This window comes from Paraburkholderia nodosa DSM 21604, from assembly GCF_000519185.1.
Classification (GTDB): domain Bacteria; phylum Pseudomonadota; class Gammaproteobacteria; order Burkholderiales; family Burkholderiaceae; genus Paraburkholderia; species Paraburkholderia nodosa.
The window spans coordinates 1-41330 of the sequence record NZ_JAFA01000055.1; the positions used below are offsets into that span (position 1 = coordinate 1).

Consider the following 41330-nt stretch of genomic DNA (forward strand, 5'->3'; position numbering starts at 1 on the left):
AATCGGATAAAGCGCGTCGAGCGCACGGGCCTGCCAGACCTTCACCTCATCACTGACGGCATCGGTGACCGCCGAAATCAGCGTTGGCGAGACTTCCGTGCCGTACATTTCTTCCAGGTGCCCCTGGATCTCGCGTACGCTCAGGCCCCGCGCATACAACGAAATGATCTTGNCGTCGAAGCCCGACCAGCGCNTCTGGTGACGCTCCACCAGCTTCGGTTCGAATGCACCCTGACGGTCACGCGGGATATTGAGCGGCAACTCGCCAAACTCCCCTTGCAGCGTCTTGGCGCTATGGCCGTTGCGGGTGTTGCCCGTGGCATTGGTCACCGCTTCGCTCTTGCCATGGCCCAGATGCTCGGACATCTCCGTCTCGAGCGCCCGCTCCACCAGCATCTTGGTCAGTTGCTTGAGCAGGCCATTCTCGCCGATCAGGTCCTCTGGCTTCTGGTAGTTCGTTAGTAGGCTGTCTGCCAGCTTGACGAGTTCAGGATCGGGCTTCTCTCTTTTATTGCGTTTCGCTCCGGTCATCTATGCTCCTGTTGCTGGCAGTCTCCTGCCAAATGACCGTTTACACAAAACTATTTAAACCCTCCATTTTACTGAAACTTTCTGAGGGCTTTTGATGGTGCAGAACGGTCCTCTTCGAGGCGCCATTGCGCGCGACCGTACGCTCAAATCTTCCGTGAGGAACGGACCGTGTCACGTCGGGAACAGATATCTGACAACCTGTTGTCTAGTCTCTTCCACTCCTATTACGTCAGTAATCAGTCCATCAGCCTTTAAAAGATTAGGATTCTGGATCTCGTCCGATAGCTTTCGCATCGTGTATTTAATAGCGCCTTCAGCACCAGACATCACTTTGCTCATCGTGTCCGGGCTAAAAACGCCGATGTGTGCCTGCGGATACGCCAGCACGGCTATTGGATCGAATCCGGGGCCGCTCATCGCATACACACCGCCGGTGTAGGCTTTTCGGACGACAAGGAGTAGCTTGGGTACGTGGCATCTGACATGTGCTCTGAACAACTCCGCTGCTGCCAAAAATATGCCGCTATTTTCAGCTTCCCTGCCTATCATGAACCCGGGAACGTCGGCAAGGAAGATGATTGGCATGCGGGTCTTTGCAGCAATGTTTATCATTTTTACCATCTTGGCCGCGGATTTCCGGTGGATGGCGCCGCTGTTGAATCGCGGGTTGTTTGCCACGATTGCCGCGAAATGTCCCTTAATGCGCGCATAGCCCGTCAGTGCTTCTCGTGCGTATTCGGCGTTTGTTTCAGTGAAGCTGCCTTTGTCGACAAAAGAGAGCAGCAAATGATGCATGTCGTAGGGGGTGCGGTGATTGGACGGAATCAGATTTTCAAAATCGACTGCTTCGGGTTCCTCATATTCAAGCGCTGTGTCTTTGACGAGGCAGCGTAGAAAATCTCTTACGCATTCAAATAAAAGGCGTTCATCTTTGAACGCGAGCTGAACTGACCCCGAGCCCCTGCAGTGAACGTCTGTTCCGCCAAGCGAATACAGATCTGACTGCTCAGCCAGCATCGCCTTCACCATATCCGGTCGGCCCATACATAGAGCCCCTTTCTCAGTCATCAACACCAGATCGGCGAGCATGATCGGAAGAGCCAACGGGCCTGACGTCGGTCCTAGTATTGCTGAGATGAACAGATTGGCTTCTGATAACTCTGCAAGCGACGCGCTGACCCTGCCCATGCCTACTGGAGACAAAAGCAATCTCGACATATCCGAGGAGATTACTTTCGTTGTATCGAAACTGCCCACCTCTCCCGGATGATCCTGAATGTAGATCAACGGAGCCCGCTGGTCCCGGGCCCGATTCACTGTGCTTATGATTTGCTCGGCGGTACGCCATTGTCCGGTTCCCTTGAACATACAGTCTTGTCCACGATTCATGACCAGAAACGACTTGACCGAATTGATTAGTCCCTCGCCGCAGAGGAAGTGGGCGTCCGCTCTTGGATCATGGTCCACAAAGCTACCCGCGTCAAAAAGCATGCTTATTCTTTGCGACGAAATCGGCATGGATTGTTTACCTCCGAGCAGTGTGTGAGCGTTTGGAAGTCCCGCGCCAGCGCGGCTGAAAGTCGCGTACGCTACGAAGCAATAATCTCTTCCACAGCGGCTGCCATCAGGAGGAGCCGGCGGTCTTGGCCCCGTGCGGCATCAAGGCTTAATCCCACCGGTAATGCATCGTTCGGCGCCACAGGCAAGGTAATGGAGGGCATTGCGACATTGCTGGCGAGGTCGGTGTTGCGTATTACGTCTGCGAACAGTCCTAGACGCTGTGCATCGCTAACGTGAGGAATGCTGCGCGGGACAGTGGGATAAGCGAGAAAATCGATCCCTTGGGCGTTGAGCAGCGCATTCATTTGTAGCCGCAAAGCGTTAATGTTTTGTACTGCGGCGGAATAGTCTTTCGCGGAGATCAGATTTCCGTCAAGGTGTTGGTGAATGACGCTCCTCACGCACTTGTCATGGATGTTGTCGAACACAGCATTAACCCTACTTCCCCATCCAAACGAGAGCAGTGCGCGCGGAAAGTCCGTAAAAAATTCGTAGACTGGAATAGTAAAAGTGCCGAACTTATTTAATTCGGAAACAACTGCGTCATCGAGGTCGACGCACTGAAAGCCTGCGCGAGTGAGACGCCTGATCGCCTGCCAGCAATGCATCCGAACATCATCATCCAAGTCATCCCACATGGAGCTTGGAAGACCGATTCGACAGCGAGTATTTGTTTGTTTTGACGGGATTTGGCTATCGGAGCTCAGCAAGTCGTATACAAACAAAGCGTCTTTTGCCGTTCGCGTCAGGAGGCCCGGTGAATCCTTCGTGCGTGAAACCGGAATGATCCCGGCTGAAGACCAACGGCCACTTGTTGGTCTGAAACCCGCTATGCCGCAAAAGGCCGCAGGTATCCTCACCGAGCCGCCAGTGTCGGTTCCAATCGCCATCGGGACAATACCCGCTGCCACAGCTGCGGCGCAGCCGCCGCTGCTTCCGCCGGCCAAATGGCCCGGAGCCGCCGGATTGCCCACGGTTCCCCAATGGGGATTGACGGACGTGATTCCAAAGCTCAGTTCATGCATGTTGTTCTTGCCGGCGACGACGGCGCCGAGGGATTTGAGCTTTCTGACCACAAGTGCGTCACGTGTGGCTATACAATCTTCCATGCCCGGTGTCCCGGCGGTTACAGGGAGTCCCTTGACGCAGATATTGTCCTTTGTAGAAAAAGGAATGCCGTAGAGTGGCGCGCCTCTCAGATTGTCTCTCGCTCTCGCGAAGTGCGCCTCCGGGCTGCGAGCACGTATGAAACAGTTTAGATGTGTCTGGTTAGCGTCGGCGTTCAGTGCGCGATCCCGGATCTCTTCCGCTGTAACTACTCCAGACCTTATGACGTCGCAAAGCGATTCAAGAGTGTTTTGAAAATGCATGAAATTTTGCACGTGGGAGGTCGGGGAGTGCGATATTAGTAGCAGTAGGCACTGCGTATATTGTCAAGAGGGTTGCCAGGTAAAAGATCACCCCCGACGCTACGTATAACGGCGCATGCGCTGTTGATCGCTGTCTGCACGGCTCCCTCAATCCACCCACCGGTGAAAGAACAGCCGCATCCTGCCAAGTAGAGCCCTGTATCGCTTGCTGGATCGTTTGCCGTCTGGGATTGAAAAAACAGACGCTGCGAATAGACATCCTCACCTGGGTAGTTGAGCTTGAAGGCGCCGGACGAATGCGGATCGGTCAGCCAGTCATGATGGAGGACGCAGCGTTCATAGTCCTCATCTGCAGGGACGAGGTGACGCGCAAGTTCTGGATGGAAGGTAGACAGGTCGTCGACGAAGCACTCGCACCGCTCTTTTTTGTCTGAAACACTCAGCAACTTGTGAGCGTCGTCCTCCCAAGTGTAGCTGAGCAAAACCACACCCCGACCATCTGGGTTGTGAGGTTCGTAATCAAGGCAGTATACGCCTCGTGCGAAGCTGTCAGACTGGATGGTGACGGGCAGTTTCTTGTTTATCCAGAACTTGTCTCGGGTGAGCATGAAGAGCTTTGACGATCCGGTCAGGTGAGTTTCTCTGACTGCTCTGGATACGTCGCGGCTGAGAAACGTTTCGTCATCTGTCAAGCAATGAACCATCTGCATCGCCCTGTTGTTGCTGGTAACGATCACCCGGTCAAAGGTCGCAATTTCGTTATCGTCGGTCACGAGCTTGATCTCTGCACCTTCTTTGTAGATGCGACCGACGCCGCTGAAGCGAACCCGTTCGGCGACGGTGCTTCCATAAATATTCTCGTCTGCAATACGTTCAGCCAACGTTGAAATTCCGCACGAGATGAGGCGTTGATCGTCCATGTAACCGTTAATGACGAGACGCAATATTTCGGTGAATCCGGCCTGATAGACGGAGAGAAAACCACCCGAGCCAATCCCAAGAGATCCAAACAACTCGAAGTCGTACGGCCTTTCCCAAGCAGTACCTCCAGGCGGGCAAGGACCCGTGAAAATGGTGACGATGGCGGCATAGAACGAACTGTCGCGAAATAAATCCAGCCATGTTTGCCACGCGGCGCATGCCTCATTAAAGCGCTGCGATTTCAACATGGCCGTAATTTCGGCCGGCGCGACGAGAGATGTGCCGTTGATCACGCATCCATCCTGCAAGAGGGCTCTCCAGCCTTCGTGTACACGCCTGAATAGAGGCGGTGGCGGATTTCCGGCCGGCCAGATATGGCGAACGCCGCGATAATGTAGTTCCGTATCAACGACTCCAGGATCGGGGAACGATGCTGTGGTGGGAATATCGTACCGGTCAAGGTAATGAAAAAGACCGGTCGCACTTGGAGGAAACCGCATTGCGCCCATTTCGGCGATGAGATCTGGGTGCTCTGAATCAAACGGCTGTGACCACAACCTGCCGCCAATGCGATCGCGAGCTTCAAACACAGTGACGTCGCCTACACCTGCTCGCATCAGTTCGTTCGCGGCCACAAGGCCGCTGACGCCTGCCCCCACGATAGCAATGCGTGGACTTGCGATATTCGAGGAAAGCGTTCCGATTGCCCCTACATATGTGCCCCGCTCCAAAAACGGAGCATAGTCATACAGTAGATCGACGGTCGGCGATGGAACTTTTGAAGATGTGACGTAGTTTTTCATGGATTCCCCTCCTGTAATGGCAATGCATCGAGGCGAAAGACGATGATGGCGGGAATGACGCACGCATCTCGATAGAACAAGTCGAGATCCTATAATTCGTTGCCGATAACGGGTTGCCGATAACGGGTTGCCGATAACGGGTTGCCGATAACGGGTTGCCGATAACGGGTTGCTCGTCAGTAGAAAATGCCGCGCCGGAATGTCTATGCAATCGACGATAGCAATCTCCTGTAGCGAAATCAAGCAAGTAAAATTGATGTCTGTAGCAATCTGACGCGGGCTATGGATAGTTGTGTCGATAGTTGAAAATGGAGATGCTATACCCGAGATCCGACAATGTGCTCTGGGTCAACCTTAAGGGCGCTGACAACGATGCACTTTTCATCGGGTCAGAAACCTCCTCGCGCCCGCGCGTTTGCGTCGGGTCACGACGCCAGCACCGTGATCCATGTGCCATTGCAAGCGTGTGACGCTTCATTGTTCTCTTGTCAGAGGTGGCGCCGGAATTTCGGACAAGGTCGGTAAGTGGAACGGTCGGGGCCTGAGCTGGTCATAGGGACCAGCAAGAGGAACCGAAGGATGACAAAAAGAAGCCGCCGGTCGCATAGCCCGGCATTCAAGGCAAAGGTAGCGCTGGCAGCCCTGAAGGGCGACAAGACGCTGGCAGAGCTGGCGCAGCAGTACGACGTTTATCCGAACCAGATTACGGACTGGAAGAAGCAGCTGCAGGAGCGCGTGTCGGAAGTGTTCGAGACGGGCAAGGCGACGACGGGTGAGCCACCGGTGGACGTCACGGTGCTCCACGCGAAGATTGGCCAGTTGACGCTGGAGAACGATTTTTTAAGCGGAGCGCTCGGCAAGGCGGGGTTGCTGTGTCCGCGCCGACGGAATTTTGAGCCGATCCCTACAAGTGGCTCAATTTCCGGTCGGCGTAAACAGGGTTGCTGAGCGGAAAGCGATGATCGACCGTGCACACGCGCTGCCGATTGCGCAACAGGCGCGACTGGTGGGGATCGCCCGATCAAGCGTCTACTACCAGCGTCAACCGGTCAGCAAGACGGAACTGAAACTGATGCGCCGCGTTGACGAGCTGCATCTTGAGTTCCCGTTTGCGGGAGCGCGCATGCTGGCGCGTCTGCTGCGCCGCGAAGGCTTCAAGGTGGGCCGACGGCACGTGGGCACGCTGATGAAGCGCATGGGCATTGATGCGCTGTACTGCAAGGCGAACACGAGCCGTCGCGACAAGCAGCACAAGGTCTGGCCATACCTGCTGCGAGGAATGACGATCAACCGCGCCAATCAGGTCTGGGCACTCGACACGAGCTATATCCCGATGGCGCGAGGCTTCGTGTATCCGACGGCCGTGGTGGATTGGGCCAGCCGCAAGGTATTGGCACATCGGGTGGCGATCACGCTGGAAGCGATCCATGCGGTCGAAGCACTAGAAGAGGCCTTCGCGAAATATGGCCAGCCGGAGATCGTCAACACCGATAGGGCAGCCAGTTCACCGCCACCGCTTTTACCGACGCGGTTCTGGATCGCGGCATCAAACTGTCCATGGATGGCAAGGGAGCCTGGCGCGACAACGTGTTTGTCGAACGGGTTTAGCGAAGCGTCAAGTACGAGGAGGTGTACCTGAAGGCATATGAGTCGGTCAGCCACGCCCGGCGCTCAATCGGCGATTACATCAATCTGTATAACCAGGGACGACCTCATTCGAGTCTGGAGGACCGCACGCCGGATGAGGCATACTTCGCGACGCTGCCGGCGATTAAATCGGCAGCATGAACGCCCCGGCGGTTCCACCTAAAAATCTCGGGGCCCTGTCCGAATGAGCGGCGCCACCTCTGTCCATCTCATTGCCTGTGAGCTCAATAGTTGCCCCTGAACAATTCGCTTCTCGTGCCGTCGGCGTCACGCGGGCAAGTCGGCGGCAATGAAACAGTTGAACAAGGCAGCGAGAATTAAGGCGCAAAGAAGCCGCAGCTTCCTGAGGATCATGCGCAGGTTGTGACCTGCGCCGCACAGCACGGCGTGCATCGCATCGCCGAGCGCCCCCTTTAGCCAGTTCCGGTCGAGCTTCCCATCGGTCTTCATGTGACCGATAGCTGGCTCGATCGCGCTGCGCCGTCTGATCATTGCGCGTAGTCCGCGTGTGATACCCCGGCGCAATCCCGGGTGGTAGATCTTCACACCTTCGATGTCTACGCCCTTGTATCCACGATCCACGACGGCGATCTCTGGCGTGACGTCGCTCAGGATCGCCGCCTGCTCCAGCGCCTCCGCGAGCGTGTGACCATCGTACGGATTGCCCGGCATCGAGCGCATGCCAACCGCCAGCCCTTCCTTGTGAGTCGTCGTGACCGACACTTTCACCCCGAATTCGTACGGCTTGCGGGCCTTGCCCTTGGCCAGGCACTCGACTTCCGGTGCATGCAGCGCATAAAGCTTGTTCTTGTCCTTTGGCTTCTGCGCCAGGATGCGCTTCGTTCGGTCTATCAACTCCTGTAACGCAGTGCGGCCATGATCGGCTACCGAATCGAGTTGTCGCTCGACGTCACGCATCACCCGCCCAACGCGCGAACGCAGCGTGCGCAACGCTTTCCTCATGCGCTTGTACTGCTTCGCATGTGCATAGCGGCCCATCTGCAGCCCCAGACGCGGCGCCTCGCGGTTGTAGTTCTGCCTCAGTTTCACGCCGTGCCGCGCTGCCGCCTTCACCAGATGTTCGCGGCACCGTTCAAGAAGCCGCGAATCGGTCGGGTGGGCAATCGCTTTCTCCATGACGGTTGTGTCGACAATCACGCGCTTCACGCTTGCGGCCTTGATCACGCCAGCACGTTTTGCCGCTTCGATCGTTTCGGCCAGCAGCTCTTCAACGCCGGCCTCGCCCAACCGCTTGCGCCAGCGCGTCAGGCTCGACGGGTCGATCGGAGCCTCGGTCTGCAAATAGGTCTCGCCGGTGAACACCTGCCAGTACGGGTTCTCCACCCATTGTCAGACGACCTCTTCGTCGGACAGGTCGAACGCGTGCTGCAAATACAGCAGCCCGGCGATCAGCCTGGGCGACGTCGCCGGTCGCCCCTTGCGCGATACAAAGCGTTCGCTCATCGACGCGGCCAGCCGCTCCCAGTTGATCAAGTCAGTCAGGCGCACCAGCGGATGCTTCAGGCTGATCTGTTCACGCAGCGGTTGCCGGAGGAAATCTCCCTCCGTCACAGGCGTCTTCGGACCCATCTGCACCTCGTCGAAAAATGCAGGATTCTTGCGTTAATGTGCCAGGTCCCTGCAATTCCCACAACACCATTTCGGCCTCAAAGCTCTGCCGCACCGGGCTTCGACGATTGTTCAGATCCGACTCAATAGCGCTCGACGAGCACGACCAGTGGACCTTCCAGCATTGGCTTCCCTAACTGCAGAAGGGTGGGTTAGGCGTGCTCGACGAAATCCAAAGCCAAGCAACGCATCGCTCGTCCTCACGCGGCAAGTACGCTGACGCACGGGTGCCGGGGAGTGCGTATTTGGAATAGGCGAAGGCATCGCTACTGCACAGATGGACAACCGGTTCATGACTGGTCTTTTGGCGTCCCTTGATGATTCGCACCCAGCAACATATACATTGCCGGTACGACGAATAGTGTGAACGCAGTGCCGATCGACAGTCCGGTGAAGATCACCAGGCCCATTGCGTTCCGGCCTGATGCGCCCGCGCCTGAGGCGACGACTAAGGGCAGTACGCCAAGCACCATGGCGACCGTCGTCATGAGGATCGGGCGCAGGCGTGCACCTGCGGCTTCCTCCAAGGCTTCTCGCTTACCGCGGCCCATGCGCTGAAGCTGGTTCGCGAACTGCACGATAAGAATCCCATGTTTGCTGACGAGCCCCATGAGGGTGACAAGTCCGACCTGCGTATAGATGTTGAGTGTCGAAAAGCCGGTATTGATGAAGACGAGAGCACCGAAGAGCGCCATTGGGACGGATACCAAAATGACTAGCGCATCGCGGAAGCTTTCGAATTGCGCTGAAAGCGCAAGGAACACGATAATCGTTGCGAACGTGAGCGTGACCAGGAAGTTACCAGACTCTTGCATGAACTGGCGCGATAGCCCTGCGTAGTCGGTGTTGTAACCTGCCGGAGCTGCGTCGGTCGTGGATTTACGAAGGAAGTCGAGAGCTTCGCCCTGGGAGACGCTAGGTGAGATCACAGCGGAGATCGTTGCCGCATTGAGTTGCTGGAACCGATTGATCGATTCGGGGACGACCGTTTGCTTCAGGTACGCAACCGTCGACGCCGGAATCATGCTGTCGTCCGGCGTGCGCAAGGAATAGTCGAGTACCTGTGACGGATTCAGTCGATCTATTTGCTGGACTTGCGGAATCACCTTGTATGAGCGGCCAGCGATCGAGAAGTAGTTTGCGTAGTTACCGCCGAGTGCAGCGCCTAGCGCCTGTCCCACATCGCTTTGCGTGAGGCCGAGCGACGCGATCTTGTCGCGGTCAACCGTGACGACGGCTTCAGGCTCGTCGATCCTTAGATCGCTATCGACAAAGAGAAACATGCCACTTTCACGCGCTTTCTGAAGCACGGCTTTCGTCACCTCGTCGAGATTCTCGAAGGGCTCTGTCGTGCTGATCACGAATTGCACGGGGAAACCCTGTGCGCCCGGCAACGGCGGGAACTGGAACGCGGCGACACGAGCACCAGCAATGCTATTCCACCTCTGCTGAAGGTCCTGTTGTAGCTCGGTTGCGCCTCGTTTCCGCTTGTCCCACGTCTTGAAGAGCACGCCGCCGAAGCCCTGATTCAATGTTGGCAGGCCAGTCAACTGAAACATCTGGGCATACTCGGGCAAGCGCTTCGACATTTCTAATACCTGATCGGCGTAAGTCTGCATTTGCTGGACTGTGGCATTAGGCGGCCCCTGGATCAGCGATAGCACGATGCCTTGGTCCTCCTGCGGCGCAAGCTCTGCTTGCGACGTCGAAAAGAGATACACGGTTCCGCAAAGCAGGATAACTCCCATGACGACGAACACGGAAGATGTGTCGAGGGCCGCATGCAAGAGCCGCGCATAGCCGGCATGCACACGATCTAGCTGTCGATTGACGAAAACGGCGAAACGCCCGGACTCGTGCACGTTCCGGAAAATGCGCGAGCACATCATCGGCGACAGGGTTAGCGCAATCACGCCTGACACCGCGACGGCGCTCGCAAGGGTGAACGCAAATTCGGTGAACAGGGCGCCTGTCAGGCCGCCCTGAAAGCCGATAGGCAGATATGCGGCGATCAGCACGGCGGTCATTGCCAGAATCGGGCCGCCAAGCTCGCGCGCGGCGACTAGCGCGGCTTCCATGGGAGGCTTGCCTTCATTCATGTGGCGGTCGACATTCTCAACGACGATGATCGCATCGTCGACCACGAGCCCAATCGCGAGCACCATCGCGAGTAACGTCACCAGATTGATCGAGTAACCGAGCAACTGCATCATGAAGAACGTGCCAATCAGCGAAAGCGGCATCGCGACCACGGGTACGATGACGGCGCGCAGACGGCCGAAGAAGAGGAAGATAACGGCCGTGACAATCAGTAACGCCTCGACGAGCGTCTTCACTACTTCATCAATCGCGCTGTTGATGAAGTCTGTCGCGTCGTAGACGATATCACCAGCCATCCCCGTCGGGAACTGTTTTTGCAGATCGGGAAACACGGCTTTAACGCGTCTGGCCACATCGAGCACGTTTGCGTCAGGCGCTACCTTGATTCCGATAAACACTGAACGCTTGCCGCCGAATGCGACGCTGGAATCGTAATTGTCCGCGCCTAGCACGACATTGGCAACGTCCTCGAGACGCACTATCACTCCGTTCTTCTGTTTGACAGCCAGTTTCTGAAAGTCCTCCACCGAATGGACGTCGGTACGCGCGTTTAGACTAACGCTGGTCATCTGGCCTTTTGTTGTGCCGAGTGTCGCGAGGTAGTTATTGTTGCCGAGTGCTGTGTAGACATCAGAAGCAGTGACATTATGCGCTGCGAGCTTGGTTGAATCGAGCCATGCGCGCAATGCGAACTGGCGACCGCCCAGTATCTCCGCGGTCTGCACGCCCTGAATGGAGTCGAGCTTCGGCTTCACGACGCGCAGCAGATAGTCGGTGACATTGTTGGGCGGTAGCACGTCGCTGTAGAAGCCCATATACATCGCGTCGGTGGTCTGACCCACCTGCATCGTCAGCACCGGCTGCTGGGCCTCGCGTGGCAACTGGTTACGCACTGACGCTAACTGTGTATTGATCTCGGTGAGTGCGCGGTTCGGATCATAACTCATGCGTAGCGTCGCGTTGATCGTCGACACGCCCGTGCTGCTTTTCGACGACATGTAGTCAATGCCCTGCACCTGAGCGATGGCGGCTTCCAGCGGCTGCGTGATAAACCCAGCCATTGTGTCGGCGCTCGCCCCGTAATAGGAAGTGGTAAGCGTGACTACGCCCGTCTGGGTTTGAGGATATTCACTGACCTTCAGCGTGGAGAGCGAACGCAAGCCTAGTACGAGGATCAGCAGGCTCAGCACTGAAGCGAGGACCGGCCGGTTGAGAAAAATGTCGGTGAATTTCATCGGGCGGCCTCTCACTGCTCCTGAGGCGTCGGAGCAGGGCTGTCCGCAGGTAGCACACGATTATTGATGACGAGCGGTGTGCCGTTCTGTAGCTTGAGCTGACCGCTCGTGACGACCTGCGCGCCTTCGTCGAGACCCTTCAGGATCGCCACCTGATCGCCGCGCGTGGGCCCCGGCGTCACGAATACCTGTTGCGCCACCGGCATCGTTTCACCGTGCGCGTTTTTGTGCTCGCTCGGTCTAGTGACGAATACCGTTGCACCGTACGCATTGTGCGCGATCGCGGTTTGCGGCAAGGTCAGATAGCGCTGCTCGCTACCTACATCGATCTTCACGTTCGCGTACATGCCGGGCAACAGCTTGCGCTCGCGGTTGTCCAGGACCGCTTCGATCTGCACGTTGCGCGTCGTGCTGTCCACGCGCGGATTTATCGCGCGGACTTGGCCGCCGAAGCTGAGGCTCGCAAATGTGCTCGTATTTACGGCGACGTGCTGTCCGGCCTCGAGATGCCCCAGTTGCTCCTGGGGTAGATGAAAGTCGACGTAAATGGGATCGACGGCTTGCAGGGTAACAATTGCGTCCCCCGGGCTGATGTACTGGCCGGGACTAACGGTGGTGATCCCCACGCGTCCTGCGAAAGGTGCGCGAATGGTTTTCTTGGCGACGAGGGCAGCTTGCTGTTCGACTTGCGCCCGTTTGCTCTTCAGTTCGGCAGTGTCGGCATCCAACTGCGCTTTTGAGATGGCCTGAATCTCATACTGTGCCTTGTCGCGCGTGTAAACCGTTTGCGAAAGGTCCGCGGCAGCTTGTAGCGATGCGAGCTGTGCGCGATCAGAGTCGTCGTTGAGGCGCAGGAGGACCTGTCCAGCTTTCACCTCCTCTCCGGAACTGAATTCGATCTCGCGCACGAGGCCTGCCACTTCTGTCGTCACGTCGACGCCGCGCACCGCGCGCAGGCTGCCCGTGGCGGAAAGCTGTGGCTGCCAAGTCTGATAGCTGACCACAGCTGACGTGACCGTGGCGGCGGCCATGCCATCGCGCATCATGAATTTTTTAATCGTATGCGCTTTGTAAAGATTGAAGCCGATCAGCGTGCCGAGCAGACTGCCCACGCAGATCAGCATGATGATCATCCGTTTTCCTGTTGGTCTATTCGTCGTCATCGTAGTGTCCTTGCACGGCAAACTCTCGAGGCACAAGCGTCTTTGGCGCGCTGCCCGGGAAACGTATGCAGCGCGCAGCAATCGTCATGAGCATTCACTGGGAGCGGAGACCGGCGTTGGCATGCCCCTTCTCGTCATACGCCGTGTCATTCCACCAACCACCACCCAGTGCCTGGAATAACGCGGCTGTATCTGCATAGCGAGCTGCTTGCGCCTGCGCGAGATTCACGACGGCCTGCTGATATTGGCGCTGTGCATCGAGCAGCGACAGATAGCTGACTCCGCCGACTCGAAACTGTCCGCGCGCCACATCCAGTGAACTGCTAGCCGCGCGCGAGGCTTCGGTTTGCGCGGCAAGAGCAGCCGCGTCGTTATCGAGTGCGCGCAACGTATCCGCCACATCTTCGAATGCGAGCAGCACGACTTGCCGATATCGCGCGTTGGCCTCGTCAAATGCAGCTTCCGCCGCCCTTTTTTTTGCGGTCAACTGCCCACCATGGAATATTGGTTGGGTGAGTCCCGCGCCGATGTTCCAGATCATGTCGGCATACTTCAGCATGCCAGCCGGCGTTAAAGACTGCGGGCCGTAATTCGCGGAGAGCATGAGTTGTGGATAGAGGTTTGCCGTGGCGACTCCGACCTCGGCGCTCGCCTGGTGCAGCATGGCATCGGCGGCCAAAATATCCGGCCGCTGCCGGACCAGCGAGGAAGGCAGACTGACCGGCAAGGTTTGCGGTAGCGTGAACATCGACATCGTGAATTCGGGCACACCTGTTTCGCTCGGTAATCTGCCCGAAAGCACGGCGAGCTGGTGTCGAGTCCGATCAAGCGACTGCCGCAGCAGCGGTAGCGTCGCCCGTGTTTGCGCGACTAACGTCTCTTGCGAGAGCACGGCAATCCGGTCCACACCGCCGAACTCGAATTGCTTGCGCAGAATGCCAAGCTGCGTCTCCTCGTTGGCTACGATGTTCTCGGTCGCGCTGATCTGCTCACGCAGCGACGCTTCCTTGACGGCAGTCGTGACGATGTTTGCCGACAGTGCGAGGTAGGCGCCTTGCAGCTGAAAGCGCTCAAAATCGACCTGCGCGCCCAGCGATTCGAGCTCGCGCCGAACACCACCAAAGAGATCCAGATCATACGAAACACTTACTGATGCGTTGTATAGAGTCAGTATTTTGTTGACGTTAGGCTGCCCCAACGTCGCGCCGTTCAGCTTTTCACGTAGAGCGTTGAGCTTGGCATCGACCGATGGGTAGAGTGCGCTCCCTGCTTGTGCGCGCAGATCCTCGGCGGCCCGGCGTAGCGCGGCACTGGCTGCTGCGATCGTTGGGCTGTGTTTAAGTGCTTCGCTTATCAGCGTGTTGAGCGGCTCGCAGCGATAGAGCGTCCACCATTGAGCAGGCAGGTCGCCGCCGGCCGCAAACCGCTGCTCAAGTCCCGCTTCGCCCTGCGACGATGCCGTGCGATCAGGTAAAGGCGTTGGTGTGTAACGCTGAATCGTGGGTGGCGCTGGAGGGTGGTATTCGGGGCCGACCGTGCAGCCGGCCAGCGAGCCGAGCAGTGGAAACACTCCAGCGATTACTGCGGCACGCGTGACAACCCGGCCTGTTGTGCAGTGAAAAGCTACCGCGCAAGATTGCGGACGCAAACGTGCACGACCGGAGCTGCAATGGACCTCGTCATTCATCTATCTACCTGGCTTGCGAGCGATGAGTGTTGTCAATATTTGGATGCAGAACTCCCCCTGTTTCAACGGTGTTGCTGCGAAGCGTGTATGCAATCACGAATGATGGCAACGGTCAGAACTGTGGAGCCAATTCAGGACCATATCGGCACCTTCGTCGACGGACTTACAACATGTGTCAATGAAGACGTCTGGATCCGTCGGCTCCTCATACGGGGAGTCGATGCCAGTGAAGCGCTGGATTGCGCCGCGCCTTGCCAGCCGATACAACCCTTTAGGGTCACGGGCCTCCGCCGCGGCTAAACTCGCGTGAACATGGATTTCGGCGAAATTATGGCTGCCCGCCGTAGACCGGGCGAGTTCCCTATCGCGGCGGAACGGCGAGATGAGGCATACCAACACTACGATGCCGGCGTCGGCCATTAATTTTGCGACCTCCGCGACGCGCCGTACGTTCTCGTGACGGTCTGCATCGGTAAAGCCAAGGTCTTTGCATAGACCGAGCCTGACGGAGTCGCCGTCAAGAATGTAGGTGAGTCGGCCAGCTGTATGGAGACGCCCCTCCACGGTGTCAGCAATAGCCGACTTTCCCGCGGCTGATAGGCCGGTAAACCAGAGAATGGCCGGTGTTTGCCGAAGCAAGCGTGCTCTTGCCTCCGGGGGAACCCGGAAGCCGTGCGCATACAACTCTGAAGTCGAAGGCTCATTCGCCATACTTGCCTACTTAGATCGGTGCGGTCGGGGTATGAGCTTGCGCTCACTTGTTGCGGCATTGCGGTGAAGATCCCAATTCATGCAACCCGAAAAGATTCCGGCTCATCGACTGACGCCGAAATCTCGTTTCTGCATGTCTTGGTAAATAGAAGACCATTGCACCAAACGTGTTCGACACCTCCCCATTCACACGCCGACGCAGCATCGGGAAAAAAGCCTCGTCCCAGGTGGTTGGCGCTGGTGTTGCACAGCAAGGGAAGGCCTGTGAGCTTCTCGTATTCGATTAGCAGCAGCGCTACAGGGTGTTCGGATGACCTTGCAATGGTCTGCAATCGCGCAGAACCATCGAGATGCACGACGGCAGGTATCCTGTCCCGCCATTCGTCGCGTGTTTGATGATCGAACAGCATGTAGGGATCTGGAGTGCCGGGGAGAAATACAGCAGGCGCCCGGTCTTCAAGACATATGGGCGCCACAGGACGGAAATATTCCCGATGCTTGACATCGTTGAGAAGAGCCTTCATGCTCGGCGAAGTCGCAGCGGCGAGAATACTTCTCGCCCCAAGTGCTCGGGGGCCCAGCTCGGCGCGTCCGGCAAGGAAAACGACGGGCCTATTTTCGGCGAGAATATGTGCAAGTTCAGCTAGGGAACAAGGTGACGCAGACCAGCCGGGCGCTCGGTTGCCCGTTTTCATTGCGGGGCCGCTATATACCGACCACTCTAACGGCATGAAGCCCTCGTTCGCGGCTATTGCGCAGCATGCGGTGCCGATCGCCGAACCGCTGTCGTTCGGAAAGGGCGGAATCCAGGTAGCATCGAACAAGCCACTTGCGCGTAATGCACTGTTCCATTTGATATTGAGTCCGCATCCGCCGGATATGCACAGGTTGCGCGGCCCAGGAATACAATGGCGCCGCAGAGCCTTCTCCATTTCGCGGACGAGTAGGCGCTCGAGGAAAGTATGGAAAGAGGCGAGTACGTCTTCGGGAGGTTTAGCCTGCAGCTCCGGCACGCATGCGTGGAAGAAATTGCGTATCGCTGCGAGCGATGTACTCGGAAGGTGGAGATTCTGGCGATAGTTTCGCGCAAGTTCTGTGTCGCCTGCAAAGCGTTCAAGGTAAAGATGGCGAAATATAGCAACGATTTCTTCGTCGACTGACCCCAAGGCGATGTATGCCATTAGCTTTCCGGCCACTCCCAGGTCCCACTCCGCACCCGCCGCCTTTGCGTACGGCCCGAAATGATGTCCGGCCGCCGCATACATTTGACCGATGATGGGGAACAGCTGGTCAATGAGCCGCACGTCGTCGCGTCCTACATGGTACAACCGTGGCACCATGCCGCCATCCCACACTAGGCATAACGCAGGTTGCCCAAGTTGTGCGAACGGACTCGTGCAGTATGCGGCGGCGACATGGCCGGACACGTGAGGGTAGCTCCTGTACCGATATGACTTGCCACCGATCAGCAGCCCAGTGCCGTCGACCGAAGCCAGAAGATCGCCGTTTTTTCGTTCCGTATAGGGGGCACCCTCGAGGACGATTGCGGTGGGGCCGCTCAGCACCTGAAACTGCGACGTCACTTCGCCGTCCCAGCCGTCGATCACAAATTCGTCGATGTCGTCAGTCCGTAGACCGTGCTCGGCTAATGCGGTTTCAATTGCATCTAGGTTCCGTATATCGTGATATCTCGGATTGTTGTCCCGCTTCTCCTGTTCGATGCAAAAAAGGAGCTTTCCATCTTCGACAACGGCGATTGCTGCGTCGTGTGTCAGCTTGAGGCCACAGATGCGCATGGTATCTTTCACCCTAGCGAGGGAAATCTGATTGATGGGAAAAATGCACTGCGTTCTGGAAGCGTGCGAGCAGGCAATCCTCATTGGACGACTGGCCGACGCACTCGACTCGCTCAATCTCGGTGAACCGTTCGTTTAGCATCTTCAGCACCGTTTCAGCACCAGCAATATGTCCCCAGCGTCGACAATTGGCGTCACGTGCTGAACCGAATATCAACTGGCCGTCAGGCGCGAGTACGCATGCCAGTTTGCGGATAGCATCCCGCACTTCGGCGATTTCGGCGAGATAGTAGAAAACCTCCGCGACTACGATCAGTTCGAACCGCTCTGCGCTGGAAAAGTGCTGGACGTCTGCAACGATCCAGTTCACGTTTGGCGGGTAATTTAGCCGCTTGCGTGTCCTCGCAAGCGCTTGCGGCATCACATCCATCACGGTGAGCCGCTGACAGTATGGCGCCAATTTCTCTGTGAACGCGCCGCCGGCACATCCGACCTCAAGAGCATGAGCAATGGGACCTTTAGAGAGCGATAATCGAAGCATGTGCATATGACGCTCATGCTCGAACGGATTACTGTCCAGTTGCCACGGATCGTCCGAGTCCAACTCCCGACGCAACAAGTCAAAATGCGTTTGCGTTACGTTTTCCAATTTAGCTTACCTGAGAGTGTGCGTTCAAATCTCGTTGCAGGACAGATCGAGCCGCTGACCGCATGTCCGGTCAGATGCAGGCGAGTCATAGCTCAGGGCCATTGCGTTCGATCTCAGTCCCGTGCGGCCACTCACTCATACCCCTATCAATCGGCAAAATCACTGCCAGTACATCTTCAACACGTGTTGCCGGCAAATCGAGGTGAAGGTTGGGAAGCGTTGAACGGACGCGAACCCCCGAGATGATCGTTCCCATTCCATGTCGACATAACCTGGTGAAGTGGTTCTTCAAAGCATGGCGGACGGTGCCGAATGCGAATGGCACGCGAAGCTCCTGCAATACAGGATACATCGCGCGAATGGATTGGCTGATTCCGAGCCCCTCTAGGTCTGGCCGCACTCCATACAGACCCAGTTCCGCAACCAGCACGTCGGTTGCGCCAACCTTGATGAAGCGGCGCAACGAACCCATGTGCGCCGCCACACCTTGCGAATCGTAGGCAATGGCGCGGAGTTCGGGCCTCGCCCCGGCCCAACTTCGACCGCCGTCGAACGGCTTTGCATTGAACGGACCGGTTGGACCATACGTTGTCCGGAAAAACTGGGCCAATTCGAGATGATCGGAAAGCTGGAGCTCATTCTCCCAGCACAGTTTCCACTGCACCTTTGAGGACATGGAAAGTTACCTTGTTCAGTTGCGTTTACGCGCAACCCGTGGCGTGCGATTGCCCAGAAGGCGGAAGCATCGCATTCTGGATTTTTCGCCAGTAGGAAACGCAAAGATCGTAAAATGAATCTTTAGATAGCAGACTTGTTAGAAGGATAGATTTGGTGCTGTTTCTATGGAAATGAACATGGGCGAACATGGGTCATGCGATCACGAGAAAGTCCATCTCACGCTGTTTCAAAAAATCTCTCATACTGCCCGCGACTGAAGTGACTTTTCAACTCGACGAAGTTGAGTACGGTTTGCTCCAGAGGCCGTACTTCCTGCCTTTGAAGCGCCGTCCTGTGAGAGCAGGGATGCACGGAAGTCCCAAGGAACGTCTGCACCACTTCCATGCATCCGGTGGGGTCATCGAGGAGGTTTTCATAGTCTATTGAAAGCAGATTCTCTGGCGCAAAAGAGTCGACGACTTGACGATGAAAATCGTCTGCAGCTTTGAAGTAGGCTTCGCATAATTCAATAGTCAACGCGACCTGCGGAGGCGGAGCTGATCCATTGTCCGAACCGTACTTCAGCCATTCACCACTTTGTCTCGCTTGCACCAGGGATCGCAGAGATTCCAGCGTATTCCTGCGGACTACAAGCATCGCCTTCAGGCATGACCACCGTGCCAATTCTTCAAAGAACCCGGGGCGTTCCAGAAATTGCGGCTGATTGATCTTGCAACCGATATGCGTGGCGTACGCCTTTCCCTTTTGGACCGGATAGCGAAGATAGGCAAGTTCGAGAAGTTCCCGATTGCTGCACCTAAACCGGTTGGTGTCAGGCCAATTGGTGTCGTGGGTGTTGAGCAACTCGCCATTGCTCAAAACGTTCGGATGAGCATTCAGCAGTTCTTCCAGATAGTGAGTGCCGGTTCTGGGCATCCCGAGAATCACGAATGGCTGAGTTTTCGGCATGAAGTGGGTCATGGCGTGCATTTAATTAGGTTGAAAGCGGTGGTTCGGAAGTAGCTCCAGTCCGACGCTTATCACAAGACTGCTTCTGAGGCGCAACGCCGTTAGCGTCAAGACATCAGGCGGCGGCGGACCAGTGTCGCAGACAGGAAGAACGGCAGTATTGTGTAGACACAAAGCACGCCCAGATGCAGCCCCATGTCGCCGACCGGACGTGCAAGCATCGCCGGACGGATCAATTCAACGGAGTGGGCAAGCGGCAGGAACTGTGCAAGGTATTGAAGCGCGGCAGGCAGTTGGCCCACAGGGAAGACGACACCACTCAGGAACAACATGGGCGTAAGCACAAGCGTCTGGTAGAAAACGAAATAGTCATAACTCGGCGCGAGTGCGACGAGTACCATTGCCACGCTCGCGAAAGCGAGGCCAGTTAGAAAAACGACAGGGATCACAGATACGATGCTCGAAAACGCCGCGTAACCGAGCGTCGCCGCAACCACCATCACGGCGGAGCCCGCGAGAAGGGCTTTTGTAGCGGCCCATGCCAATTCGCCAAGAATAACATCGCCAATTGTCAGTTGGGTGCAGAGCACGGCTTCCCACATGCGCTGAACTTGCATGCGAGCGAAGGCAGCATAAATCGTTTCAAAAGTCGCTGAGGTCATGGCGCTTGTCGCAACCATTCCAGCCGCTAGGAACGCAATGTAAGGAGCGCCGTCGATGTGACCTATCATTATTCCGACGCCGAAGCCGAGACCAAACAGGTACATCATCGGGTCCGCCAGGTTGCCAAGAAGGGAGATAAGTGCCGCTTTTCTCCACGCCAGATAATTGCGCCGCCATACAGTGCGCCAGTTCCAGGCGTTGCCGGGTAGGGCAATCATAAACAATTCGCGCATTATTCAATCCTTCATTTCTCGTCCGGTCAGCCGAAGAAAAACGTCCTCCAGGTTCGCGGGACGTTGCACAATACGCAGACCTTTGCGATCGCGCAGTTGAGTGCATACCTGTTGTGGATCGGCCGTGTAGCAGAACAGTGCATCACCGCTTACCTCTGTACGCTGCGCAAACGGCATCAGCAGCGCTTTGAGTTCATGTGGGTTGCCGCCATATATCTCGATAACGTGACTTCCAATCTGCTCGTGGATTAATGCATCAGGTGCCCCCTCAGCAATGGTGCGTCCTCTGTCGATTACACATAGCCGATCGCACAATCGCTCTGCCTCTTCCATGAAATGAGTAGTGAGAAGAATTGTTTTGCCGCGTGCGAGTAAACAGCGCAATCGATCCCAGATGAGGTGGCGCGCATGCGGATCTAGCCCAGTCGTCGGTTCGTCCATGACAATAAGTTGCGGATCGTTGATGAGCGCGCGTGCAATGGTTAGGCGGCGCTTCATCCCGCCCGATAACTCGGTGACGCGTGCGTGAGCCCTGTCCTCGAGGCGTGCGAACTGCAGCAAGGATGGAACCACCGCCTCGATTTCGCCTGTGCTCATCCCAAAGTATCGCCCGAAGAGCTGCAGGTTCTCGCTCACACTAAAACCTGGCTCCAGGTTGTCGAATTGGGGAACGACACCTATGCGCCTGCGCGCCAGGCGTGCCCGCGCTGGCACCGGTTCTCCAAGGACGGCAATCACGCCTGCGTCAGGCATCGCCATACCCAGCACCATTCGCGTGGTAGTGCTTTTGCCGGCACCATTAGGCCCGAGCAGACCGAAGCACTCGCCGGGCTCCACACGGAAGGACAATCCGTCGACAGCAAGCTTACCGCCGTAGGATTTCCTTACACTCGAGAAGGTGATCGTTGCATTAGACATGGAGCCAGAAATTTATACAGACCACTGTTTAAGGAAGATTCCGCAGCGAGCGCGCGAGGCTACGCATTACTAGCTCTTGGGAACATGGTGCTCGCCGCGGTCTTGGACGGCAGAACTGCGGGAAAGCCAGTCACTGTTGTCCAAGGTACATAGAGCGTATGCCTTTACAGGAAGCAGGAGCAAAAGATTGATGAGTGTGTGCACTGAAAATCCAAGAAATCGAAGCTCTTGAGTGCGAATGGCAGCAACGGAGCAGCGGACCATCGTCATTGAAGCAATAACGAAGCATGCCTGCCAAGGAGCTGTGGCTGTGAGCACGATCTGCAGAAAGCCGGAGATCATTGAAATGGCGAGCAGCAGAGAGCCAATGTTCTGCGCTACCACATCAAGAGTTAGGTAGCGGTTAAGACGAGGCAAAAGGCGAAGGGCGAGCAGCGTGTCACGATAGGTGCTGCGCGCCCAGCGCAATTGCTGGCGCAGGTACGGTCGCAGCTTATCTGGAACCACGGTCGCGGCGACTGCATCTCGAACGTACTCCGTTCGATAGCCCGCCGCGAGCATGAGAATCGTCAGATGGCGATCTTCGCCGAAATCGCTGCGCTTGCCACGGAACATTTGCGTTTCGTACTGGTCCAGCAGCAGAAGAAGCGCTGTGCGCCGGTATATTGCACACGGCCCACAGCAGCACATCACAGCGCCAAAGCGCGCTTGAGCCGCGCGCTCCTCGTTGCACGCAAGCCAGTATTCCATATCGATCAGGCGCGTCAGCCACGTGTCGCTGCGATTGCTGGCTACCAATTGACCCATGGCTGCACCGACCGATGGGTCGCTCATTGTCAGCACGAGTTTCTTTACTGCGTCCGGCGCCAGAGTGGTGTCCGAGTCTACGTTAAGTATGAGCTCTGAGGTCGAAGAACGTATCGCGGCGATTTGCGCTTTACGCTTTCCCACATTCTGTGGAAGAAGCAGGACGTTGAATCGCGGATCATGCTCGTGCTCCCGATACACCACGTTCAACGCATCGCGGTTGGCGGATCCATCATCGACCACGTGAACCCTGATGGCGCCCGCGTAATCCTGGGCGCCAATCGAGTCGAGACACGCCCGTAGCGTTTCTGGGTTTTCGTTAAAGCACGGGACGATGATGTCGATGTCCGGCAAATACGCGGTGTCGGATATCTTGATGCATGCAGGTGGGCCGCTGGTCGGCAGAGTGTGAAGAACCTGCGCGCTCTTATAGATGGCCGAAAGTGACGCGTATAATAGGACAGATGTCGTGTTGATTGCGGCAGGAATGTTCATCGGGGTCGGTGTGCTAGGAGACGTTGGGATTCTCAGTACAGGCCTGCCGGGAGCGATGGCGCGGGAGTCAGCCACGGTAATACCATCCAGGTTCACGGGCGATTCGAGGGGCAATTATTCTCGTGCCTGTAGAGTTGGCGTTTCTTCATGGAGCAGGAAAGACGCTGTTATGGCGTGCGAGAAAAATGTCCAGTAACGTACCTCATGGTAGGGAGGTCGACAAAACGCTTCCATCGGCGTCGGCTGAAAGTCAGATCAGCCAACGCCTTCTTCGGGGTCAGTATTTCCTTAGTTCTATCCATGATCGTCGGCGCGCAGACCACGCGCATACTTATCTATTGGTAAGACGTTTCTAATGGAGTATATCGTCCACCTGTCGAGCAGTTTGAGGTCAGAGATGCTCGTAAAGCGAGATTTTCCATTGAACTTACGGAAGTGAACTGATGACGAAGCCCCTTTCTTTCAATCCTAGAATCAGGCGCGATAGTGCAATGACAGTCTGCACGCGCGAAGCATCGCGATGATGCAAGTCACACTCTTCGGGAGGAGCCCCGTCGTGCAGCAGTACTATCGAGCCGGGCAGAACGGATGTCAGTACAGAATCGACAATCGCCTCGGCACCCGGACGGGACCAATCTCGTGGATCTACCGACCAGTGGAGTGACATTAGTCCCGCTTTCATGGATTCGGAGATAACGTCGTTCGTCCATTTGCCATAGGGCGCGCGCATATATCGCACCGCTGCCGCTGGGCAAGCACGCTGGATAAGCGCGTTCGCTTCTGCTATCTCGTGCCGTATCTGACCTGGCCCACATTTCGACAAATCCCGATGGGAGAGACTGTGATTCGCGACAGCGTGGCCTTCCGAAACCATGCGCCGGATCAGTTCCGGATACTCAGCCGCGTAGGCACCGAGTACACAGAAGGTTGCCGGTACCCGTTGAGGCGCCAGCAGATCTAGTATTTTCGGGGTCCATATCGGGTGTGGTCCGTCGTCAAAGGTAAGGTAAACCTTACGCTCACCGTTACGTTCGCGCTCGTTTGGCACTTCCGCAATAGATTGCGGCATTTCACAATCGATGAGTCTTCTCATGGTCTTTCACTCATCTTTGGATGAGTCACCTTCTGCCTTGGAACCAGCCACAGCCACAGTCGCAATCGCGAAATGCCGCGTAGTAGATCAATATCTGGGAGTGGATGTCGAGTGTCGTTCAGTACAACGACAGGAATACTCATATCAATGACTTGCATGTCAAGCTGAATTGCCGTAACTTTGCGGCACCTCAATAAATTTGTACAATTTATTCTTTCGATATGTGTCATCCATAATGCGGATTATTAAAAATGCGCTTCAAAGGCCTCGATCTGAATCTTCTCGTCGCGTTGGACGCATTGATGGCGAAGCGTAACGTCACGCTTGCTGCACGCGATATCAATTTGAGTCAACCTGCCATGAGCGCAGCGGTGTCGCGGTTACGAGACTATTTTCGCGACGACCTCTTCGTGATGAGAGGCCGAGAATTCGTGCTCACATCACGAGCGATAGAGCTTGCCGGACCGGTGCGGGAGGCTCTATCGCATATCCAGCTTTCCATCATCTCGCGCGACGTTTTCCAGCCGGCCAAGTCGGATCGCCGGTTCAGGGTCTGCCTCTCTGATTTCATGACGCTCGTCTATTTCCAGAAGGTCATTAAGCGCGTTGCACGCGAGGCTCCCGCGGTCAGTTTCGAATTGATTTTCCCAGACGACGAGCCTGGGGATTTGCTGCGGCGTGGCGACGCCGATTTTTTGATTCTGCCCGATCTATTCCTGCCGGATACTCACCCGAAAGCGCCGCTCTTCGACGAGAAGCTCGTGTGTGTAGGCTGTCCCGCCAACAAGCAGTTGTCGGAGCAGCTTCCGCTTGACCGGTATATGTCCATGGGACACGTGACGGTGAGGTTCGGGCGGGCACGCAGGCCTACGATCGAAGAGTTTTTCCTACTAGATCTCGGTCTCAAACGGCGCGAAGAGGTCGTCGTCCCGACCTTTCAGCTCATTCCGTCGGTGCTATCGGGTACCCGTCGCATTGCGACGATCCCATTAAGGCTTGCCAGGCATCTCGGGGAGGCCTCTCCTCTGCGGATCGCCGAAGTACCGCTCCCGCTATCCACTTTTACTGAGGCTATCCAATGGCCTGCGCTGCATAACGGTGATCCTGCAAGTATCTGGATGCGCGAGCTATTGCTGGAGGAGGCGCAAAGTCTTGCTTAGAGGCGGTTTCATAAAGACTGTTGAGCCCGCTGAAGGATGTTCCAGCAGATCAGGCAACAGCCGAGTTTGCGAAACGTTTCATGAATGTCGGCGCGACGTTCGAAGCGAATACGTAGACGGCGGAAATTATGCAACCAGGCATGTGTACGTTCGACGACGGATCTTTCCAAGGCCACTGCCGTGGGGGAGGCCGCGTCGCGCGATGCAGGTGGGAATGCTGCGCTCGTGAAGAATGCGTCGGTATTTGTCGTGGTCATAACCCCGGTCAGCGTAGACGCGGCTGGGACGGCTCAAAGGCCTCCCACGCACGCCGCCAATCGGTACGATGGCCTCAATCAGCGGAACAACTTGGGGGACGTCGTTATGATTGGCGACAGTCAGGATTGCCGCGATCGGTGTTCCGTGGGCGTCGGTGGCGAGGTGGTGCTTGGATCTTGGTCGCGCTCGATCAGTGGGATTCGGGCCAGTTTTTTCGCCCGCCCCAACTGCGCGAATCGACGACCACGCGCGAGAAATCGATCTTGTCGACCGCCCTCAACTTCGCCCGGAGCACTAGGTGCAATCGATCCCATACACCGGCTTGCTGCCAATCGCGTAGCCTGCGCCAACAACTGACGCGGGAGCCGCACCCCATCTCCGCTGGCAAATCTCGCCAGCGGATACCGGTCTTCAGCACGAACAAGATGCCGGTCAGCGCAGCCCGATCCGGTGCCGGTTTGCGGCCCGGATGCTTGAAGCGCCGTGGCCTCGCTGGTGGGAGCAGTGGCTCGATCAGTGCCCACAGTTCGCCGTCGATGATTGGTTTGCCCATCTCCTCGATCCTGTTGATACGACGATCGAGGTTAAGGGGTTACGTTACGAGTTAACAGGCCCTATGAACTCTTTTGAAACCGTCTCTTAGCGTGATGTCACGTGTACTGCTATTCGGCGAGCCCACGCTTTCGGCCAGCGTGTATCGGAAATCGCGCAACGTCGCGCGAATTGCCCTGTCGATTTCTTCCTCCGATGCGCCGCGATAGCGGAAGCGTGCGAGGATGTTGCTAGAGCGGCTGGAACCGTTGAATAAGTGACGTCTCACCGGGAAGATAGCTTTGTAAAGCCCCGGGATAGCGTTCGGCAATTGTGCGTCGACGAATATCTTGCCGACGGGCTCTGGCAGCATCAAGAATCCACCGCGTGTGGGCGAGGTTGACGCGACTGACGCCGCCTGCGCCCGTGCGGCGAACCGCGCCTCGTCACCTGATTGGTGGGTGACCCAGAGGTCGAAGAGGTCGACGCCGTACAATTCATGGAAAAGAAAGGGAATTTCCCCGCTGCCGACACGGGCACCGACTTCCAGAAAATAAAATCCGTCGCAAGCTCCGATTATCTCGAGATGAAACGGTCCATTACGCAAGGCGAGCGCTTTCAGGCACGCCGCCGCGAATTCAAGCACAGCATCATTGAGCGGCCCCGGGTCGAGCATCACCGAGCCTAGGGGTTTTCCTTGTGCAAACTGAAGACGGGTGTTGATGTAGCGGGACGCGCGCGCAATTACCCATGTGTTGTCTCGCACGAAACCGTCAACGTGATAGACGGGCCCTTCGATGTACTCCTCGCACTCGTACTCAACCAGCGGTAGTGTCGGCCACAACATATCCAAGCGCGTACGGGTGTCGATGAGCCGTACGTCTAGGCTTGCGGCTGCGGTACGTGGCTTTACAATGATCGGAAAGCGCATTACAGGGGACGAATTTGCTTTCGCAAAGACCACATCTTCCAACGCTGCAACGCGTGGCACACGCAGGGCCGCGGCAGCAACGGTATGCTTCATAACGGCCTTGTCACGAAAGCGGACGACGGTATCGTGAAGATCGCCAGGAATATTGAACGAATTGCGCAGTCGCGCGGCCTTCAGAAGGTCGAATTCGGACAATGCGATCAGTCTGTCGATGCCGCCGAGCGCCGCTTGACAGGAGGTCATCGCCTTATGCAGCGCGTCTTCATCGAGGATGTCGGATAGCTCTTCGACGTGCGCGGTTTGAGAGGCGTCGAGCGCAGCCGCGCCGTTCGGCGTGCAGATATAAGCGACGTTATTCGCCGCATGATCGATGTAGCGATGGTAAGCTGCAAAGCCGTCAGACCAGCGGTTAAGCACGACTATGCGGCTACGTGGGGCGGGGTTGTTGGTTGTCATGAAGGGCAAACCGTTCGATATCTTTACAGGCCCGGCGGGATCCGAGCGTTCTCAGCGCTTCGGCAAGGCGCAAATCAAGGGTCTGGCGATCTGGCGCGATGAACAGCACATGGCCGACACGGCCGCTCATCGCCGCTCACTGTGGCACTGTGCTGCCGATATGAGAATGGACCTCCACCTCCTGGAAACCTGGTATGGCGCGAACGCGTTCGACGGCGGCCGCGTCGCCTACAGGTGCGAAGAACCGTACGCCGGTAACACACACGGGAGGCTTTGCATCGGCGTCGGGGGCTGGCTCGGGATCGCCGAGGTGGCTGCGTATCGCTATTTCCGGCAGATCGATTGACCTGCTGAGTTCGGTCAGCCGATAGATGCGATCACCTCCGAGGCAGGCCGCGATCTTGATCAGCACCGGACCGTCGCGTGTTATGCGCACTTTGGCGTGGAAAACACCGAGGGTCAGTCCAATCTGCGCCGCGGCGTGCTCTACGTAATTGACGAGCGCGGCTCCTTGGTCCGCGGTCAAAGAGGCTTCGACAAAATGGCCCAATTTTGTGAAATTCTGCTCTGCGCCCAAGAGATTTTCGATTACTGCGACGACGCGGGGTCCGTGCTGGCTGCTGACGTAGCCTTCGATGCAGTACTCTGGGCCTTCCAGATACTGTTCAAGGAGCAACACGTTGCCGGTCTTATGGTCGATATCGACAACGCCGTGATGCATTGCGCACTCGACCGCAAGTTGCAACTGGGAAAGGGAATTGACGTACGTCACATGCATGCCTCCGCCGCGGACAGGCTTGAGGACGGCTGGAAAACCTACGTGTAAAGCGGCTGTCATGACGTCGCGATGATGTGCGATGAGGGCGAACACAGGAACCGCCAGTGCGGCGGCGGCGAGATGCATGCGGCTGCAGTATTTATCGCGCGTGAGTGCTGCCGCTTCCGGCTGCAAATGTGGAAGACCGAGGAGCGCCGCTGATTCAGCTGCTACGCCTGTTGCGTATTCGCAACCGGGTACGATCGCATCGACGCCAATGGCGCATGCGGCGACCGCCACGGCGTTCGGCGAGGCAGTGTCTACCATCGTGTACGGCACCGTAGCGGCCTGCAGTTTGCGTGACAGGGGGAGCTCATCGCAGTTGGCCGAAAACACGTGGGTGGCCACGCCAAGGCGCACAGCTGAGGCGACAAGCGCGGTCCCGGACGAACGCGGCTCAATCACGATGATGGCGGTCATTTGAATGCTGCCTGTTCTGTGCCGGGTTCCGGCCGGGGTAGGGTCGCGACACGCAACTCTTCGAAATACTCGTGAATCATTCCGACAAAGTTGTTCAAATAGATCTCTGCTTTTCCCATTCCGCCCCAGCCGCCGATCGCGAGCTTGAGCGCGATCCATGTGGAGTCTTCCAGGCTGCGCGATTCGGCGTACTCAATGTGGCTGAGCGTACCTTTTACGTGGTCGTGCCCGAATGCGCGCGCGGCTGATTCCGCGATGACCTTGTTGTAGCGGCCCGAATACCATGCCTGCAACCAGTTCCAGAGCATCGTAGCGAGGGGGCCATCGCGGACGATGCTGAAGTAGAGATATCCGATTAGCTTGTCTGTACTATTGAATGGTCTAATGCTGTCCACGCTTGCTGCGGTCAGGCCGAACCTCTCGAGGTCATGCAGAAGATGGCATTCTTGCCCATATTCTTGTGCGAGGTGCTGCGCGAGCATCTGCGCGAGCGAGTTATCCTCGCGGCCGACTTTGTAAAGCGCGAATGCGCCTACTTCGTTGTTGAGCCGGATGCGTAACACGGTTTCGACGAGGTGGCGGCGATAGTACTCACCGTCGATCCAGTCGCCGCGGTGGAACGCAACGGTTTCCGGCGAAATCGCGAGTATCTGGTCCATGGCGTGCTTGGCAAGCGCCTCGAAGCGAACCCGATCGTTGGGTGTATTCATGTGATCTCCAGATAAGATGAGAAGGAGCGAACGCGGCGCGCTGGGTTGCGGGTCGGCGGCGCATGAACCGGAGACACGAATTCTCGTCGCACGAAGCAATGGTGGCTCCCTCGGATTGCGAAAGTCCCCACGCTTGGCGTCGAAGCTGCGCACCGGTCGTTGTGCGACGAGAAGGCGTTGAAGGCCCACCGCTCTCGGTTGGCCCCAAATTGGGGCGCTCTTTGCAGAGCGGTCTGCTTTGGCAAACGCCATCGCATCGAAATGATTTCTGTCAACCGACAACTGGCCCAATCGTTTCCTTAAACACAGCGAATGCTTTTTGCAACACGTATCTAGGCATCGTTCTCATTCGTTTTTTGCTCACCCATGCTCTCTACGTGAGCGACGGAAGGATACTAACCGCAGCGGTATGCATGGTATAAGTTGATAATGTTTATGTTTGAATGAGGGAAATTGATGATTCGTGATCTCGACAGCACGCTACTGCGTACGTTCGTGACGGTAGTGGAAGCCGGCAGTGTGAGCAATGCTGCCATGGAGCTACATCGTACACAGGCTGCCGTCAGCATGGCCCTTCGGCGGCTCGAAGACGCAGTCGGCCAGCGCCTCCTTGAACGTTCCCCGCGCGGCGTGAAGCCGACCTCTGCGGGCAACGTTCTGTTGCCGTATGCACACAAGCTGCTCGAAATTGGCCTTGCGGCCCGTTCCGCCCTTACTTCGGGTGAAGTTGCGGGTACCGTGAAGATCGGAATTCCCGAGGACATCGCAATGAGTCACCTCCGCCATGCACTGCGGCAATTTTCGACATTGTTTCCTGATGTAGCCCTGGAGATCGTCGTTGATGCGAGTCCGGCCTTATCGCAGCGGCTCATGAGCAACACACTCGATTTCGCGATTGGTGATCCAGCTCTGATCCCCGCGGAACCGCTCGTCACCTGGCGACATCCCCTTCGCTGGGCGGTTGCGCGCACGCGCAACGATAATCTCGGAGACGGTCCGCTGCCGATTGTTGCATTCGGCGGTGCATGCCGGTGGCAGGAGAGCTATTTTGCCACGTTGCTTGAAGCAGGTATCGCTTGGCGCGTGGCCTGCAAAAGCACGAGCCTCTCTGCGGTTCAGTCAGCCGTTGAGGCCGGGCTCGGCGTTGCGCTGCTTCTGGACTGGCAGGTGCGCCGCGATACGATGCGTGCGATCGATCCCGGCGCAGTAGGGTTGCCGCTCCCGCCGGTGGCGGAATTCGGTCTCTTTAGTCCTGGGCGTTTAGAAGACCGCTCGTCTGCGGCCAACGCACTTCAGCGTTTTCTCTTCCGTTCGCTGCAACTGAGTACTCTTGGAGACGGTGCACACGACGGAGCGTCAGCAGGCTTGCCACTGCGTGCTTCAAACTGATGAACCTCTGAGACAAACGCGTCGAAGGGCCGAACTTCGGCGCGCCAAATGGAGGTGCAGACGATAACGTCTTGTTTTTTGAATCCAGCATTAACGCTAAGTGACGCGTATTCTATAATTCACGCGCAGTCATGCTAATTCCTCACAAATCAAGTGCGCGGCTCATACATTTAAACATAGACTGCCGGACAGATCTAAATTTGTCGTAAAACCTACGTTTTTTTTCGGTAGTATCCCATCTGCGCACAAAGATACCTCGTGTTCTTTGTCGCATCTCTGACACCGCGACTGCGATTGTGTCGTCTCTGTCTGCTTTTGTCGGATTTCGTGCCCGTTGCGGCAAGAATTCACCGTGGCTTGCGCAAATGTAGCGCCGCCATTCATTGTGTTGGGACCCGGGACCCGGGTCCCGCGGTGCTAACGTGCAATTTCCGGAGTTCAGATCTATGTCGCATCTCGATGTCAATGAGAGTCATCTCAATTTTGATGTGGTCTACGAAGTAGTAAAGACGTTGACCTCGTCACGAGATACCGAAAGGACGTTGGAGAGATCTTTGCGTTACCTCTCATATGCGTGCGGATGGCGCTCCGCGTTTATTGCGGTCGCTGAGCCAGACGGCCATCTGGGCGGCCTGTGTGGCACGGGGTTGTCGGCGGGCTGGCGTGAACGTCTGCGTTTCCTGCCCAATGACGGGGTATTGGGGCGAATACACGCCAACGACTCGGCCGTGGTCGTGGCGAGACTGCGTGATGAACCACTCTTCGTGGACAGCATCGATATGCTTGACGAATGGGAAGGTGAGCATGTGGCACTGCTCGGGGCGCCGATCAGGTATGAAGGGCGGCCGCTCGGCGTAATTGTTGCGTTCTGCGAGAATACGGACGGACAGCGCGCCTTTGCTAGCGACCTCCAACTCATGAAGGTCGTCGCGGCGTCAATGGGCCAGGCACTTCTGCTTGATGGTGTGTCGGGGCAGATGCACCAAACCGCGCGACAGGAGATGAGACGAGCGGTCAATGCAGACCAGACTTCGTATCGTATCGACAATGTGTTCGGAGAATCTGCCCCTATGCAACGCGTCTTTTCGCAGGTTCATCAAGTAGGGCCTACGCGGACGACGGTGCTTTTGCGCGGCGAGAGCGGAACTGGAAAGGAGCTGATCGCGCGTGCGATTTATGGGTTATCGCCCCGCAAGGACCAGCCGTTCATCTCAGTGAACTGTGCGGCGCTCACTGAAACACTGCTAGAAAGCGAATTGTTTGGCCATGAGAAGGGAGCGTTTACCGGTGCGCAATATCAACGCAAAGGGCGTTTTGAACTGGCACACGGCGGGACACTTTTACTCGACGAGATCGGCGACATTTCGCCTTCGTTCCAAGCCAAATTGTTGCGGGTTTTGCAGGAGCGAGAGTTCGAGCGGGTGGGTGGCACCACCCCGGTAAGAGTCGACGTTAGGCTGATCGTCGCCACGAACCGCAACCTCGAACAAATGGTGAAGGCGGGGGAATTTCGTGCGGATCTCTACTACCGCATCAACGTCGTGAGTATCCTTTTGCCGCCGCTGCGCGAACGCCGTGAGGACATCCCGGCAATGGCACAGCACTTTCTGGATCGCTTTAACCGCGACAATCGTCGATCTTTGCATTTCAATGAACAAGCGTTTCGGGTTCTCTCCAGCTGCTACTGGCCTGGCAATGTGCGCGAGCTGGAAAATTGCGTTGAGCGTACCGCGACCATGGCGGATCACGACACGATAGATCGATTTTCCTTTCTGTGTGAGAGAGGCCAGTGCCTCACCAAAGAACTGCACTACATCGAACGAGAAGACGCTGTGCGTCCTGCCCGCACATTGGACGCTACAAACAGTGAAGTGCCGAATGCCCTGTCGAGCGTAAGTGCCGGTGATTGGAATGAGGGTAGCTTCGAGACGCGAAGCGGTAGCGACATGCCGGGGAGCGCGCGGGAACAGCTTGTGTGGGCAATGGAGCGCTGTGGATGGGTACAAGCGAAGGCCGCACGACTCCTCCATATCACGCCGCGGCAGATCGGCTACGCACTGCGTAAACACGGGATCAAGCTGCGCCGCTTCTGACGGCCGCGGCGGTTGCGCGCATGCATTTGGAGAGACTGGGCGAGAAGACTACCGGCAGGCAGGCTCTTGCCTGTCGGATCACTGTAGTGATTAGTTCAACTTCTTCAACGCAGGTAACAAGAACGACAAATCTGGCTTCGGCATAGCGCCGCTATGACCGCTAACTTGGGCTGCGATGGTGGTACGCAATTTGCCTGTAGTCGTGGACTTCTATCGTCGGGACTCTACGATGTGGCTAAAGACGAGCGCTGTCGAGATCTTCAACGAACCGGGTTGCGCAAAGAACCTGGCGAAGAGCGAAAAGGAGCGCAAGCAAGGCTGTTCGAAGCAGGTTTCGCCGGGGGCGGCCGCTGGCGGATGCGCATTCGACGGCGCGCGGATCGCATTGCAGCCCGTGGTCGACGTTGCACACTTGGTGCACGGGCCTATTGCATGTGAAGGAAACTCTTGGGACAACCGCCATTCGGCATCGTCTGGGCCGACTCTCTACCGCACTGCGTTCACAACCGATATTAACGAACTCGATGTAATTTACGGCGGCGAGAGGCGGCTCTTCAGGAGTCTGCGTGAAATTTTCGAAAAGTACGATCCGCCCGCCGTGTTCGTCTATCAGACGTGCGTGACCGCATTGATCGGCGATGACATAGACGCCGTATGCAAGCACGCGTCGGAAAAGTTCGGTAAGCCCATCATACCGGTGAATGCGCCCGGTTTCGCAGGATCCAAAAACTTCGGCAACAAGCTCGCAGGGGAGACGATCCTCGATTACGTCATCGGCACGCGCGAGCCGGCTTACAAGACACCATTCGATATCAATCTTATCGGTGAATATAACCTCTCGGGCGAGTTGTGGCAGATAAAGCCGTTGTTCGAGGCGCTCGGCATCCGGATTCTGTCCTGCATCTCGGGAGACGGCCGCTACAGCGAGATCGCGAGCGCACACTGCGCGAAGGTCAACATGGTGGTGTGCTCCAAGTCCATGCTCAACGTTGCGACAAAAATGCAGAAGCGCTACGGTATTCCATACCTCGAGGGTTCATTCTATGGAATTGGCGACATGAGCGACGCGCTGCGCGGGGTCGCGAGGCTACTGGTGGAGCGGGGCGCGCCGGACGATCTTATCGTGCGCACCGAGCACCTTGTCAAGGCAGAAGAGGCGCGCGTATGGGGGCGCGTTGCTCCGTACAGGCAGCGGCTCGATGGCAAACGTGTGCTGCTCATCACGGGCGGCGTGAAGTCATGGTCGGTGGTCGCGGCGCTGCAGGAGATCGGGCTCGAGATCGTCGGCACGAGTGTGAAGAAAAGCACGGAGGGGGATAAGGAAAGAATCAAGGAGATCATGGGCGATGACACGCGCATGGTCGACAATTTGACGGCGCGCGAGATGTACAACATGCTCCGGGATGCGAAGGCCGACATCATGCTGTCTGGCGGGCGCTCGCAGTTTGTCGCACTTAAGGCGCGCGTGCCGTGGCTCGACGTGAATCAGGAGCGACACCATCCATACGCTGGCTACGAGGGCATTGTTAAATTGGTGCAGGAGATCGACCGTGCAATCCAGAACCCAGTCTGGCAGCAGGTGCGTATTCCTGCGCCGTGGGACGACGAAGGGCTAGTGCATCGCGAGGGGATTCTTAAGTCTTCCGCGCACATCAATCCGGTTCCGCGGGGCGCAGACGGTGAGGCCTACGATTGGAACTTCCGCGCGGCGGTATCGAGTTGAGTTTCAGAGTGGGGCACATATCATGGCGATAGTCGTTGAGTCTGGAAAAGCCTGTACCGTTAATCCCCTAAGAATGAGTCAACCGCTCGGCGCGACGTATGCAGCCATGGGTCTTGATGCATGCATGCCGGTAATGCACGGCTCGCAGGGCTGTACGTCCTTCGCGCTCGTACTACTGGTGCGCCATTTCAAAGAAGCCATTCCGCTGCAAACAACGGCGATGAGCGAGGTCACCACGATTCTCGGCGGATACGAGAACGTAGAGACAGCGCTGCTGAACATCCGCAAGCGCGCGGCGCCTAAGATCATTTTGCTCTGCACGACGGGCCTGACTGAGACGAACGGCGAAGATGTGGAGGGGCACCTTGCGATGGTGCGAAAACGCAAGCGCGAACTGGACGATACTGAACTTATCCTCGTATCGACACCGGACTATATTGGTGCCTTTGAGGACGGCTACAGGCGCGCTGTGACCGCGATCGTCGAGACACTGGTGAAGCCGTTGCCGACGGTACCTCAGCAGATCAATCTGGTGCCGGGCAGTCATCTATCGCCTGGCGACATCGACGAGCTTCGCGAGATTATTTGCGCATTCGGACTGGAGCCGATTGTGCTTCCAGATGTTTCCGGCTCCCTCGACGGCCACCTTGATTCTGCGTGGCGTGGCACGACGCTGGGCGGAACGACGATTGATCAGATCCGCGCCGCGGGGGCGTCGTCATTCACGATTGGCGTGGGTGAGCAAACGCGCGACGCCGCCAAGACGCTCGAAGCAATTGCCGGCGTGCCGTTCGAGATCCTCGAGCGGCTAACGGGGCTGGAGCCGAACGACCGGTTCTTGCATCGCCTTGCACAACTTTCGGGGCGTGCAGTCCCGGCCCGGTATCGCCGGCAGCGCAGCCAGCTACTGGATGCGATGCTCGACAGCCATTTTCATACTGGTGGTCTCAAAGTGGCGATCGGTGCGGAGCCGGACCTGCTGCTTTCGATCGGTTCGCTGCTCCGTGAAATGGGTGCGGAACTATCTGTTTGCATCAGTACCACTGCTTCGGCATCGCATGCGCTGTTGCCGGCAAGCCAAGTCATATTGGGGGACCTGGAGGACATGGAACGAGGCGCGAATAATTGCGACCTGCTGATCACGCATTCGCACGGCAGGCAGATGGCCGGTCGCCTCGGAAAGCCGCTGATGCGCGCGGGCTTGCCGGTGTTTGACCGCGTCGGCAACGCCCATCGTTGCCAGATAGGTTATCGCGGCACAATGAATCTTATTTTCGAGATTGCCAATCTCATGGTCGAGGGGATCTCGGAACCTCATCCGGGCGACTGGAAACTGCCGCAATCATCGGGCGGTCTTGATGTTTCGGTTCCGGGTTAGGTTTAAGAGACGGTTTCATAAAGGCTGTTAAGTTCGCTGAAGAGTGTTCCAGCAGATCAAGCAACAGCCGAGTTTGAGGAATGCTTCGTGAATGTCTGCACGACGTTCAAAGCGAATGCGTAGACGGCGGAAGTTATGCAACCAGGCATGTGTACGTTCGACGACCCAACGGACTTTTCCAAGGCCGCTACCGTGCGGGTGGCCGCGCCGCGCGATGCTGGTGGGGATGTTGCGCGCGTGAAGGATGCGTCGGTACTTGTCATGATCGTAACCGCGGTCGGCGTAGACACGGCCGGGACGACTCAACGGCCGGCCGCGCACGCCGCCAATCGGCACGATGGCTTCGATGAACGGGATCAGTTGGGTGACGTCGTGACGATTGGCGCCGGTCAGGATTGCCGCGATCGGCGTGCCGTTGGCGTCGGTGGCAATGTGGTGTTTGGAACCAGGTCGCGCTCGATCGGTGGGGTTCGGGCCAGTTTTTCGCCTGCCCCAACCGCACGAATCGACGATGAGTCGACGACGACGCGGGAGAAGTCGATCTTCTCGGCCGCTCGCCGTTTCTCCAGCAGCAGTGCGTGCAGTCGATCCCACACGCCGGCTTGCTGCCAATCGCGTAGCCTGCGCCAACAACTGACGCCAGAGCCGCATCCCATCTCCGCTGGCAGATCTCGCCAGCGGATGCCAGTCTTCAGCACGAACAAGATGCCGGTCAGCGCAGCGCGATCCGGTACCGGCTTGCGGCCCGGATGCTTGAGGCGGCGTAACTTCGCCGGTGGTAGCAGAGGCTCGATCAGTGCCCACAGTTCGTCGTTGATGATTGGTTTGCCCATCTCCTCGATCCTGTTGTCACAACGATCGAGGTTAACAGGTTGCGTTACGGGTTAACAGCCCCTACGAGCTCTTTTTGAAACCACTTCTAAGAGAAGGGTGTTACATGCCGTAACTTGAACTTTATGAGGAGACCAGCGCATGAAGATCGCATTTGCGACACAGGACAAAGTGCACGTCGACGCTCATTTTGGCTGGGCGAAAAGCATTGCGGTCTACGACGTGACGACGGAAGAGCATACACTTTTACAGATTTTTGATTTCGGCGACAAGCTGGTGCAGGACGGCGATGATGAGAAACTTGCGCCGAAGCTCGAAGTGATCCGCGACTGCGCGATCTTGTATGTCGCGGCCATAGGCGGTACTGCGGCTGCGCGCGTTGTAGCACTTAATGTCCATCCAGTGAAAGTGCCGCAGCCGTTGCTGATCGAAGAAATTCTAATCAAGCTGAGCAGGGTTCTGAAAGGCTCGCCGGCTCCGTGGTTGCGCAAGAAGCTCACCAGGGAACGTGGCAGATCGTACGATTTTGCAGGGGACGATGAGTTGCCATCTGGCCAAAGCCGATCTTCGAGTATGGCGGTTCATGTTGCCAGTGACGCCTGTAGTGCGTCGTCCGATAAGGAGGGCATGATGAGTAACGATTCGCGGGAACTTAAGACGCGCCTGAAAAAACTCAACTCGTTGGCCACGCAGGCGAAGATGGATCTGCACGATCTGTCAGAAGAACTGCCAACGGGTTGGGAGCAGATAATGGTAGTCGCGCAACGCTGTCACGACGCGCATGCCGCGCTGATGCAGGCACGTCAGACCGCAGTTTCGGCTTCCGATTAAACTTCGGATCTCCAAATGAGCCATCTTTTTAGTGTGATACTCCCAAGCGGAGAGGTCTGGATACCTCGCTTTGTAGATTCACTCGATGAACAAAAATGCATCGGTTGCGGGCGATGTTTCCGGGTGTGTTCTCGCGGCGTACTTCAACTGTTAGGCATCGATGAAGCGGGCGATCATGTTCCACTGGATGATGACGATGAAGACGAGGACGAGCATGAAAGGAAGGTCATGACGATTGCGTATCGAGGTCTCTGCGTTGGCTGCACGGCATGTGCGAAGATATGCCCGAAAGGATGCTACACACATGCTGCGGCTCAAGTGTGAGCAAGCGAGGATTCCTATGGATTACTACGCGGCGTTAATGCGCTATGCGAGAAACCCGGACGACTTGACGGTGCTTGCGGTCGCCGGTGTGCTCGCAGCCGCGGTCGACGAAGGCGGTACGGAAAGATTGCCTATCCCCGGACTGGATGCCGAGGAGACACACTGGCTGCTTGCTCGCTGGTTCCCCGATGCTGAGAGTTCACTGGGCCTTTACTTTGGCGCGCCGGCTGCAGATTCACAACTAGGACCGTCTTATGACGACATCGATCTTGTAACGTTGTTAAAGACACACGCCAATCCGGGGGCAGGCACAACGACCGAGATCCATTGCATTTCTCACGCACTGGCCTGCGCTTGCGCAGGCAAAAAACATTTGTGGCAGGAGCTACGCCTTTCTTCGCGCGGCGAATTGTCGGCGCTTCTCGAGTACTGGTTTCCGGCGCTTGCTGAAAAGAACGTTCACGGCATGAAGTGGAAGAAGTTTCTCTACAAGGAACTTTGCAGGAGCGAAGCGTTGAACGTGTGCCGGGCCTCAAGCTGTGGGGAGTGTGCGGAATATTCTAGTTGCTTTGGGCCGGAATGATTTTGCGGATCAGTGGCGACTCGGATCAATATAGATATATTTGATGCCTTCTTCTAACGGTTGCAGGATGAATCACGTAATGTGTGTGATGTGGTGCACAGTACGGCGAGTGATATGAATCAAAAACGATTAGGAATATTAACGTTAGTCTGCGGGGAACAGTTATGAAGAAGTTAAAGAGGGTGCTCTGTGGTGCTCTGATGGTCGCTGCGCTGGTGGCGGCGGCGGCGCTGGCTTCTGCTGCCTCGGAAAAGGAATGCGCGTGGCTAAACGCGGAGAGCCTTTTAGAGAGTTTTACCGTTTACTGGTGGCCCGGCGGGGGGGGGCCCTATGTGGTTCGTCAAGCGGCTGGGGCTGACTTGGGTTCGTAAAAGGTGCCGTCTCGCAGCATGGCGAACAGGACGTCGCAGCGGCGCCGTGCCAGTGCGATGAGCGCCTGGTTATGCCGCTTGCCCTGCTGGACCTTGCGTGCGTAGTAAGCCCGTGAGACGGGGTCTCTCAAGGCGGCGAAGGCCGCTAGAAACAATGCCCGTTTGAGCACCTTGTTGCCGCGTCTGGACGGATGCTCGCCACGGATGGATGAGCCTGAGCGCCGGGTAACTGGTGCGAGGCCAGCGTGGGCCGCCAGGTGACCTGCCGAAGCGAATGCTTTGTGCGCGACCTCGGTGAGGAGTCTTGCGGCGGTCCTGACGCCGACTCCAGGCATGCTGGTCAGGACCGGCCAAAGAGGGTGAGCAAGCACCAGCCGCTCAACTTCGGCGGCGATTTCGTCGCGCTGTTTGCGCAAGGAGGCGAGCTGCTGGGCTAGACGGGGCATGACGATGGTGGCGGCCTGCGTCCCGGGCACGATCACGGCCTGTTCACCCAGTTCAGTTGGCAAGCGTCTTCTCGCTGGTTGCTGCAAGCGCCGCTGGAGACGAGTAGCGCTCGAGTAGATCAAGCACGGCTGGATGGTCGAGGCGCGGTCCGAGAACGCGCTCAAGTGCGGGATGAATCTGGGTGCGCAGGCCGTGAATGCGGTTGCTGGTTTGTGTAATTTGAGCGGCGAGATCGTCGTCGAAGCCGCAGAGCATGGTCAGCTCGGCGAGCGGCTCATCAGCTAACCGAAGCGAGCGCAGTGTATGCGGCATCGAGCGGGCGCCCTCGGCGATGATTGTGGCGTCGCGGGCGTCTGTCTTGGCTTCACCGGCATGCAGGTCAGCAATGCGGCGCATCGCCAGTCCGGGCAGATAGGCAACCAGAACGCCTTCATCGCGCGCGCCGGCCACCGGCAATGCGCCAATGGTGGAGGGCTGGTCGACAACGAAGAGAAGGCGGCCATGCACCTTGAGTTCGGCGATGAGGGCGTGCAGTTTGGTCTCGTCGTCGGGCGCCCGAATTGTGCGAGAAGGGCTTCCATCACGTTGAAGCCGACGCAGTCGGCCGGGTGCAGCCGGCGCAGCTTGGCAAGGAGCTTTTTAGTCGTACTGTGTCACATAATTAGTTGCGCGCTCTATTGTCGCAGAGGAAGAGAGCCATCGTTGCATGAGTCTTTGTCCAAGCAGGATGCGCAACGTAGTAATGGAGTCAGGAACGTGACGTTGAGCGCGCTGGACCGCCCCGAGGGATGTAATCGGAGGGAAGGGCAGGCAGCGCGCGTTTAAGGAAGTTTTTTTTATCGCGTCCATCTGATTGCATTCTGAGTCGCTGAGCCATCAGAAACCCATACGCAGCGATACTCAGTGTGGCGTGGTGGTGGAAGCCACGCCAGCCTCGTCCTTCGTAATGACCGAGCCCGAACTCCTGTTTCAGGTCCTGATAGTCGCGCTCGATGCGCCAGCGCATTTTGGTCACGAACACAAGCTGCTCAAGTGTCGCCTCCTCGGGGGCGGTAGTGAGAAAGTATTTGAGCGGCTCCGTATCGCCATCGGGCCATTCAATAAGCAGCCATTCTTCGTCACAAACGGTGCTTCGCCAAGTGTCGCGATGTGCGGGACGAACCCGTACAGCGGCAAAGCGTGAGGAAAGTGCCGCGTTGCTGCCTTCCCGCCAGGTTACGGATTGCCAGGCGTTAACGGGTAATTGCATGGCCAGTTCCTTCACCGCGATCGGTTCATGGCCGGGCGCACGGCGCAACAAAGTCGGTGGCTTGCCGCGCCCGCTCCAGGGCTTGGGCGGAAGCGGCGCCGTACCTGGCGCCCACACAGAGGTGACCGACCGGATCCCTACCGCGTACAACAAACCCAATTCAGTTACGCCATCCCGGAAAGCGGTTTCGTCGCCGTACCCAGCATCGGCCAGCACGATGCCCGGCGCAACGTCGGATGCTATAGCCTCGCGAAGCTGGTCCAGCGCAATCTGCGGCTTGGGCTCGAAAGCCAGATCGTCGGGAATGCCAGCGCGACGGGCACGTTCCCGGTCGTCAATCCATTCCTTGGGGATATACAATTGCCAGGCAATCGGCAAACTGCCGCGTTGCGTCGCGATCGACAGGCTCACGGCGACCTGACAGTTGTCCTGCTTTCCGAGCTGCCCACAGTACTGACGTGCCACCCCGACCGAATGACGTCCCTTCTTTGGAAAGCCGGTGTCGTCAATAATCCAGTAGTAGCCGCTTTCTTCAGCAGCATGTGCGTCTAACGCGGGCATCACCCATTCGCGTATCCGCTGCAAGACCGCATGGTCAGACCAGTCTGCCTTGGCCACAAAGTGGTGGAGTGACTGGTGTTTCGCGCTCGCGTGAAGTGGATCAATGTGCGCGGCCATCGGCTCGACGCTCTTGTGCGACAGTGGCAATAACAAACCCGAGCAGTAACCCTTGAGGCCGGCATGACGATCGGCGTGCCCTAACGCATGCCCCAGATGATTCAGATATGCGTCAAATTCGTCGGCATCTTCTCTCATCGCGATCGCCTGAAGTCTGTATTATTCAATGGTACTAGGTATCGCCTCGCTGCGAGTTTTATTTTGTGACACAGTAAGATTATGGCAACCGCGCGTTCGCAGCGGCGAACGCTGATAAAGGCCAGCGCCTTCAGCGTGAAGAGCCAAAAGCGTGCCGGTCCAGGAATCGTGAAATCTGTGTCGCCTGGCTGTACCGCACACCAGTCAATGTCAATTGACGCTTCCCGCGCTGCAGCTGTCAAAGCCTTGGTTGCAACTTCCTTCGCCTCGCCAAGCTCGCCCCGGTTCGCGTGAAACTTGTATAGCAGATAGTAGGGTGGCAGGCAGCGCGGGTGACAAAGAACGGCGGTCCACAATGCAGCGGTAACATCGTCA

At 57.1% G+C, this 41330-nt stretch carries 30 protein-coding genes and 5 pseudogenes; 10 read left to right on the forward strand and 25 right to left on the reverse strand.

The genetic code is table 11. The features are described from left to right. From A3CW_RS0140405 to A3CW_RS0140420, 4 genes are all read right to left on the reverse strand, one after another. A partial coding sequence (locus A3CW_RS0140405; RefSeq protein ID WP_028208608.1) for an IS256 family transposase occupies positions 1-531 on the reverse strand: 531 nt, incomplete at its 3' end. 171 nt (positions 532-702) lie between these two features. Beyond that, the gene (locus A3CW_RS0140410; protein ID WP_028208609.1) at positions 703-2049 is read right to left on the reverse strand and encodes a carboxyl transferase domain-containing protein; all 1347 of its coding nucleotides are present in this window, start codon (positions 2047-2049) and stop codon (positions 703-705) included. A 71-nt stretch (positions 2050-2120) separates the two neighbouring features. Next, positions 2121-3461, reverse strand: coding sequence for an amidase family protein (locus tag A3CW_RS0140415; RefSeq protein ID WP_028208610.1), 1341 nt, complete (start codon positions 3459-3461; stop codon positions 2121-2123). Positions 3462-3496: 35 nt separating this feature from the next. Continuing rightward, positions 3497-5185, reverse strand: coding sequence for an NAD(P)/FAD-dependent oxidoreductase (locus tag A3CW_RS0140420; protein ID WP_028208611.1), 1689 nt, complete (start codon positions 5183-5185; stop codon positions 3497-3499). Between the two features lie 579 nt (positions 5186-5764). Here A3CW_RS0140420 and A3CW_RS49245 point away from each other — a divergent pair. Then, positions 5765-6973, forward strand: a pseudogene (locus tag A3CW_RS49245) (IS3 family transposase). Positions 6974-7099: 126 nt separating this feature from the next. On the opposite strand, the pseudogene A3CW_RS49250 reads toward A3CW_RS49245, so the two are convergent. From A3CW_RS49250 to nodB, 13 genes and pseudogenes are all read right to left on the reverse strand, one after another. Next, a pseudogene (locus A3CW_RS49250) lies at positions 7100-8422 on the reverse strand (IS5 family transposase). Between the two features lie 329 nt (positions 8423-8751). Continuing rightward, entirely contained in the window at positions 8752-11796 is a 3045-nt protein-coding gene (locus tag A3CW_RS0140440) for an efflux RND transporter permease subunit (protein WP_028208612.1), read from the reverse strand. 11 nt (positions 11797-11807) lie between these two features. After that, complete coding sequence (locus tag A3CW_RS0140445) at positions 11808-12959, reverse strand: efflux RND transporter periplasmic adaptor subunit (protein WP_028208613.1); 1152 nt, start codon at positions 12957-12959, stop codon at positions 11808-11810. 94 nt (positions 12960-13053) lie between these two features. Beyond that, complete coding sequence (locus A3CW_RS0140450) at positions 13054-14646, reverse strand: efflux transporter outer membrane subunit (RefSeq protein ID WP_028208614.1); 1593 nt, start codon at positions 14644-14646, stop codon at positions 13054-13056. Between the two features lie 93 nt (positions 14647-14739). Further along, positions 14740-15357: an adenylyl-sulfate kinase gene (gene cysC, locus A3CW_RS0140455; protein ID WP_028208615.1), complete on the reverse strand. Its 618-nt coding sequence runs from the start codon at positions 15355-15357 to the stop codon at positions 14740-14742. Positions 15358-15434: 77 nt separating this feature from the next. Beyond that, a complete protein-coding gene (gene nodU / locus A3CW_RS51660; protein WP_281175174.1) occupies positions 15435-17165 on the reverse strand; it encodes a nodulation protein NodU in 1731 nt (576 codons plus the stop codon). Between the two features lies 1 nt (position 17166). Further along, positions 17167-17802 (reverse strand): nodulation methyltransferase NodS, encoded by a 636-nt coding sequence (gene nodS / locus A3CW_RS0140470; protein WP_028208618.1) that lies wholly within the window; start codon positions 17800-17802, stop codon positions 17167-17169. 85 nt (positions 17803-17887) lie between these two features. Beyond that, positions 17888-18478 carry a NodA family N-acyltransferase gene (locus A3CW_RS0140475; protein WP_028208619.1) on the reverse strand — a complete coding sequence of 197 codons (591 nt, stop codon included), beginning with the start codon at positions 18476-18478 and terminating at the stop codon, positions 17888-17890. 218 nt (positions 18479-18696) lie between these two features. Then, a complete protein-coding gene (locus A3CW_RS0140480; protein WP_028208620.1) occupies positions 18697-19440 on the reverse strand; it encodes a sulfotransferase in 744 nt (247 codons plus the stop codon). 95 nt (positions 19441-19535) lie between these two features. Beyond that, positions 19536-20324 (reverse strand): ABC transporter permease, encoded by a 789-nt coding sequence (locus A3CW_RS0140485; protein WP_028208621.1) that lies wholly within the window; start codon positions 20322-20324, stop codon positions 19536-19538. A 3-nt stretch (positions 20325-20327) separates the two neighbouring features. Next, positions 20328-21242, reverse strand: coding sequence for a nodulation factor ABC transporter ATP-binding protein NodI (gene nodI / locus A3CW_RS0140490; RefSeq protein ID WP_028208622.1), 915 nt, complete (start codon positions 21240-21242; stop codon positions 20328-20330). A gap of 69 nt (positions 21243-21311) precedes the next feature. Further along, a complete protein-coding gene (nodC, locus tag A3CW_RS49255) occupies positions 21312-22544 on the reverse strand; it encodes a chitooligosaccharide synthase NodC (protein WP_051482046.1) in 1233 nt (410 codons plus the stop codon). A gap of 427 nt (positions 22545-22971) precedes the next feature. Continuing rightward, positions 22972-23637 carry a chitooligosaccharide deacetylase NodB gene (nodB, locus tag A3CW_RS51665; RefSeq protein WP_081772040.1) on the reverse strand — a complete coding sequence of 222 codons (666 nt, stop codon included), beginning with the start codon at positions 23635-23637 and terminating at the stop codon, positions 22972-22974. 251 nt (positions 23638-23888) lie between these two features. Between nodB and A3CW_RS0140500 the strand changes: the two genes are divergently transcribed. Then, positions 23889-24797 (forward strand): LysR family transcriptional regulator, encoded by a 909-nt coding sequence (locus A3CW_RS0140500; RefSeq protein WP_028208623.1) that lies wholly within the window; start codon positions 23889-23891, stop codon positions 24795-24797. Between the two features lie 8 nt (positions 24798-24805). Here A3CW_RS0140500 and A3CW_RS49260 read toward each other — a convergent pair. The 4 genes and pseudogenes from A3CW_RS49260 to A3CW_RS0140535 form a co-directional block, all read right to left on the reverse strand. Then, positions 24806-25608: pseudogene (locus A3CW_RS49260) on the reverse strand (IS5 family transposase). 51 nt (positions 25609-25659) lie between these two features. Next, the gene (locus A3CW_RS49265; protein WP_051482047.1) at positions 25660-26973 is read right to left on the reverse strand and encodes an ATP-grasp domain-containing protein; all 1314 of its coding nucleotides are present in this window, start codon (positions 26971-26973) and stop codon (positions 25660-25662) included. Positions 26974-27109: 136 nt separating this feature from the next. Next, positions 27110-28210 carry an ATP-grasp domain-containing protein gene (locus A3CW_RS51670; protein WP_245623864.1) on the reverse strand — a complete coding sequence of 367 codons (1101 nt, stop codon included), beginning with the start codon at positions 28208-28210 and terminating at the stop codon, positions 27110-27112. Beyond that, on the reverse strand, positions 28207-28920 hold the full coding sequence (locus tag A3CW_RS0140535; protein ID WP_028208627.1) for a hypothetical protein: 714 nt from the start codon (positions 28918-28920) through the stop codon (positions 28207-28209). The genes A3CW_RS51670 and A3CW_RS0140535 overlap by 4 nt, the downstream gene beginning before the upstream one ends. Before the next feature lie 456 nt (positions 28921-29376). On the opposite strand from A3CW_RS0140535, the gene A3CW_RS0140540 reads away from it, so the two are divergent. The 4 genes from A3CW_RS0140540 (at position 29377) to nifN (ending at position 35503) form a co-directional block, all read left to right on the forward strand. Further along, complete coding sequence (locus A3CW_RS0140540) at positions 29377-30309, forward strand: LysR family transcriptional regulator (protein ID WP_028208628.1); 933 nt, start codon at positions 29377-29379, stop codon at positions 30307-30309. Between the two features lie 446 nt (positions 30310-30755). Then, complete coding sequence (gene nifA / locus A3CW_RS0140545) at positions 30756-32402, forward strand: nif-specific transcriptional activator NifA (protein ID WP_028208629.1); 1647 nt, start codon at positions 30756-30758, stop codon at positions 32400-32402. Between the two features lie 229 nt (positions 32403-32631). Next, positions 32632-34125 carry a nitrogenase iron-molybdenum cofactor biosynthesis protein NifE gene (gene nifE, locus A3CW_RS49270; protein WP_051482048.1) on the forward strand — a complete coding sequence of 498 codons (1494 nt, stop codon included), beginning with the start codon at positions 32632-32634 and terminating at the stop codon, positions 34123-34125. Positions 34126-34147: 22 nt separating this feature from the next. Further along, positions 34148-35503: a nitrogenase iron-molybdenum cofactor biosynthesis protein NifN gene (gene nifN / locus A3CW_RS0140555; protein ID WP_028208630.1), complete on the forward strand. Its 1356-nt coding sequence runs from the start codon at positions 34148-34150 to the stop codon at positions 35501-35503. Between the two features lie 27 nt (positions 35504-35530). Here the strand turns inward: nifN and A3CW_RS51675 are convergent. Further along, positions 35531-36336, reverse strand: a protein-coding gene (locus A3CW_RS51675; protein ID WP_154678192.1) for an IS5 family transposase whose coding sequence is annotated in 2 segments (ribosomal slippage) — positions 35531-35988 and positions 35988-36336 — 807 coding nt in all. Because the reading frame shifts where the segments join, the coding sequence is not laid out codon by codon here. Positions 36337-36475: 139 nt separating this feature from the next. Between A3CW_RS51675 and nifX the strand changes: the two are divergent. The 4 genes and pseudogenes from nifX to A3CW_RS0140570 all read left to right on the forward strand — a co-directional run. Continuing rightward, positions 36476-36889 (forward strand): annotated as a pseudogene (nifX, locus tag A3CW_RS54110) (nitrogen fixation protein NifX); the annotation flags it as partial. Positions 36890-36964: 75 nt separating this feature from the next. After that, positions 36965-37165 (forward strand): CCE_0567 family metalloprotein, encoded by a 201-nt coding sequence (locus A3CW_RS54115; RefSeq protein WP_245623865.1) that lies wholly within the window; start codon positions 36965-36967, stop codon positions 37163-37165. A gap of 15 nt (positions 37166-37180) precedes the next feature. Beyond that, positions 37181-37489, forward strand: a complete 309-nt coding sequence (fdxB, locus tag A3CW_RS51680) for a ferredoxin III, nif-specific (protein WP_081772041.1) — start codon at positions 37181-37183, stop codon at positions 37487-37489. A gap of 16 nt (positions 37490-37505) precedes the next feature. Beyond that, positions 37506-38072, forward strand: a complete 567-nt coding sequence (locus tag A3CW_RS0140570; RefSeq protein WP_028208632.1) for a nitrogen fixation protein NifQ — start codon at positions 37506-37508, stop codon at positions 38070-38072. Between the two features lie 340 nt (positions 38073-38412). Here the strand turns inward: A3CW_RS0140570 and A3CW_RS49280 are convergent. From A3CW_RS49280 to A3CW_RS53675, 3 genes and pseudogenes are all read right to left on the reverse strand, one after another. Continuing rightward, positions 38413-39442: pseudogene (locus A3CW_RS49280) on the reverse strand (IS110 family RNA-guided transposase); the annotation flags it as partial. Between the two features lie 196 nt (positions 39443-39638). After that, positions 39639-40955 carry an IS701 family transposase gene (locus tag A3CW_RS0140580; RefSeq protein WP_028208633.1) on the reverse strand — a complete coding sequence of 439 codons (1317 nt, stop codon included), beginning with the start codon at positions 40953-40955 and terminating at the stop codon, positions 39639-39641. Continuing rightward, on the reverse strand, positions 40952-41330 hold a 379-nt coding region (locus A3CW_RS53675), incomplete at its 5' end, for a hypothetical protein (RefSeq protein ID WP_211254128.1). The genes A3CW_RS0140580 and A3CW_RS53675, both read right to left, overlap by 4 nt.

What these genes read in the sequence shown, in the direction of transcription:
- nifN (WP_028208630.1), top strand. Translation starts at nt 34,148, where the DNA reads ATGGCGATAGTCGTTGAGTCTGGAAAAGCCTGTACCGTTAATCCCCTA.
- A3CW_RS0140480 (WP_028208620.1), bottom strand. Translation starts at nt 19,440, where the DNA reads ATGACCCACTTCATGCCGAAAACTCAGCCATTCGTGATTCTCGGGATG.
- nifE (WP_051482048.1), top strand. Translation starts at nt 32,632, where the DNA reads ATGTGGCTAAAGACGAGCGCTGTCGAGATCTTCAACGAACCGGGTTGC.
- A3CW_RS0140445 (WP_028208613.1), bottom strand. Translation starts at nt 12,959, where the DNA reads ATGACGACGAATAGACCAACAGGAAAACGGATGATCATCATGCTGATC.
- nodC (WP_051482046.1), bottom strand. Translation starts at nt 22,544, where the DNA reads ATGAACATTCCTGCCGCAATCAACACGACATCTGTCCTATTATACGCG.
- A3CW_RS54115 (WP_245623865.1), top strand. Translation starts at nt 36,965, where the DNA reads ATGAGTAACGATTCGCGGGAACTTAAGACGCGCCTGAAAAAACTCAAC.
- A3CW_RS0140540 (WP_028208628.1), top strand. Translation starts at nt 29,377, where the DNA reads ATGATTCGTGATCTCGACAGCACGCTACTGCGTACGTTCGTGACGGTA.
- fdxB (WP_081772041.1), top strand. Translation starts at nt 37,181, where the DNA reads ATGAGCCATCTTTTTAGTGTGATACTCCCAAGCGGAGAGGTCTGGATA.
- nodI (WP_028208622.1), bottom strand. Translation starts at nt 21,242, where the DNA reads ATGTCTAATGCAACGATCACCTTCTCGAGTGTAAGGAAATCCTACGGC.
- A3CW_RS0140580 (WP_028208633.1), bottom strand. Translation starts at nt 40,955, where the DNA reads ATGAGAGAAGATGCCGACGAATTTGACGCATATCTGAATCATCTGGGG.
- A3CW_RS0140535 (WP_028208627.1), bottom strand. Translation starts at nt 28,920, where the DNA reads ATGAATACACCCAACGATCGGGTTCGCTTCGAGGCGCTTGCCAAGCAC.
- A3CW_RS0140440 (WP_028208612.1), bottom strand. Translation starts at nt 11,796, where the DNA reads ATGAAATTCACCGACATTTTTCTCAACCGGCCGGTCCTCGCTTCAGTG.
- A3CW_RS0140570 (WP_028208632.1), top strand. Translation starts at nt 37,506, where the DNA reads ATGGATTACTACGCGGCGTTAATGCGCTATGCGAGAAACCCGGACGAC.
- A3CW_RS51670 (WP_245623864.1), bottom strand. Translation starts at nt 28,210, where the DNA reads ATGACCGCCATCATCGTGATTGAGCCGCGTTCGTCCGGGACCGCGCTT.
- A3CW_RS0140500 (WP_028208623.1), top strand. Translation starts at nt 23,889, where the DNA reads ATGCGCTTCAAAGGCCTCGATCTGAATCTTCTCGTCGCGTTGGACGCA.
- A3CW_RS0140410 (WP_028208609.1), bottom strand. Translation starts at nt 2,049, where the DNA reads ATGCCGATTTCGTCGCAAAGAATAAGCATGCTTTTTGACGCGGGTAGC.
- nifA (WP_028208629.1), top strand. Translation starts at nt 30,756, where the DNA reads ATGTCGCATCTCGATGTCAATGAGAGTCATCTCAATTTTGATGTGGTC.
- A3CW_RS0140450 (WP_028208614.1), bottom strand. Translation starts at nt 14,646, where the DNA reads ATGAATGACGAGGTCCATTGCAGCTCCGGTCGTGCACGTTTGCGTCCG.
- A3CW_RS0140415 (WP_028208610.1), bottom strand. Translation starts at nt 3,461, where the DNA reads ATGCATTTTCAAAACACTCTTGAATCGCTTTGCGACGTCATAAGGTCT.
- A3CW_RS0140485 (WP_028208621.1), bottom strand. Translation starts at nt 20,324, where the DNA reads ATGCGCGAATTGTTTATGATTGCCCTACCCGGCAACGCCTGGAACTGG.
- cysC (WP_028208615.1), bottom strand. Translation starts at nt 15,357, where the DNA reads ATGGCGAATGAGCCTTCGACTTCAGAGTTGTATGCGCACGGCTTCCGG.
- A3CW_RS0140475 (WP_028208619.1), bottom strand. Translation starts at nt 18,478, where the DNA reads ATGTCCTCAAAGGTGCAGTGGAAACTGTGCTGGGAGAATGAGCTCCAG.
- A3CW_RS49265 (WP_051482047.1), bottom strand. Translation starts at nt 26,973, where the DNA reads ATGACAACCAACAACCCCGCCCCACGTAGCCGCATAGTCGTGCTTAAC.
- A3CW_RS0140420 (WP_028208611.1), bottom strand. Translation starts at nt 5,185, where the DNA reads ATGAAAAACTACGTCACATCTTCAAAAGTTCCATCGCCGACCGTCGAT.
- nodB (WP_081772040.1), bottom strand. Translation starts at nt 23,637, where the DNA reads ATGAGAAGACTCATCGATTGTGAAATGCCGCAATCTATTGCGGAAGTG.